Here is a 57,671-nt window from a genome sequence, read left to right on the forward strand (position 1 = left end):
TCAATAGAATGCTTTCAATAGGCATGTTAATTAAAAAAGCAATGAAAGGGCATGTTGACTTATTAGGCCCTGCGCAAGAAGTTGCAAAAGAACTTACAGGGATTCCATCTTTTGAAGTTCAAGATTTTTCAGAATTATTTTCAGAAGAAAAAAGTATAATTAAAAGTCTAAAAAAATTATTCCTAATGGTTGCTGGTGCAGCTCTTCAGAAATATGGAGAAAAAATTGAAGAGCAACAACAACTCATGTTGGCAGCTTCAGATATCCTAATTCAAATTTACTTAGCAGAATCTGCAATTCTTCGTGCTGAAAAAATGGCAAAGAAAGAAGGAGAAGACAATGTGAAAGAACAAATAGCGATGGCAAAATTAAACTTATTCCATGCTATTGATGTTATCGAAACTGCTGGAAAACATTCTATCATTTCCTTCTCTACAGGAGATGAACAACGTATGATGCTTATGGGCTTAAAGCGCTACATAAAGTATGTAAACATGCCAAACATTATAGAGCTTAGACATATCATTGCTGAAAAAGTAATTAAAGAAAATAAGTATTGTTTTTAAATATGTAAGTGAAACTTATAGAGTGACTAATTCAAATTTTGAAAACGCTTCGAATTAATTTTCGAAGCGTTTTTTTATTTCACTATCTATATAAGGTTAATCCTTAATAAGGAAATTTTATATATAATAAATTTAAGAATATGTCCTATTTAGATATCCCACAAACGTCTTAACAATACATAAACCATATAAAATCTAAAAATATGAAAGCATTTATTCTAATTGGATTAATAACCTTTGCCCCGTTTTTCAATTTGTTATGTAATGGACAAGTTGAAAAAAAACTAGAGCCAAAACTTAAAAACATATCTTGGATATCAGGAAATTGGAAAGGAAAAGCCTTTGGAGGGATAACTGAAGAAAATTGGAGCGAACCATCTGGAGGTTCCATGATGGCCACTTTTAAATTAATTAACGATGGAAAAGTCTCATTTTATGAAATTGAAATTATCAGAGAAGTTGAAAATACTTTAATACTTCAATTGAAACATTTTAATAATGACTTAAAAGGATGGGAAACCAAGGATAAAACTGTAGATTTTCCTTTAAAAGAAATAACAGCTACCAAAGCAGTTTTTGATGGCATGACTTTTGAAAAAGTAAATGATAACGAAATGAACGTTTATGTAGATATTCATCAAAAAGAGGGTTCTATAGAAACTGTAAAATTCAATTATACCAAACAGTAAATATTAACAAACTTTTATGAACCTTTTTATTTAATTTAGAGAAAATTTCAAATTGATGAAAAACTATTACATTATACTCATAGTTCTTTTAATAACACCTTTTACTTATTTAAATGCCCAAGAATTATTATCAGAAAAAACTAACTTTACAAAACAAGACACTTTAAGAGGTAGTATAACTCCAGAACGTGAATGGTGGGACTTAACATATTACCATTTAGATATAAAAGTTGACCCAGATAATAAATTCATTTCTGGAAAAAACACCATTCAATATAAAGTTTTAAAAAACGATTCTACCATGCAAATTGATTTGCAACCTCCTATGAAACTACTAAAAGCAGTGCAGAATGGTACAGAATTACAAATTAGAACTGATGGAAATACACATTTCATAACACTAAATGAAGACCAAAAAGTAGATGAAGTAAATAATTTAGAAGTATACTATGAAGGGCATCCAAAGGAAGCCGTTAGAGCCCCATGGGACGGAGGTATTTCATGGAAAAGAGACGATAACGGAAATCACTTTATAGCATCATCTTGTCAAGGTTTAGGCGCTAGTGTTTGGTGGCCATGTAAAGACCATATGTATGATGAAGTTGATAGTATGCAAATTAGTGTAAATGTACCTAGCAAATTAACGAATGTTTCCAACGGAAGACTAAGACTCGTGGAGCGTATAGGAGATACCAAAACATTCCATTGGGTAGTAAAAAACCCAATAAACAATTATGGTGTTAATATTAACATAGGCGACTATGTGAATTTTTCTGAAGTTTACGATGGTATGGCTGGGAATCTTGATATGAATTATTACGTGCTTAGAGATAATCTTGAAAAAGCAAAAGAACAATTTAAACAAGCACCAATGATGATGAAAGCTTTTGAGCATTGGTTTGGTCAGTATCCATTTTACAGAGATAGCTTTAAACTAGTTGAAGTACCTTATTTGGGAATGGAACACCAAAGCTCTGTAACTTATGGAAATGGTTATCAAAACGGCTATTTAGGAAGAGATTTATCAGGAACTGGTTGGGGATTAAAATTTGATTTTATAATTATTCATGAAGCTGGTCATGAATGGTTTGCAAATAATATTACTAATAAAGATGTTGCCGATATGTGGATTCATGAAGGGTTTACTGCGTATTCTGAAAACTTGTATTTAGATTATCATTTTGGAAAAGAAGCATCAGCTGAATACGTTATAGGAACACGAAAAAATATTCAAAACGACAGACCACTAATTGGACATTACAATGTGAACAAAGCGGGTTCTGGTGACATGTATTACAAAGGTGCCAATATGCTCCATACCTTAAGACAGCTTATTGAAGATGATGAAAAATGGCGTAAAATATTGCGTAAAATGAATGTGGAGTTCTATCACCAAACGGTTACCACAAAACAAATAGAAGATTTTCTTTCTAGAGAAACTGGTATTGATTTAACTGAATTTTTTAATCAATATCTAAGAACCATAAAAATTCCAACTTTAGAGTATTCTTTTAACAAGAAAGAATTAAAATACCGATGGACAAATATTGTTGAAGGATTTGATATGCCAGTTCAAATCAAAATTAATAATGAAGAGCGCTGGTTATTTCCTAAAGCAGAATGGAACATAATGTCACTAGATTCTAAAATCTTGACTTTTGAGGTGGATGTCGATTTTTATATTGAATCAAAGAAAATTGAACGTTGAAAGATTTCCAAGAAATCCATTTTGAAAGAAACACGGATTGGTATGATTGGTTATTACATAATCATACAAAGGAAAAAGCTGTATATCTTATTTTTTACAAATTAGAAATGAATATTCCTACCATGCGTTGGGAAGAAGCTGTTAAAGTAGCTATTTGTTTTGGTTGGATAGATTCAACAGTAAAAAGCTTAGGCAATGGAAAGAGACGACAATATTTCTGCCCTCGAAACCCAAAAAGTACCTGGAGTGCACTTAACAAAAAGTATGTTGAGGAATTAAATAAAGCAGGTTTAATTCATGAATCGGGTTTTAAAATGATTGAGCTTGCAAAAAGAACTGGAACTTGGACAGCCATGGACGATGTTGAAAATGGTATTATTCCAAAAGATTTACAAGGCGCATTTGATAGTAACCAGAGTGCATTTGAAAATTACCAAAACTTTGCCAAAGGCTATAGGAAAAGTTACCTCTCATGGTTACGTAGTGCAAAACGAGATGAAACAAGAAAAAAGCGCATCACTCAAATTATTGAATTATGCGCTAATAATATTAAAAGTAGAGATAATTGGTAAATAAAAAGAGTAAAAAAACTCTTTTTATTTCAGATTCCCGCCTATGCGGGAATGACAATTTCAACGGAAACCCAGAGGCACAGTCTCGAGGAATTCTTTTCGATTAAATTCCATTTATAAAACTGCCATAAGGGTCTTTAAATTCAATACCCTCTGTAAATCGTTGTTTACTTAACTGCTTATACTCTACTAAAGCCCAAAGCACAAACTCTTTTACAAAATAACCATCTTGTTTTGATAAATTAGGTTGATATTCTCCTAACAAATCATCTAACGGGGTAATTGCATTTAACATGCTTTTATATTCTTTATCTCTTAAGTCATCTAATAACTCGAAACCATCTTTTTGGTTGAAAAACCATGAAACAATATCGTCATAAGGACTTTCTTCGTTTTGCTTTTTTAGTTTACCAATCTTCGGAAAAAACTCTTCGAATAGGTTTTTTACTGCTTCTCCTATTAAATTATAAGCAACTACTGCAGCGCCTTCTTGCTCGCCTTCATAAACCAGTTCAACTTTTCCAGTTATAGCTGGAATAATACCAACAAAATCGGATAACCTCAGTATTGTTTGACCGTCTTCATTAATCAATGCTCGTCGTTCTGCGGTACTTAGTAAGTTTTCTAAAGCTGTAATACTTAAACGCGCACTTACTCCGCTTTTAGCATCAATAAACTCACTTTCACGGGCTTCAAAAACGATTTGTTCTAATAAATCTCTTGCTAAATCTGGTACAATTACAGAGGCTTTCTGACTTTCAACCACTTTTGCCTCTTGCTCAGTTATTTTTCTTGCTGTCTCAATATCTTCAGGATAGTGTGTTAATATTTGAGACCCAATTCTATCTTTTAAAGGTGTTACTATACTTCCTCTATTGGTATAATCTTCGGGGTTTGCTGTAAATAAAAACTGAATATCTAAGGGTAACCTCAACTTAAAACCTCTAATTTGAATATCGCCTTCCTGCAAAATATTAAACAAAGCCACTTGAATTCTTGCTTGCAAATCTGGTAATTCGTTAATTACGAATATGCAACGATTTGCTCTTGGGATCATTCCGTAATGAATCACGCGATCATCAGCATAACTTAGTTTTAAATTGGCGGCTTTAATAGGATCTACATCACCAATAATATCAGCAACAGTAACATCTGGAGTTGCTAATTTTTCAGCGAAACGTTCACTTCTGTGTAACCAAGAAATGGGTGTTTTATCTCCCTTTTCCTTAATTAATTCTGTAGCAAATCTTGAAATAGGTTGAAATGGGTCATCATTAATTTCTGAGCCTTCAACAATTGGAATGTATTCATCTAATAAATTAAGCATTAAACGTGCAAGTCTTGTTTTTGCTTGTCCGCGTAATCCTAATAAATTAATATTATGTCTTGATAAAATGGCGCGTTCTAATTCAGGAATTACAGTATTCTCATAACCATGTACACCTTCAAAAGTAGTTTCTTTATTTTTTATTTTTTGAATTAAGTTATCTCGCAATTCATCTTTAATAGATTTACTTTGATAACCTGCTTTCTTTAAATCTCCTAATGTATTTATATTTTTCACTTTCATTTTATAGCTTTTGGCTATTAGCAAACCTTCAGTAATAAGGCTAAAAGCTAACAGCTAGTTAATTATCCTCTAATTCTTTTTTTTCTGTTTGTTTCGTAATCTTCAAAAATCATTTCACCTAAACCTTTCAACCCCGTGTAAAACGCTTTTCCTTGGTTTGCATAGGTAAATTCTCGAACAAATTGCATGAGATAACTATCTTGTGCAATCATAAAAGTTGTAATTGGTATATGTAATCTTCTAGCTTGTTGTGCCATGGCATAACATTTATTTACAATGTGCTTATCTAAACCGTTACTGTTTTTATAATATTCTCCATCAGGTAAACGCAAACAACTTGGTTTTCCATCAGTAATCATAAAAATCTGTTTGTTTGTATTTCGTTTACGCCTTAGTAAATCCATGGCTAATTGTAAACCAGCAACTGTATTTGTATGATAAGGTCCAACTTTTAAATACGGTAAATCCTTAATTTCAATTTGCCATGCATCATTACCAAAGACTAAAATATCCAAGGTGTCCTTAGGGTATCGCGTTGTAATTAATTCTGCAAGCGCCATAGCCACTAGTTTCGCTGGTGTAATTCTATCTTCACCATATAATATCATACTGTGACTTATATCAATCATCAATACCGTGCTCATTTGAGATTTATGAAGTGTTTCTTCTACTACTAAATCATCTTCGGACAAGGTGAAATCTCCAATACCATGATTGATTTGGGCATTCTTTAAACTTTCTGTCATAGACACTTTATCTAGAGCATCTCCAAATTGATAGTTTTTAAAATCTCCTGTGTGTTCGTCTCCTATGCCTGGGCTTTTACTTTTATGATTACCTTGTCCACTACGTTTTATCTTTCCGAAAATTTGGTCTAAAGCTTGTTGACGTATAGCACGTTCCGTTTTTGCAGTTATGGATAAAGTACCATTTCCATCTAGGTCAATTTCTTCACGCAAATAGCCTTTTTGTTTTAAATCTTCTATAAAATCGTCAATGGTGTATTCGAGAGTAGTAAGTTTATACTCTTTATCTAATTCACGCAACCAATCAATAGCTTCGTCAAAATCTCCTGAAGTATGTGTAATTAGCTCCTTGAAAACTTCAAAAAGTGTATCAAAAGGAGATTTTAAAGGTGCTTCGTATTTTTTAAATACAAAACCTTTTCTTGATGTATTATCTTTTTTCATAGCTCTATAAAAATACTATATTTTTACAGAAAACAACAACCGCTATAATCAGATTTATCTATACTTTAACATGAATTTCATATATGGGCTATTCCATACGTTTTAAACCATTAAGGTTTTCAATTTTAACAAATTTCCCTACGGTAGATATCAAACCCTCCTTCTTAAATTGAGAGAGTACTCGAATTGCAGATTCAGTAGCCGTACCAACAATACTCGCATAATCTTCACGAGATAAAAGTACACTTAATGTTCCGTCTGAGTTTACACCAAAACTATCATGAATATAAATTAAAGTTTCAGCCAAACGTTGTTTTACTGATTTTTGAGCCATATTTACAATAATATCATCAGATTCTCTTAAATCATGCGCCATATCTTTTAAAACATCAAAAGAAAATTTTGGGTTTTTTTGCAAATCGGCAATAATTTCACTTTTTGGTATAAAGCAAACTTCCATATCATTTAAAGCTGAAGCTTGTAAATTAGAGCTTTCATCACTTATTAAAGAACGATGCCCCAATAACTGGCCTTTTACAACCATTTTTACAATTTGGTCTTTACCATTTTCACTAAGTTTTGATAGTTTGCATATTCCATCCTTAATACAATACACGCCATTTAAAGTTTCGCCTTCTTCAAAAATGACTTCACCTTTTTTAATAGTCTTAGAAGTCTTGCAAGAAGATATTCTCACTAACTCATCTTTAGTCAAAGACTTAAGTGAATTAAATTGTTTAATTATGCATTGTTCACATTTTCCCATAATGCTAAATTTGATTATACCGTAAAAATAATTAAAACATGACAAATATCATATTTAAAAAGCACTTGTTTTAAGACTTTTGTGTCAGGTATAAATGAGCAAATATTATGGGGCATAAATCATGTTTCCATTGTGGACTAGATTCTACATCTTCTGAAATTATCTATGATGATAAGTCGTTTTGTTGTAACGGTTGTAAAACTGTTTACGAGATTTTTTCTGCAAACGATTTAACGTGTTACTACGACTTACAAAACGCACCAGGCACTACACCAAAAGAAATTGAAGGCAAGTACAATTTTTTAGATAACACAAAAATTGTAGAAAATCTGCTGGAGTTTAATGATGATAAAACACAAATTGTCACGCTTTACATTCCACACATTCATTGTAGTTCTTGTATTTGGATTCTAGAGAATTTAAATAAACTTCATCCTTCTGTAAGTTCTTCTATTGTCAATTTTGGAAAAAAAACAGTTCGTATCAATTATCATATTGATAGTTTTTCTTTGAAGGAATTGGTAAGGCTTTTAAGCAGTATTGGCTATGAACCCTTTATAAGTTTAGATGATTATTCTGTAGGTAAAAAGGATGTTGATAGGTCACTTATATACAAATTAGGGGTTGCAGGTTTCGCTTTTGGAAACATAATGTTTTTATCGTTTCCAGAGTATTTCCAATTTAATGGTTATTGGATTGAAAAATATGCACCCCTTTTTAGATGGTTAATGTTTACGTTTTCGCTACCTGTTGTTTTTTATTGTAGTCAAAATTATTTTATTTCTGCTTATAAAGGTTTAAAAGCAAAACTTTTAAATATTGATGTTCCTATTGCTTTAGGTATTACCGTTTTGTTTTTAAGAAGTAGTGCCGAAATTATTTTAGATATTGGCACAGGTTTTTTTGATAGTTTATCTGGTCTGGTTTTTTTCTTATTATTGGGGAAGTTTTTTCAACAGAAAACTTATAATTTCTTGTCTTTTGAACGCGATTACAAGTCGTATTTCCCAATTGGAATTACAAAGATTTTTTTAGATAAAAAAGAGGAATCAATACAGGTTTATGATATTGAAAAAGGCGACAGACTTTTAATTAGAAATGAAGAGTTAATTCCTGTAGATTGTATTTTGATTACTGGCAATGCGCGAATTGATTATAGTTTTGTTACTGGAGAATCTGAAGCCGTTTCTAAACAATCGGGTGACAAATTATTTGCTGGTGGAAAACAGTTAAACGGTAGTATTGAGGTTGATGTTTTAAAAACTGTTGAGCAAAGTTACTTAACGCAATTATGGAGTAACGATGTATTTAATAAAAACAAGGAAGATAGTTTTACAACCTTAACCAATGCCATTAGTAAAAAATTCACAATTACCATTTTAAGTATAGCGTTTATAGCTACTGCATATTGGTTGTTTATAGACACATCAAAAGCATTGAATGTATTCACTGCCGTACTTATAATTGCTTGCCCATGCGCCATTGCTTTGGCCGCTCCTTTTACATTCGGGAACATGCTTCGCATTTTTGGAAAGCTAAAATTTTATGCCAAAAATGCTTCAGTTATTGAGCAATTAGCTGCTATTGACACCATTATTTTCGATAAAACAGGAACGATTACAGCCAATAAAGAAACATCTATTGAGTATGACGGTTCTGAGCTTTCGGGAGATGAAGAAACCTTATTAAGAAGTACCTTGCGGAATTCTAATCACCCTTTAAGTCGATCTTTATATTCGCTTCTGGAAGAGCATGATATTGTGACTTTAGAAGATTATGAAGAATATGTTGGAAAAGGTATCGAAGCTAAGCATAATGATAATTCTATAAAAATTGGCTCTGCTCCTTTTGTGGGATTTTCTTCTGAAACAGCTACTTTAAATACAGCTGTTCATGTGAGTACTAACAACAAATACAAAGGAAAATTTACATTTTATAACAAGTATAGAAAAGGACTTTCCAAATTGTTTAATAAACTAAAACCCAATTATGATTTGGTAATTCTTTCTGGAGATAATGCTGGAGAAAAAGAGAACTTAACTAAACTACTTCCTGCTGAAACGAAATTGTTTTTTAATCAGAAGCCTGAGGATAAATTGGAGTACATAAAACATCATCAAAATTCAGGCGCTAAAGTTTTAATGATTGGTGATGGTTTAAATGATGCTGGGGCTTTGGCACAAAGCAATGTTGGGATTGCTATTTCTGAGAATGTTAATGTGTTTTCGCCAGCTTGTGATGCCATTTTGGATGCTACTAAATTCAACCAATTATATAATTTTATAAAAGCCTCAAAATCAGCTATCACAATTATAAAATGGAGTTTTTTACTGTCCTTTATTTACAATAGTATTGGGCTTTATTTTGCGGTTACTGGGCAGTTATCACCTGTAGTTGCTGCAATTTTAATGCCTTTAAGTTCTATTAGCATTGTGGTATTTACAACAGTTTGCACGAATATTTTAGGGCGAAAATTGAAGTAGGAATTGAGGTGATTTTTTTGAGGGTGGATGCGTTAGGGATTGAACGGTATGTTTGAGCTCGCCGACGAAGGAGGAAGCGAGTAGTGAAAGCCCGACCCTTGTGGTAACGCCACAAAAAGAATGATTACAAATAAGAAAACATGACAAATGTCATCTTTTTAAAATAAGTATAAAAGTATTTTTGGGCTGTAACTTCAAGTAGGTATGAGTGTTATATATATTTTATTGACTATAAGCATTATAGTGGCAATTGGCTTTTTTGTAGCCTTTATTATTGCTGTGAAAAGCGGACAATTTGACGATAGTTATACACCATCGGTACGCATGTTATTTGAGGACGAATTGATTAAAGAAAAACCAAAAAAACGATACTAACCAAAGAAGAATAACAATTACAATTATGGAAATGCAACAATTTCATTACGATAATAAAATCGTTACAAAATTCATTTACGCGACAATAATTTTTGGCGTTGTAGGTATGGCGGTAGGTTTACTACTTGCTTTTATGTTTCTATTCCCTAATCTTACGGATGGAATTTCGTGGCTTAGTTTTGGGCGTTTAAGACCTTTACATACTAACGCTGTGATTTTTGCCTTTGTGGGAAATGCCATGTTTGCAGGAATTTATTATTCGTTACAACGTTTATTAAAAGCTAGAATGGCAAGCGACTTGTTAAGTAATATAAACTTTTGGGGGTGGCAACTTATTATTGTAGCTGCAGCTATTTCATTACCATTAGGGTATTCTACATCTAAGGAGTATGCCGAATTAGAATGGCCAATAGATATTGCCATTGCTTTAATTTGGGTGGTTTTTGGTGTGAACATGATTTGGACTATTCTTAAACGTAGACAACGTCACTTATATGTTGCTATTTGGTTTTACATTGCTACGTTTGTTACCGTTGCGGTACTTCATATTTTTAATAGTTTAGAGTTGCCAGTTAGTGCAATGAAAAGTTATTCTGTTTACGCTGGCGTACAAGATGCGCTTGTACAATGGTGGTACGGACACAACGCAGTAGCTTTCTTTTTAACGACTCCGTTTTTAGGATTGATGTATTACTTTGTTCCAAAAGCAGCAAACAGACCTGTGTATTCTTATAGATTATCTATTGTACATTTTTGGTCGTTAATTTTTCTATATATCTGGGCTGGACCCCATCACTTATTATACACCGCATTACCAGAATGGGCACAAAACTTAGGTGTAGCATTTTCTGTGATGTTATTAATGCCATCTTGGGGTGGTATGATAAACGGACTTTTAACCTTACGTGGTGCTTGGGATAAAGTTAGAACCGACCCTGTTTTAAAATTTATGGTAGTTGCTATTACTGGTTATGGTATGGCAACTTTTGAAGGCCCAATGCTTTCGCTTAAAAATGTAAATGCTATTGCTCACTTTACCGATTGGATTATTGCGCACGTACACGTTGGTGCATTAGCTTGGAACGGTTTTATGGCATTTGGTATTATTTATTACCTAATTCCACGATTATTTAAAACAAAATTATACTCTTTAGGTTTGGCCAATTTACACTTTTGGCTCGGTACTTTAGGTATTATTATATATGCATTACCCATGTATGTTGCTGGTTTTACACAAGCAAGTATGTGGAAACAATTTAACCCTGACGGCACTTTAGTTTACGGTAACTTTTTAGAAACCGTTACTGAAATTATGCCAATGTATTGGATGCGTGCTATTGGTGGTACTTTATACATAGTTGGTATGTTTATTCTAGTTTATAATGTGATTGCTACCGTGAAAAGCGGAAGCAAAGTACAAGATGAATTAGCTGAAGCTCCTGCTTTAGAACGTGTAACTAACAGACGTACTTCAAGCGAAGGATGGCATACATGGTTAGAAAGAAGACCAATTCAATTAACCATATTAGCAACTGTAGCTATTTTGATTGGTGGTATTATACAGATTGTACCAACCATTATGGTAAAATCTAATATTCCAACTATTGCAAGTGTACAACCTTATACACCTCTTGAATTAGAAGGTAGAGATATATACATCCGTGAGGGTTGTGTAGGTTGCCACTCCCAAATGATTCGTCCGTTTAGAAGTGAAGTTGAACGCTACGGAGAATACTCAAAAGCGGGAGAGTTTGTTTACGACCATCCATTCCTTTGGGGTAGTAAGCGTACAGGTCCAGATTTACACCGTGTTGGTGCTAAGTATTCTGACAACTGGCATTTTAACCACATGTACGATCCGCAGAGTACCTCATCTGGTTCTATTATGCCACGTTACCCTTGGTTAATTACAGGTAGTAGTAGCGAACTAGATAAATCAATGACCGAAGCAAAAATGGAAGCTATGGTAACGTTAGGAGTTCCTTATACAGAAGAAGACATAGCCAATGCACAACAAAACATGCTAGAGCAAGGTGCTCAAATTGAGCAAAACCTTTATAGCGACCCTGATTTTGCAAAAACTTATGAAGCCGACAAGAAATATGCTTCTGATAATGGCGAAGATTTTATAGAAATGAAAAACAGAGAAATTGTTGCAATGATTGCGTATTTACAACGATTAGGAACTGATATTCATGTAAAACCTGAGCAACAATAACCATCAAAATTATTTAGAATCATGCTAAAATTTGTAAAAAACCATATGGAGAGCATTACAGGAATAGAGATTTACCCGATGATTTCTCTACTTATCTTCTTTACTTTTTTTGTACTCCTATTTTGGTGGGTTATAACCGCTAAGAAAGACTATATAAAAAACGTAAGCAACTTACCATTAGACAACCAAAACGACAATATATTATGAGAAATTTAGTTCCATCCTGGATTCGTGTTCCAGTAGTATTCTTTATTATTTTTGGAGCCGTAGAATTCTTTGTAGATTCTGGAGAAAAACCTGCATTTATTGAATACCCATCAGTATTACTGTTTCTCCTTTTAGTATTACTAATACTAATTGCTATTGAAGCCATTATTGGTGCATTAGAAAACGTAATGCTTCATAAATTAGATGAAGACGCTAAAGCACGCTTTTTAGCCGAAAAAGAAAAATCATTTAAGTTTACATGGTTAAAAGAAACATACCAAAAGCTTCTAGGTTCAAAACCTATTGAAGAGGAAGGTGAAATTGTACTTGACCATAACTATGATGGGATTAAAGAGTTAGACAATAACCTACCACCATGGTGGGTATATTCATTTTACATTTCTATAGTTTTTGCTGCCGTTTATTTATTAAGATACCATGTATTTGATGGTAACAATCAAGTTGATGAATTAGAAATTGAGTTAGCTGATGCCAGAATTGCTTTAGAAGAATACAAGAAAACCGCTAAAGATTTGGTAGATTTTAATACAGTAACCTTATTAACAGATACAGGCGATTTAAGTTCTGGTAAAAACATTTTTGAAACCAATTGTGTAGCCTGTCATATGGCAGACGGTGGTGGTGGTATTGGACCAAATTTAACCGATGAACATTGGATACTTGGAGGTGGTATTAAAAATGTATTTAAAACCATTTCTGAAGGTGGACGTTCAGGAAAAGGTATGATTGCTTGGAAGGCACAGTTAAAACCATCTGAAATGGCTCAAGTAGCTAGTTATGTTTTAAGTTTTCAGGGTACAACTCCTGCAAACCCTAAAGCTGCTGAAGGCGATATTTGGGTAAATGAAGATAATACAATAACAGATAATTTAGTAACCGATTAATAGCAAATAACTAAACTATCTAATCCTGCCAGGTAAACAAACCATATTGAATCTGGCAGGATTTTAAAAAACCCAAGTCTTGGAAACTCCAAAAAACGAAACATTTAGAGATTCGATTGGTACGATTACAGAAGATGGTAAACGTGCTTGGGTATTTCCTAAAAAGCCAAGTGGAAAATTTTATGAATACAGAAAATATGTAAGTTACTTTTTATTGATTTTTTTATTGCTATCGCCTTTTATAAAAATAAACGGCAATCAGTTTTTAATGTTCAATGTATTGGAACGTCGCTTTAATATTTTTGGATTTCCGTTTTGGCCACAGGATTTTCATTTGTTTGTAATTTCTATGCTAATTGGTGTGGTTTTTATCACGCTGTTTACGGTAGTTTTTGGTCGTATTTTTTGTGGTTGGATTTGTCCGCAAACTATTTTTATGGAAATGGTTTTTCGTAGAATTGAATATTGGATTGAAGGTGATAGAAATAAACAACGAAAACTTGCTAGACAAAAATGGAATGCTGAAAAGATTAGAAAAAAAGGATTAAAACAATTCATTTTTATTATTATTTCATTCATTATTGCAAACGTATTTTTAGCTTACTTAATAGGAAGCGACAAACTGATTGAATACATTTTTGAAGGCCCATTAGAAAACATTAGTACTTTAATTTCCTTATTAATTTTTACAGGTGTTTTCTATTTTGTGTTTGCATGGTTTAGAGAACAGGTGTGCATTATTGCTTGCCCTTACGGAAGGTTACAAGGTGTGTTACTAGACACAAAATCTATTGTTGTGGCTTACGACCATAAACGTGGTGAAGCTGAAAATGGTAGAAAGAAATTTAGAAAAAATGAAGATCGCGAAGCTTTAGGTCATGGTGATTGTATTGATTGTTTACAATGTGTACACGTTTGCCCAACAGGAATTGATATTAGAAATGGCACACAACTAGAATGTGTAAACTGTACCGCTTGTATTGATGAGTGCGACCATATAATGGAAAGTATCAACTTACCAAAAGGGTTGATTCGTTATGCAAGTGAGGAGGAAATTGAAAAGAAAGCCAAGTTTAAACTTACACCTAGAATAAAAGGCTATATAGCTGTTCTTTCTATAATGATTGGGTTGTTAATTGGTATGTTGTTTTTGCGACATGATGTGGAAGCTAATGTTTTAAGGTTGCCTGGGCAATTGTACGAACATAAAGATGGTAATATTATAAGTAATGTGTTTACTTATAAATTAGTCAACAAAACTTCGGCGGATATTAATGATGTGAGTTTTAAACTGATGTCGCATAAAGGCGAATTGAAATTAGTATCAACAAGTAGTGACTTTGTAGTGCCAAGTCAAGGTATTGCCGAAGGAACTTTGTTTATCGAGATTAATAATTCGGTATTATCTGGAGATAGAAATAAAATTAAAATTGGTGTTTATAAAGGTGAAAAACTCATTGAAACGACTACGGCTAATTTTTTAGGACCGCGAAGTTATAAATAAGCTAGAAGCCCGAAGACAGAAGTTGGAAGTGACTTTGGCGGATACGTGCATTAGGGATTGAAACGGCATCCTTTTTTGAGGCACGAGAAAAAGATATAGTGGAAAGCCCGACCCGACAGGGTAATGCCAAAATAAAAAAAGACGGAAGCTCGAAGACGGGAAAAAAGAAGTTTGAGCTTGTTTCCTGCGAGGTTTTAAAAACCTTGTAGGTATAAAATTAAAATTATTATTAACTAAAAATAGATTCCTGCCTTCGCAGGAATGACAGATATGAAATTTAATTGGGGTACCGGAATTGTATTAGCGTTTATAGGCTTTATTTCGTTTATAATGTACTTTATTGTCACTATGAATGTGAATAATAAATACGATCATGATTTGGTTAGTGAGGATTATTACGCCGACGAATTGAAATACCAAAACGATATAAATAAGCTTAAAAACTCTAAAACTTTAGAGGCTAATATTAGCTACCAAAAAACAGCTGAAGGTTTGGCTATAAAATTTCCTGAAGCATTCGATTATAAAAATATTACAGGAAAATTGTTCCTATATAGACCATCTAACAAACAACTAGACTTTGAGACTGCTATCTCATTGTCTAATCATAATTTGCTCATACCTGACAAACGTTTGGTAGATGGTCGTTGGAACATTAAAATAGATTGGCAATATAAAGGAAAATCTTATTTATTTAAAGAATCAATAAATTATTAATATGCTGTTATCGGCATTCATATTAGGACTATTAGGGAGTTTTCATTGTGTTGGCATGTGCGGACCAATTGCTTTTATGCTACCTGTAGACCGAACAAATGCGGTTAAAAAAGTATCACAAATTACTGTTTATCATATAGGCAGACTTATTGCTTACAGCCTGATTGGGTTAGTGTTCGGTCTTATTGGCAAGAGCCTATTTATTTTTGGATTTCAGCAACAGCTTTCTATAATTATTGGGATTTTAATGATTTTAATAGTTGTGGTTCCTCAAAAAACATTTAATAAATACAACTTTTCAAAACCTATCTACAGGGTTATTTCTAAAGTTAAATCTGCTTTAGGTACAGCGCTTAAGAAAAAAACTATGGATACCTTTTTAACCATAGGTTTTCTAAACGGTTTCTTGCCTTGCGGCTTGGTATACATGGCTCTTTTTGCAGCTATTGCTGCTGGAACTGCTGCCAACGGAAGCCTCTATATGGCAGTGTTTGGTTTAGGCACTATTCCACTCATGACAACCGCTATTTATTTCAGTCAGTTTTTAAAAGGAAAAGCAAGACAGCGCATCCAAAAGGCAATTCCAATTTTTGTAGTTCTTATCGGAGCCTTGTTTATTCTTCGTGGTTTGGGTCTAGGTATCCCTTACCTCTCGCCTGCACCAGTTTACGATTTGGTTTCTAACGAGATAGATTGTCATTAAAATAACTTGGGGGTTACCCTCGTGCCTCAGGTCGGGCTTTACGCTACAAGTCCTCGCACCTCCTACGTCGGGCTGTGGGCTTTACGCTGCAATCCCTAACCCACACATCCGCTAAAGTCGTTTTATATATAAAAAACACTTTCCACCAAAACACACCACTAACAAAATTACTTGTTTTTCAGTTAGTTACACGTATCATAAATTTTATTTATGCATTGTATCAACATATTCAATAGTTTTTTACACATTATTAATAGTATTACTATTATTTTTGCAATTAAATAAATTAATTATGGATTCATTACTTTCAAATTTAAAAATTGCGGTTCCAAAAAAAATCTATGTAAAAGACCCAGAATCTTCCGATTTAGGAAAACGCATCATACAACACAGTATCACCTTAATTGATGAAATTGGTTTTGATAGTTTTACCTTTAAAAAACTGGGAAACATCATAGGCTCTAACGAGAGTTCTATATATCGCTACTTTGAAAGTAAACACAAACTCCTACTCTACCTATCCTCTTGGTATTGGGCTTGGATAGAATATCAATTAGTTTTTGAAACGCATAGTTTAAACCCTGAAAATAAACTTGAAAAAGCAATTGAAATTGTTACCAGAACCATTAAAGAAGATTCTAATTTTTCTCATATAAACGAAGTTGTTCTAAACAGAATTATCGTTAACGAAAACTCAAAATCTTTTTTAACTAAAGAGGTCGATCAGGAAAACAAGGAAGGCTACTTTGTTATTTACAAACGTATTGTACACCGCTTACGAGATATGATTATAGCTTTAAACCCCAATTATAAATTCTCATCAAGTCTTGCAAGCACCATTATTGAAGGTAGTTTGCACCAACATTTTTTAAAAGACCACTTTACATCAATAACCGATTGTAATGCTGGAGTAACTCCAACAAACTTTATTAAAAACCTTGTGCTTAACACTTTGAAATCTTAATTATGGAACAAAAAATAATGACGCCCTGGCAACGTTTAGTTGGTTTACTACAATTAGAAAAAAGAGATATTCTACAAATATTTTATTATGCAATTTTTGCAGGTATAGTAGCACTTTCTTTACCATTGGGGATTCAAGCTATTATCAACTTAATACAAGGTGCTCAAATTTCAACATCTTGGGTTGTATTGGTAATTATAGTAACATTAGGCGTGGCTTTTTCTGGCGCTTTGCAACTCATGCAACTAAGAATTATTGAAACCATACAACAGCGTATATTTACAAGGTCTTCTTTTGAATTGGCATATCGTTTTCCAAAAATAAAGATGTCTGAATTACGCAACTATTATCCCCCAGAATTAGCAAATCGTTTTTTTGACACCTTAACAATTCAAAAAAGTTTATCAAAAATATTAATTGATGTACCAACGGCAGTTTTGCAAATTTTATTTGCATTAATCCTACTATCGTTTTACCATCCATTCTTTATCATTTTCGGATTACTACTTTTAATATTAATCTTTATCGTTTTTAAATTCACAGCCATTAAAGGTCTTGAAACAAGTTTAAAAGAGTCTAAAAACAAATATAAAGTTGCGCATTGGATCCAAGAAATTGCACGTTCTGTAATTAGTTTCAAGCTATCAGGAAGTACCAGTTTGGGTATTAACAAAAATGATGAATTAGTAAACGATTATTTAAAGGCTAGAGAAAGTCACTTTAAAGTATTGATGCTTCAGTTTATTCAAATGATAAGTTTTAAAGTAATTGTTACCGCAAGTTTATTACTTATTGGTGGTGCTTTAGTGCTGAATCAAGAAATGAATATCGGGCAGTTTGTTGCCGCAGAAATTATCATCATTTTAGTAATTGCTTCGGTTGAAAAGCTCATTCTTGGTCTAGAATCATTTTATGATACATTAACGTCCCTAGAAAAAATAGGTCAAATAGTTGATAAAGATTTAGAAAGTCAAACTGGAGATTCTTCCCAATTCAGTAAAGGCATTCATATAGAATTAGAACAAGTGACCTATAAAGTTGACAACCGAGATAAGCATATACTAAAAAACATTTCATTAACTATTAAGCCAGAAAGCAGAATTTTGATAAAAGGAGAAAGTGGCTCTGGAAAATCTACATTATTACGATTAATTGCAGGAGTAATTCAAGCCACATCTGGTTATGTTTATGTCAACGACATGTCCATAAACAGCTTGCATTTAAACTTTTATAGATCACAACTTGGGCTATCCCTATCTGACGAAAACCCTTTTGAAGGTACTATTCGTGAGAATTTAACTTTTGGAAATCAAAACGTCCCTGATGAAAAAATTTATGAAGTACTTGATATTGTAGGTCTTAAAACCTTTTTAAAAGAACAACCTGATGGCCTAAATACTGTGCTTTATCCTGATGGTAGACAAATGTCTTACTCATTGTCTAAAAAAATTGTTTTAGCTCGCGCCATTTTAAAAGCACCTAAAATCCTTATTCTTGAAGATGCGCTGGATAGATTTAATAGAACAGAAACAAAAGCTATTGTAGATTATTTATCGCACCAAGACAGGCCATGGGCACTTATTGTAGTAAGTTTTAGTAGTGTTTGGGCAGATAAATGCACAGAAATTATCACTTTAGAAAAAGGTGAAATTAAATCTAAAAACAATTAAGTTATGCTCAATATATCTCATAACCAGTTAAATAAAAAAATAGACTTATCCACTTATAAGTCTGGAAAAAACATCATGAATGTTAAGTATTACAAATACTTTAACAGGTTTTTACTAGCTGCCGCAATTATAGGTTTTATTGTATTATTTTTACCATGGACCCAAAACATAACAGGGCAAGGTATTGTAACAACTTTAAAACCTAATCAGCGTCCTCAACACATTCAATCTCAAATCCCAGGACGTATTGAAGAATGGTATGTGCAAGAAGGTGATGAAGTCAAAAAAGGCGACACCATTTTAAGAATTTCTGAAGTAAAAAGTGATTATTTTGATGATAAATTAGTTGAAAGAACTAACGATCAGATCCAAGCAAAATCATCTTCTGTTACTGCTTATGTAGGTAAAGTTGATGCTTTAAATAGGCAGATTTCCGCATTACGAAATGAACAGAAATTGAAGATGGAGCAAACCAGAAACAAATTAATGCAATCGCGATTAAAAGTAAAAAGTGATAGTATAGATTTACAAGCTGCAAAAACAAATTCAAAAATTGCAGAAACGCAGTTTAATCGTATTCAAACATTACAAGAAGAAGGTTTAAAAGCAGTAAAAGATGTTGAGGAAAAACGCTTAAAATTACAAGAAACTCAGGCTAAACTTATTTCGCAAGAAAACAAATATTTAGTCAGTCAGAATGAAGTTATAAATGCTCAGCTAGAATTATCAAGAACTAATGCAGTTTTTGTCGATAAAATTTCAAAAGCTCAAAGTGATATGTTTACAGCACAATCTAGTAGCTATGATACACAAGCTCAAGTCTCGAAACTAGAAAATGCATCTACAAATTATAAACGACGTAGTGACTTATTATATGTTAAAGCACCACAAAGTGGGTTTATAAATAAAGTATTAACTGGTGGTATTGGCGTAACCTTTAAAGAGGGTGCAGAATTAGTAGGTATTATGCCCACAAAATATGATTTGGCTGTTGAAACTTTTGTGCGTCCAATTGATTTACCATTATTACATATTGGAGAAGAAGTGCGAGTACAATTTGATGGATGGCCAGCTATTGTATTTAGCGGATGGCCAAATGTATCTTACGGAACTTACGGTGCAAAAGTAGTTGCTATTGAGCGCTTCATTAGCGATAATGGTAAGTATAGAGTATTACTAGCACCAGATGAAACAGACCATGAATGGCCAGAAGCCATACGTGTGGGTTCTGGTGCAAAAACTATTGCCCTGCTAGAAGACGTACCAATTTGGTTTGAATTATGGCGACAAATTAACAGTTTTCCTCCTAACTATTATCAACCTGAGGGCAGTAAAACGGCCTTAAAAAAAGATAAAAAATGAGAATCATTTTAGTAAACATAGCACTATTAATTAGTGGTTTAGTTTCTGCTCAAGATTCAACCTCGGTTATTACACTTTCAGAATACTTAGGGTATGTAAAGTCTTTTCATCCTATTGTTAAGCAAGCTAATTTGGTTATTAAAGAAAGTGAAGCTAAACTCATGAAAGCTCGTGGTGCTTTTGACCCTAAATTGGAAGTTGATTATGACAGAAAAAAATTTAAAAACACAGAATATTACGACAGACTTAATGCTTCATTCAAAATACCAACTTGGTTTGGCTTAGAGATAAAAGGAAATTTTGAAGAGAATACAGGCGACTTTTTAAACCCACAAGCCATAGTTCCAGAAGATGGATTGTATAGTGTAGGCGTATCTGTTCCTGTTGCCCGAGGATTACTAACCAACAAGCGCATGGCTACCTTAAGGCAATCAAGATTATATGTAAAACAAGCCCAAGTTGACAGGCAATTACTAATCAACAATATTTTGTATGATGCCACAGTAACCTATTTTAATTGGCTTAAAACATATAATGAAAAGCGCGTTTACGAAGATTTTTTAACCAATGTTAAAGTACGTTTTAATGGTATAAAAAAGAGTTATGAAGTTGGCGACAAACCAGCCATTGATACGCTTGAAGCTAGAATAGCTTTAAATAACAGACGCTTAAATTTAGAAAAATCTAGAATCAAATTTGTAAAATCGTCATTGGAACTTTCCAATTATTTATGGTTAAATAATAACACACCCATTGAAATTCAAACTGGTGTCATTCCAGATATAAATACTTTTGATACTATCGATTTAATATTAAATACCTCCGGATTAGATATCGAAAACTTTAGTATTGAAAATCATCCAAAATTGCAATCTTTAGATTATAAATTTAAGAGCCTGGATATTGAAAAACGTTTAAAACTGAATAATTTATTACCCCAAATTGATTTGCAATACAACTTTTTATCGCAAACACCAGAAATAGCACGTTCGTTTAGCACATCGGCATATAAAAGTGGTGTAAATATTAGTTTTCCTTTGTTTTTAAGAAAAGAGCGTGGCGATTTGAAATTGGCAAAACTAAAGCTACAAGACATCAAATTTGACATTCAAAACACAAAAGTAAGTCTTAAAAATAAGATTGCTGCTATTAGCCAAGAATTGGATTCATATATTTTGCAAAACGATTATACAGATACAATAGTAAATGATTATTCAAAAATGTTATCTGCGGAAGAGCGCAAATTCTTTTTAGGCGAAAGTTCTCTATTTTTAGTAAACTCTCGAGAATCAAAACTTATAGATGCTAAATTAAAAGCTATTGATATTGAGAATAGTTTTTTTAAAACCAAAGCTAATTTGTTTAATATATTGGCTCTTTCGGAAATCCAATTAAACTAGCCATCAATATATTAGATTACTTGACATTGTAAAAAGTTTCTGCTAATTTTGTTTAACGTTGGATATAAAACTCCCTGTACTGAACTTGTTTCAGTATTAAAACAATTTCATATCCGTGAAACATTGCTAGTCATTAGAAAAAAATGAACAAAATTGAGATAAAATATAATTCTGAAACATTATCAGCAACTTTATTTGATGATAATAGCAGCGAGACTGTTTTAATTATTGCTTCAGCAACAGGTGTAAAGCAGGAGTACTACAGTGAATTCTCTAAATTCGTTGAAAACAATGGAATAACAGTTATCACATTTGACTATAATGGTATAGGTCATTCTTTAAAAAAACCCATCAAAGAGTTAAAAACTGATGCTGCAGATTGGGGCAGTAATGATTTAGAGAGTATAATACAATATGTAATAAATAACTATCCAAAATCAAAGAAGGTAATTATAGGACATAGTATTGGAGGACAACTAATTGGTCTTGCAAAATCATCTAATAAATTAGACAAAATAGTTTTAATCGCAGCACAATCAGGTTACTGGAAATACTGGAAAGGAATTGAAAGAATAAAAATGTGGTTGAATTGGTATATTCTTTTTCCATTTCTTGTTTTGACTTTTGGTTATCTTAAATCTAAGAAAATTAGTGGCATGGAAAATTTGCCAAAAAATGTAGCTAACCAATGGAAGAATTGGGGAAAGAATAGAGATTATATTTTTAGTGATAAGTCTATTAGTGAAACTTTCTATGAAACAATAGAGACAAATATAACGGCTTATAGTATAGATGATGATGACTTTGCCCCGAAAGAGGCAGTTAAATGGATGACCGAGAAATATAAGAATGCAAAAATAAAATCAGTACATTTAAATCCAATTGATTTTCAAACCAATAAAATTGGACATTTTGGAATATTTAAAGACCGCTTTAAAAATACAATTTGGACTCAAATTTTGAACGAAATAAAATAACGAACTGCCAAAAATGTATATAAAAATAGGCGAGTTAGTGCAATAATCAAAACTTTCAGTTCATATCAAATTTTTTGTTTAACTAAAAAATTAGTGCTCCGAAATCGCTTACTTTTCATATACTAAACGTTAAACGAACTCCTCCAAAAACAAAGCAACTTTCAATTAAAAAAATTAAGCCAGCTAATATGCCCACGTTAACAGTAGTAATGAAAAGCCCAAAACCTGACTTAAAAAGTGTGAGAACTTGTAACGAATCGTCTACCCCCCCCACTTTTTTGGGTAACGCACAAATAATTTAAAATTCTTATTAGTTTTTTAAATAAATTTATACCTGTGAGATGACAAATTAAATTTTAAAAGTCATAACCGGTAATGTGGAATGGTTTGCCACGTCTTCGCCAATACTGCCTTCAAAGAAATGGGCCAACCCTTTTCTACCATGTGTTGGCACAATTACCAAATCTGCACCTATTTTATTAGCACAGCTTAAAACACCTTCCTCAACGCTATAATCGGACACGTAATGCACATCTTCCATTTTATCTAAACTACGTTCGGCTTTTGTAAAAAAGTTAACCACACGTTTTTCTATTTCTAAAGAGCTCTTAAATCGTTCATTAGGTAAGTTTACATGTACTAAATACAGTTTTGCTTCTGTTTTGCTGAACATATTCATTGCTTTTAAATAGGACTCAATCGTTTCTTCTGAGAAATCGCAGGCAAAAGCAACAACATCAAAATTTACGTTTGGCATATCATTTTTTACAACTAATACAGGAATATTGGCATGACGCACCACACGCTCGGTATTTGAACCGATAAAAAATTCTGCAATACCAGTTGTGCCTTGAGAACCCATAACTATTAAATCTGCATTGTGCTTTTCGGCTACATCATTAACTTCACTAAACACCTTAAAATGTTTAATGATTGGGGTTATTTTTATATCATTTAGAAAATCTCTTTTTAAGAAATTTTTAAATTTTTGCTCTGCCAATTGAAGGAAGAATGCTGCTTTTTGATTCTGAAGTCCATCGGATGCCGTCAACATAATGTCGGACATTTCTAGCATGTGTAATGCAATTAGCTCGGCATCATATTTTTGGGCAAGTTTTGCAGCTGTTTTTAATGCATATCCTGAGTGCTCAGAAAAATCTATAGGTACAATGATTTTTTTCATGATTTCTTTTTTTTAGATTCTCAATTTCTCGAGAATGACAATTTTAAAGGTAACATCGATTTTAAAAATCGATGAATTTATTTTTATTAAACAGTCATTGAAAACAATTGCGTATCTGGCAGCTTTCTTTGCAATAACAAATCAAACGCCATACATATATTTCTAACGAATGGCTGACCCTTTTTGGTTACTTCTATTTTATTAAAATGCATTAGTAGTAACCCATCTTTTTCCATTTCTTTTAACCGAATTAAAACGTCTGGCAACTCCTCAAAATAGAGAGTATCTATGGTCCAAGAAGTTTCAAACTGACACATTAGGTTGAGTATATGCTTCCTAATTACTAAATCTTCATTATTTAAAACATGCCCTCTATAAACAGGAATAACATTATCGTTTAACAAATTATAATAACTTTCTATGTCTTTTACATTTTGAGAAAAACCATACCAACTATCGCTTATTGAAGACACTCCTAACCCAATCATAGCTTGTGTTTTTGATGCCGTATATCCCATAAAATTCCTGTGTAATTCACCATTATTCATAGATTCATAAAGCGAATCTGTTGTTAAAGCAAAATGATCCATCCCTATTTCCTTATAACCAACCTGAGCAAGTAATTGCTTTCCTAATTCATACTGGTTTCTTTTTAATGCTGCAGATGGTAAATCGGCATCATCAAAACCACGTTGCCCATTTCCTTTTATCCAAGGTACATGAGCGTAACTGTAAAATGCCAACCTATCTGGCAATAATTCTTTTGTCTTCAAAATGGTTTCTTCAACATGCTTTAATGTTTGAAATGGTAACCCGAAAATAATATCGTGCCCTATAGAAGTATATCCTATTTCTCTTGCCAATTCTGTAGCTTTCTTAACATTCTCAAAAGGCTGAATTCTATGTATTGCTTTTTGAACAGTTTCATTATAGTCTTGTACACCATAGCTTACTCGTCTAAAACCAACATCATAAAGGGCTTGTAGATGTTCGCGAGTCGTATTATTTGGATGACCTTCAAAACTAAATTCGTAATTCTCAGCTCGTGTTGCTTGCCCGAAAATTCCATTAATTAACAATTTCAAATTTTCTGGACTAAAAAAAGTAGGTGTACCGCCACCAAGATGTAACTCTTTTATAATTGGCTTTTCATCAAACAGTGCTAAATATAAGCGCCATTCTTTCAATACCGCATTTATATAGGGCGATTCTACACCATGTTGCTTGGTAATTCGTTTATTGCATCCACAGAATGTACATAGACTTTCGCAAAACGGTAAATGAATGTAAAGACTTATGCCTTCTTCCGAATTGCTTTCTTTAAAAGATTGTATTAAAGAAGATTTCCAGTTTTTTAAAGAAAATGTTTCGTTGTTCCAATACGGAACCGTTGGATAACTCGTATAACGAGGTCCTGCAATATTATATTTATTGACTAATGATCCTAACATACCTGACTATTATTATTCAAAATTATACCAATAGATTAAATTAAAATATGACATATATCATGCCCATTCTTGCAATTCATTTATTAATCCCTTAACTTTCGAATAAATAAAAACTCCTGAAAAATGAAAAAATTAAGCTTCGTATTAATAGCCCTAATCATAAGTACAACGTCTTGTAAAAAAGAAAAGAAAGAAATAAAAACCGTTGAAACTGAGGTTATCGAAACGGCAGTTGTTGCTCCTAAAAAGGTAAAAATCTCTTTAAGCGCCAAAAGCGATAGTAATGTAAGCGGTAATGTGGTTTTTAAAGACGTAGAAAACGGCGTTAGTATGACTGCTATAATGAGTGGATTAACACCAGGTCAGCACGCTATTCATATACATGCGTCTTCTGATTGTTCTTCTCCTGACGGGAAATCTGCTGGCGGTCATTGGAACCCAACAGCTCAACCACATGGTAAATGGGGTGCAGAAACTGGTTACCATAAAGGCGATATAGGTAATTTTACTGCTGATGAAAATGGCCATGGTACAATTTCTTTCACTACAGACGAATGGTGCATTGGTTGTGGCGACGAAACAAAAGACATACTTGGTAAAGGTGTTATCGTTCACGCTGGTACTGATGACTTAACATCGCAGCCTTCTGGAGCTGCTGGAGCTCGTGTAAGCTGTGCTGGTATTATTCAGTAATATAATCTTATTTTTATGGTTTTTCTTTTTATCTATTGCTAGAACACGAAAGTGTTTGCTTGAAATGTGGTTTGAAATATAGAATTTCACAATTCTAAAATACAAGAATTTTCTTTCGTTTTTTTAATATATTTGTAATACAAAAATCTATCTTTTTACTTATATGAAGAAAAAACTATTACTGCTGATAACAACCTTAATAACTATTAATTCTTATTCTCAAATTACTTTTGAAAAAGGATATTTCATATATGACTCTGGTTTGAAGGTTGAATGTTTAATTAAAAATATTGATTGGTCAAACAATCCTTCTGAATTTGAATACAAACTATCTGAAGATTCAGACCAAAAAAAAGTTACAATTAAAACCATTAAAGAGTTTGGCATTTATAATGCTTCACGATATCAAAAAAGTAAAGTAAAAATTGATAGATCTAGTGAAAAAATAGGCGATTTAACCTATAACAGAAAACCAATACTAAAAGAAGAAGTTCTTTTTTTAAAAGTATTAATTGAAGGTAAAGCCAATTTGTACGCTTATAAAGACGGCAATTTAAATCGTTTTTTTTACAATATTGAAGCTTCTAATATTGAACAATTAATTTTCAAAAAATACAAAAACAACGAAAACGACATAAAGAAAAACTCTAGGTATAAACAACAACTATGGACTGATTTGCAATGTACTAATCTTAAAATGAGTGATATTGAAAGTTTAAAATATAAACAAAATAGTTTAATTGATTTTTTTTCTAAATATAATGAATGCGAAAACGCTACTTTTAAAAGCTATGAAAAAAACAAAGAAAAAGATTTATTTAATTTAACTCTAAGACCGCGTTTAAATAGTTCCTCTTTAAGCATCACTAAAAACTAGTAGTTTTGGTTTTCCAAGTAATAGTTCTGTATTTACAGACTTTGAAAATCAGTCGAGCTTTGGATTTGGGATTGAAGCAGAATATATTTTACCAATTAATAAAAACAAATGGGCTGTAGCAATTGAAACAACTTATCAAAATTTTAATGCTGAAACAACAACAATTAATGAGAATTTTCTAGGAGGGAAAACAATAACAATATCGAAAATAGAATACAGCTCTATAGAAGTTCCAGTAAGCTTAAGGCATTATTTTTTTCTCAATAACAATTCAAAAATTTTCGCAAATGCTTCTTATGTTATAGATTTTACTTCCAATTCATTTATAGAAACTAGACGAGCTAATGATGCAATTATAAACAATTTAGAAATTATTAGTGATTTCAATTTAGCAATTGGTTTGGGCTACAAACATTATGACAAATACAGCATTGAAATAAGATACCAAACAGATAGAGCTCTTTTAGTAGATTACCTTTTTTATAGTTCTAAATATAAGTCTCTCTCTTTAATATTTGGATATTCCCTATTTTAAATTAGAAAATCATGAAGTATTCTTAAATGAATATTTTAGTTTAATAAATAATATTCCACATTATTATATTGCGAATTATTTAGGAATAACACTACAGCTTTGATATATTTAATTTTGATGAATCAAAAACAAAATTTTTAGAACCCGATTTAGTTACGTTTTATTAAATATTAGTGATTTATACTATAACGCACTAATAATATCATACTTAGTGATAATTTGGTAATTACCATCTTCTAGCTTTACCATTACCGCATTATTTTCTTTATTAAATAATTTGGATATGGCTTCAATTGGTGTGTTTTTATCAACTATTGGGAATGGTTTATGCATCACCTCTTTAATTGGTAAATCTGAAATATCCTTGTTTTCGATATACTTTCTTAATAAATCTGCTTCGTCAATGGCACCAACAAACCCTGTAGAATCTTCAACTGGTATTTGAGATATTTTATGCGCTTTCATGCGCTCGATAGCATGAGACACTAATTCTTCAGTTTTTACTGTAACTAATGTTTTTTCTGAATGGCTTGCCACAAGATCTGCAGCTGAAGTAACCTCATCTTCTATAAACCCACGTTCTCGCATCCACTCATCATTAAACATTTTACCTACATAACGACTGCCGTGGTCATGAAAAAGTACAACAACAACATCATCTTTAGTAAAATGTTCTTTAAGTTGAAGAATGCCTTTTATAGCTGCCCCTGCAGAATTACCTAGAAACATACCTTCTTCTTTGGCTAATTTTTGAGTATAAATTGCTGCATCTTTATCGGTTACTTTTGTGAAGCCATCAATAATGCTGAAATCGACATTTTTTGGAAGAATATCTTCGCCTATACCTTCGGTTATGTATGGATAAATTTCGTTTTCATCAAACTCACCAGTTTCATGGTATTTTTTAAATACAGAACCATACGTATCAATACCCCATATTTTAACGTTTGGGTTTTGTTCTTTTAAATATTTACCAACACCTGAAATGGTGCCACCTGTGCCGACACCTACCACGAAATGTGTTATTTTACCATCCGTTTGTTTCCAAATTTCTGGGCCTGTACTTTCGTAATGCGCCAAGGCATTACTTGGATTGTCATACTGGTTTACATACCATGAATTAGGAGTTTCTTCGGCAAGTCTTTTGGATGTTGAGTAATATGATTTTGGGTCTTCTGGCTCTACATTTGTTGGGCAAACAATTACTTTGCTGCCTACTGCACGCAGGATATCCATTTTTTCTTTGCTTTGCTTATCGCTAATTACACAAATCATTTTATAGCCTTTTACTATGGCTGCTAAGGCTAATCCCATTCCTGTATTTCCTGAGGTGCCTTCTATTATAGTTCCGCCTAGCTTTAAACTTCCATTGGCTTCTGCATCTTCTATCATTTTAACAGCCATTCTATCTTTTGTGGAGTTTCCTGGGTTGAAGGTTTCGTATTTTGATAACACTAAACAAGGTAAATTTTTTGTTAGTTTATTAAGTTTTACCAAAGGTGTATTACCAATGGTTTCTAGTATGTTTTTTGCGTAATCCATAGTATATCTGTATGTAACCAAAAATACTAAAAAGCTAGTTGGTATATGTTAAAAGTTAGTTATTATATGCGTTAGGGATTACAGTGAAAAGCCCACAGTAAGTTACGAACGAGGACTTGTAACGGAAAGCCAGACCCTTGTGGTAACGCCCAAAAAATAAATTAATCGAACCTAATGGCTTTTACTGGTGATATTTTTGTTATGATGTACGATGGTACTAATAGCATGAGTAAACACAAGATTAACGTACCAATATTTAAGGCTAAAATATACCCAAAACTGATGTAAACTGGTGCTTCGGTTACATAATACACACTTGGATCTAGTGGAAATAGCTTGAAGTACTTTTGGGCAAATAACAGACCTAAACCTGAAATATTACCCCATAATAAACCTAGTAGTATAAGATATGATGCGTTGTATAAAAAGAGTTTACGGATGCTCCAATTGCTACTTCCTAGGGTTTTTAAAACGCCTATCATTCTGGTGCGCTCTAGTATTAAAACAAGTAAGGCGGTTATCATGTTAATGCCTGCTACGAGTATCATGATGCCAATAATTCCGTAAATATTTTTATCGAAAATTTTAATCCATTCGAATATGGAATAATATCGGTTTGTGATGGTTTGAGAATCTAATAAAGAGGAAATATTTTGATGTATTTCTACTCCCTTTTCATCAAGTTCATCATAATCATTAATGAAAACCTCAAAGTTGCCCACTTGGTCTTTTTTCCATCTATTGATACGTTGTAAGTGACGAATATCACCAATAAGATATTGCTTATCTAATTCTTGAAACCCTGAATTATAAACTCCAACAACGTTATACGTGATGATATTAGGTAGTTTTTCTGGGTCGTCTTTAGGAAATACCATTTGAAAATTATCGCCTATATTAAAGTTTAACCGATTTGCTAGGTATTTAGAAATCAAAACATCTTCATTTCGTTTTTGCGAATAATCTGGTAGCTTGCCTTCAACAAGAAATTCTTTAAAATATTTCCAGTTATAATCTGCGCCTACGCCTTTTAAATAAATGCCTTCAAAATCGCTTTCGGTTCGGATAACCCCAAATTTTGAAGCGACACCTTGTACATGTTTTACACCTTCAACTGTTTTAAATTCTGGATAGAAATCTTGACTTTTAGAAATGGGAAATACACTTTCTTGCGAGTTGTTACTATCATAATTTGTTATGGTAACATGCCCATTAAACGCCACTACTTTATCGCGGATTTTTTGTTGTAAACCAATACCTGTAGCTATGGCAATCATCATTACCACAATTCCAATAGCAATTGCAGCGATACCAATTTTTATTATTGGTGCCGATATACTACTTTTATACGCTTTACTACCAATAATGCGTTTAGCTATAAAAAACTCGTAATTCAAAGTATACTATGCCGTTTAATGTTTTCAAAAATACAGTTTTATTATTTGTTTTAGTCATGATTTCTTGTGGAAGTAAAGGGAAGTCTGAAGCTAGAAGTGCGAAGCTTGAAGCAGAAGATGTTTTGAAACAAGGTGTGATTGATAGTTCCTTGATTGTTGGCGCTAATAGAACTAAAATGTATTTGCCTTTATTAAAAGGAAAACGGGTTGGTATAGTCACTAATCAAACATCAGTGATTTTTAAACTGAAGACGGATAGTAAAAACTTCACACACTTAGTGGATTCTTTAATTGCTTTGAATGTTGATATAAAAAAAGTTTTTTCTCCCGAACATGGGTTTCGTGGAAAAGCTGATGCAGGTGAACTAGTTAAAGATGGTATTGATACAAAAACTAATTTACCAATATTTTCTCTTCATGGGAGCAGCAAAAAACCATCAAAAGAACAGCTAGAAGGTTTGGATATTATAATTTTTGATATTCAAGATGTAGGTGTTCGATTTTACACTTACATTTCTACATTACATTATATTATGGAAGCTTGTGCTGAACAAGATATACCAGTTTTAATACTAGACAGACCAAATCCTAACGGGCATTATGTTGATGGCCCTACTTTAAAGATTGAAAATAAGAGTTTTTTAGGAATGCACCCTATACCTCTGGTGCATGGCATGACTATTGGTGAATATGCACACATGATTAATGGGGAAAAATGGTTAAACAATGCTCTAACATGTGAAATAACTATTATCCCTATTAAAAATTACACCCATAAAACACCTTATAGTTTGGCAATTAGACCTTCACCTAACTTACCAAACGATCAATCCATAAAATTATACCCTAGTCTTGGACTTTTTGAAGGCACCAATATAAATGCTGGTCGTGGAACAGAATTTCAATTTCAAAGATATGGTGCACCATTTTTAAATAAAGATGCTTATAAATTCAACTACACACCTGTGGCAAATTTTGGAGCCAAACATCCTAAACATAAAAATAACATTTGCTATGGTAAAGACTTAAAAGATGAAGTTATAAATGGTGTTATGACACTTAAATGGGTCATTGATGCCTATCAAAACGCAACAGATAAATCATTATTTTTTAATACTAAAAACTTCACAACTCATGCCGGAACAGATAAGTTACAGCAACAAATTGAAGTCGGTTTATCTGAAACTGATATTAAAACTACTTGGGAAAATGATTTAAAAAAGTTTAAAAAAACAAGAAAAAAATATTTACTATATCCGTGAAACATATCTTAGCATCATTAATTATATTTTTAACTTCTGTTGGTTTTAATTTTAGCTCGGATATAACATCTACCGATTATAAAATTAAAACGGTTAAGAAAAAAGCCAAAAAGTTTTTACGACAACAAAAGATTCCTGGAATGTCTATTTCCATATCGCAAAATGGTGAACTAATTTTCTCAGAAGGGTTTGGTTATTCTAATAGAAAGCCCAGAACAAAAGTAAATCCAAGCAAAACACTTTTTAGAATTGCTAGTATATCAAAATCTATTACCGCTTTAACACTAGCAAAATTAATCGATAATAAAATTATTAATTTAGGTGAAAGTATTTATAATTACCTTCCAGATTACCCAAAAAACAATTATGATTTTACTGTTAAAGAATTGGGCGGACACCTAGCTGGAATAAGGCATTACAAAGGCAACGAGTTTACCTTAAACAAAAAAATATCAATCTCTGAAGGTATAGACTTATTCAAAAACGACTCGTTATTATTTGAGCCATCAACACAATTCTCATATAATACTTTTGGATATGTTCTTTTGAGTGAAATTATGCAAAAAGCTTCTAAAACAGAATTTAACTCTTTGGTTAAAAATTCTATTTTTAAACCTTTAGAAATGACTCATACTTTTTTAGATGATTCTGAATTAGACTCTCCAAACAAGACTATGTTTTACAAAAACAAACGCACACTTTCAACACCTGTTGCCAATGAATATAAAGTGGCCGGTGGTGGTTTCTTATCAACTTCTGAAGATTTAATAAAGTTTGGAGAAGAAATTATCTCGCCAAAAATAGTCTCGAAAAAAGCTTTGTCAGAAATGATAACTTCTCAGAAGTTAAAATCGGGAAAAATAACAGGTTACGGTATTGGTTTTTCTGTAGAATGCACAAAAAACAATACACACAAATATTATCATACTGGTGGCGGTGTTGGTGCTTCTACTATTCTTCTAATTTATCCTAAAGAATCTATTGTTATTTCTGTTTTAACAAATCGCTCTGGTGTTAATATGGAGGTATTTGGGAATATACTCGAATCCATTTTTATTAATTAAAAGAGTTCGCTTATAACTTTGTTAAAGAAAAACTAACCTAATTATTCAGCTAAAAGTTTACTTTTACAATCTATTATTACAATTGAATTATGAACCCATCATCATCAGGTTGGATAAAAAAGTTACTTAAAGAGACAGAAAACAATAATCTCTTTTTAAAACATGATGAAGACATCTTTTATGATAATCTAAGGTCTTGTGGGTTTGTGTATGGTAGTAATCTGGATGTAGTAAATCAAGTTATACTAAAAAAGGACTTAACCGAAGAAGAGCTATGTAAAACCAATTTATGTTTAGCACTATTTTACACTCATACAAATTCTAAATGTAAAATTCCTTTCATTGAAAGCGTAATTAGTTTTTATGAAAACATAGATTCTAGTAAAACTTCTTTTCTTCAAGATTTATTAGGAGGAAAAAAATCTGATGAGCAATTAGAAAAGATTATACATAAGCGTATTCAAATAGATGCCAATGTACTTACCAAAAACTTTAATTACTTTATTATTAATGCCCTTTTATTTGTAGATATTTTAGCTTACAAAGCCTTTATTGAAAATATAAACATTTCTACTATTGATTATTTAAAAAATATTGAGGCTTCCATTACTTCAATTTCTCTGGATGTTTTAAACTCTAAAGAAACTAAAAACCAATATGACGAGAGTTTAATTAAGTTATTTGAATCTTCATTAAGATATCAAGAAAACTCTCATGTAAACTACAAAAAGGCTATTGCAAATGTCACTACCGAATTAGAGAAATATTACATACTTGATATCGCTTGCATGGCAACATGGAGCGACCAAATGATTGATATTGAAGAACAACATTTTATAGAAAAACTAGGTAGAGATTTAAACTTAAGCACCTCTAAAACCAACCTATCTATTAAAACAGTTAACAAGTTTTATACCGTTAATAAAAATAACATTGCGCTATTAAGCACAAAAAATGTAGTACAAAGCTTTTATAACAATTCTAGTAAAATGGTTAATAAATTAATTACTAGAAATAGTAAGCGTTTGTATCAAGAATTGAAAGACAGTAAAGAACTTATGGTTTTACTTACTCAATCTACCTTTAGAGACTTGAATAAAAACGAACAAAAAAAAGTACAAGAACAACTACTTGATATTTTTAAATCCATACCAAGCCTTGCAATATTTTTACTGCCAGGTGGCGCTTTATTATTACCATTAGTAGTAAAATTTATTCCAAAAATACTACCCTCTGCATTTGATGAAAATAGGATTGAAGAGTAAAAATTATAATTTCTGTTTTTTTTCTATTAGATTTACAAATACACAAAATAAAACAACCACATGGCATCATACTCTATTCAGGAGATTAATAACTTATTAAAAGGAAAATTAATAGGTAATACAACAAACATTATTGAAGGCCCAGAACAACTTCAAAACGCTAAAAAAAATCACATCACATTTATTGGAAGTAGTAAATACTTGAAATATTGGGGTGATTCTAAAGCTTCTGCTGTTTTAGTAAACGACAATTTAACTATAGAACCTGGAGACAATCGTGCTGTTATTAAGGTGAAAAATGCTGATTTGGCTATGGCTAAAGTATTAGAATTATTTAATCCGCCAGTGCCAGAATTTGAAACCGATATTCATCCAACTGCAGTAATTCATGAAACCGCTAAAATTGGAAATGGCTGTAAAATTGGTGCCAATTGTTATGTTGGAAAAGATGTTGTTTTAGGGAGTGGCGTAATTCTTTATCCAAATGTATGTGTCTTTGATGAAACCACTATAGGCGATAATACCATGGCGTGGTCTGGAACCGTAATTAGAGAACGTTGTATTATTGGTAGCCATTGCATTTTTCATACTAATGTAAGTATTGGTGCAGATGGTTTTGGATATAGACCGAGTGATGATGGTAAAGGTTTAACTAAAATACCACAGATTGGAAATGTTATTATTGGACATTATGTTGAAATAGGCTCAAATTCTTGTGTGGATCGTGCTAAGTTTAGTAGTACCATAGTTGGTGATGGCTGTAAAATTGACAACCTCGTGCAAATAGCACATAATAGTGTTATGGGACGTTCGTGTATTATGGCAGGACATAGTGGGCTTGCAGGCTCTGTAACTTTAGGTGATGGTGTTATTATTGGTGGAAGTGCCTCAATTAAAGATCATACTACTATAGAATCTGGTGCAACTGTTGGTGCTGGTTCTGGGGTTATGAATAATGTAAAAGCTGGTGAAACAGTTTTAGGGTATCCTGCACAAGATGCCAAAGCGATGCTGAAGCAATGGGTGGCGATGCGTAGATTAGTTAAGAAATAAAAAACTTAATTTTGTTTAAAGGTTATCAGTTTTTAATCTCTATAATTGTTTTCTTTAATCTGTTTATTAATTCATAAATTTCATTTTCATTATAAGCTGCAAAACCAATTCTTATACAATTATGGCTTGATTTAGCCCTATCATAACGTTGCCAATTCCCAATTTCTAATTTATACTTTTTAGCAACTTCAGCAATAGTAAACCAAGAATACTCTGGATGTAACTTTACCCAAACTGCCATACCACCAATAGGAATTTCAAATTGGAAAAAATCACCTATTTCATCTTTTAAAAGCTTACAAAACAAGTAACGTCTTTGTTTGTAAATTTTCATCACTTTACGAATATGCCTATCTAGATCCCCAGATTTTATAAAATCTGCAAATGTTAATTCTAATAATGCATCGCCCTGTCTATCTATAAAACCTCTCAATTTAGCTGCTTCATCTACAAACGCTTTTGAAGCAATTAAATAACCAATTCTATAAACTGGAGCAACAGTTTTACAAACCGAACCTATATAAATAACATGTCCATTAGTATCGTGGCTTGCTAATGGTAAAATTGGAGCATGATTATAATTAAAATCATAATCGTAATCATCTTCAATAATTGCAAAACCATATTGCTTTGAAAGATTTAAAAGATGAATTCTTCTTTTTGCAGAAAGCGTTACTGTTGTTGGATGGTGGTGGTGAGTCGTTACATAAACCGCTTTAATTTGTTGTTTCTTACATAACTTTTCAATTTCATCAGTTACTATTCCGTTTTCATCTACCAAAACTGTTTCAAGTTTTGCTTGTTGATATAAAAAAGTACAATCTGCAGACTCATAATTAGTATTTCCAACTACAATAATATCGTCTTTTTTAAGTAATAATTGCGATGATAACCAAATTCCCATTTGACTACCGCGAGTAAGCAGCACATTGTCTTTATTAATATTTAACCCTCTTGTTGTATTTAAATAGCTTACTAAAACTTCACGTAAAGTATCATTCCCGTAAACAGAGCCATAAGACAAATGTTTGAACACAGATTTTTTTGCAGAAATTCTTCTGTATGTTCTAGCAATTTCATCTATTGGTGTTAATCTGCCATCCGAAATTCCATCATTTAAATACATAAAATCTTCATCTCTCTTAACAGGCTTTTCGGGTAAATCGCTGTTTTTATAAAAAGAAAAACCACTATTTTTTTTCAAATTAACATCACCAAAATCACTTAACTTATGTTGTTTTAATACAGGTAAATTACTTAATACAAAAGTTCCCTTTTTAGGAATACTTTCTACCCAACCTTGCAACAAAAGCTCATCATAGCAAGCAACAATAGTTTTTCTATGAACATTTAACTGTTCTGCTAGAGTTCTACTACCAGGAAGTTTTGTATTAGCACCTAAAGTTTGGTTTTTAATCAATTGAATAATTTGATTTGACAATTGTAAATACAATGCTTGATTACTTTTTCTATCAAATTGAATACTGGTTTTATACGGAAACATCTGGACTATTAATTATATTTATTCTGGACGATTATAAGAGTCCATAAAACTAGTAATTTTGAAATAGTCAAACAAACAGATATATAAATAAATAAGTTGAAAATGATTGAAATACGAAGAGCCATATCATCTGATGCTATTCATATTGCCCTACTAGGAAGGGTAACCTACACAGAATCTCATGGAGATTATATAGAAAACAAAAACGATTTACTTGAATTTTACAATGAACATTATGCAGTTTCTAGGATTAAAGAAGAATTAAATGATGATGACATTCTATATTGGATTGTTTTTTCTAATGAATTACCAGTTGGTTTTGCTAAACTAGCATTAAACATAAAACACCCTACAAAACCAGAAATTAATTCTTGTAAACTACAAAGACTATACGTTTTAAACGATTTTATTGGGCTAAAAATAGGTTCTCAATTACAAGAAATTATACTGCAAAAAGCGATTGATTTAAAATTTAAAAAGATATGGCTGACTGCATATTATAAAAACAAAAAAGGAATTAATTTTTATAAAAAATACGGCTTCAAAAAAATTGGAAATATTGATTTTTTTGTTGGAAATAGTAATTATCCAAATTTAATTTTCGGTAAAGATTTATAAGCATGAAAACATACGAAAAAACAAAATTGAACCGAGTAAAACGTGGACAAAAAAGGGCTACTTATGATGTTGAAAAAATAAATACCATTTTAGATAGCGGTTTTATTGGCTATGTAAGTTATGTATATAAAAATAGAGCCATTACTTTACCCATGGCTTACGGAAGAAAAGACAATAAAATTTATTTGCACGGATCTCAAGCCAACAGAATGTTATTAGCCTTATTGGAAGCTAAAGAAATGAGTATGACTGTTATGCACTTAGACGCCTTAGTTTTAGCGCGTTCTGGACTGCACCATTCTGTTAACTATCGTTCTGTTACTTTATTTGGTTCAGTTAAAAAGATTGAAGCTCCTAAAGAGAAAGATAAAGCGCTTTTTTACTTTATGGAACACATGATGAAAGGGCGTTGGGATGGCATTAGACCCATGCACAAAAAAGAATTAGATAGAACACTAGTTGTGGAAATGACTATTAATACCGCTTCTGCTAAAATAAGAGATGTTGGTGTTGGTGATGAACCTGAGGATTACGATTTAAATGTTTGGGCTGGCTTAGTCCCTTTAAAGCTGGTTGCCGAATACCCAATTGCAGATGAAGGTATACCAACTAAAATGGACATCCCTAATCATGTTTTAGAGTATTATGAGCAAAACAAGGGGTAAATAAACTAGCCTACTCTAACCACCCCTTAAAATCCTTAACACGTTCTCGGGCTACGATAACCTCTTGCTCGTTATAAGAATGGAGTTTTATTTGTAAACGTGAGTTGGTATAGCTTACCATATCTTTAATGGCATTTATATTTACAAAAAACTTACGGTTAATACGAAAAAAGGTTTGAGGTTCTAGCTCATCTTCAAGATGTTCTAGCGTGGTATCTAACAGGTAGTTTCTGCCTTCTGTAGTATGTAGATAGGTGCCTTTATTTTCACTATAAAAACATTCAATCTCATCTATGTTTATAAGTTTTAGGTGCTGCCCTACTTTTACTGAAAAGCGCTTTTTGTATTCTCTATCAATTGGGTTTACTAGTAGTTTTTTAATATCATTAAAATCTAAGGTTACAGCTTGTTTTTGAGGTGCTCGTTCTTGGTATTTTTTTACTGCGCTTTCTAAATCGTCTTCGTCAATAGGTTTTAGCAAATAATCGATACTGTTTAGTTTGAAAGCTTTAAGTGCATATTCATCATAGGCTGTGGTGAATATTATAGCTGATTTTATTTCTATAGCTTCAAAGATTTCAAAAGATAAACCATCGCTTAATTGGATGTCTAAGAATATTAAATCTGGATGCGTGTTATTTTGAAACCAATTAATAGATTCTTCTACGGAATGTAGCATAACATCTGTTGATAAATCTAGTTTTTGCAGCATACGTTGTAGCCGTCTTGCAGATGGTTTTTCGTCTTCTATAATTATGATATTCATTGATTGGTTTGTTTTTGATGGTTAACTTTTTGTTGGCGGATGGTGCGTTAGGGATTGAAGTGGATAGCCCACAGGTTTGCCAATTTTTATTGGCGGACCGAGGACTTGTAACGAAAAGCCCGACCCTTGTGGTAACGCCCAACTTATTTTATTTCCATTGTTTTTTATCTTTATCCATGTATTGTTTAATCTTTTTTTCTTCCCATGATTTGCTAAAAACAAGGTTTCTACCAAAAACTACTAGTGCATGAAAGCCTAAGCCCATAGCCCAGAAAAGGGGTGTTGAAAAGGTTCCGAAATGTAACAGTTTACCGCCGTTAGAAACAATGATAAAAACTATAAAAACATTAACGACTACATACCATAATGCATGCCAATAAAAGCCTTTAATTTCTTTTACACGTTTTTTTGCACGTATATAAGCTTGCTCCTTTTGATGATTTTTATTTTGGTATGGTACTAATTTAGAATCTTCCATAATCTTAATTTTTTAATTCCATTTGTTTTCGTCTTTACGCATTAATTCTTCAATTTTGCGTTCTTCCCAATTACGTCCCAAGGTGCCTTTGTGAACAAAAACTACAAATGCATGAATGGTTACTCCTATACCCCAACCTAAAATTGGGAACCAAAACCATTTATAATCCCAATAGGTTTTATAATTGATAAAAATCATGAACGGTGAAAATAAACAGTAAGCAAAGAGGTGCTGATAAAACGCTTTTATATCTTCGATATGCTTACGGGCTCTTATCTCTTTTTTATTAGTTTCTGTATCTTGCATTTGTTCCATTTTATTTAATTTTTTAATCCCAATTTTTATCTTCGTTACGCATAAATTCTTCCATTTTGCGTTTTTCCCATTTTCTTCCAAATGCACCATCGTTTACAAAAACCTTAAAAGCTTGAATAGCTAAACCAATACCCCAACCAAACATTGGGAACCAAAACCATTGGAAATTCCATGAAGTTCTGTAATTGATAAATATTAACAATGGAATAACTAAGCAATACGATATAACACTGTAATAAAACCCTTTAAGTTCGTCTACATGGTTTAATGCGCGCATGTAACTGTCATCTAATTGTGATGTTGATTGTTCTGTTCTCATGACTGATATTTTTTTAGTAAGCATAGGTATTGCTACTGCAAAACGATTTGCTTCTTTGTGTATATTTACTTTTTTGTTGGTTAATAAATCGTAGCGTTGTTTGATGTTACTTAAACCTACACCACTACTCTTTTTGACTATTTGTTTGGGTTGTAAATTATTTTCAACTACCAAATCTCCTTGGTCTTCATAAATTCTAATATGCAAAGGTTTACTTGATGTTACCATATTATGCTTTACCGCATTTTCTAATAACAATTGTAATGATAATGGCACCACTTTACTTTCTGGGTTTGATGCAGTTTCGGGCATGGTAAAAACAATACTATCTTCAAAACGCATTTTAAGTAAAGACATATAGGTTTTAGCAAACTGCAACTCCTCATCTACCGTTACTAATTCTTTATTTTTTTGCTCTAAAACATAGCGATATACTTTTGATAATGATGTTGTAAACTTTTGTGCATTATCTGGATTCTCTTCAATTAAACTGGTTAACACATTTAAACTATTGAATAGAAAATGTGGATCTAGCTGGTTTTTTAAAGCATCAAACTTAGCACTTGCTGTACCTGCAATTACTTTTTGTTCTTTTATTCTATTTTGCTGATACTTATTATAAAAATAGATAACATGAAAAATGATAACAATGGTTAGCGTTATCCATAAACCAAATTGATAACTTTTAAACGTTTCTCTAGATAAAAAATCATTAAACGAAACCCCTCCATATACCATATAGGTTGAAACTCTGAGTATAAACAGACCAATTAAGGTTATAATTGTTGCCCCTAGAATACCAATTACGATACGCTTAATGTTATCATTCTTTTTCCAGTTGCGGCGTTCCATGTAATCAAAAAAATACATATTGGAATAGCCTAACACAAAAGAATACAGTTGATAAAATCCAAAATCGATTAAAAACTCATTAGTTGTTTCAAAATCAAATCCGCCAGATAACAGGTTGCCAATTACAAAAATGACACATCCTATAATGAAAGTGGTAATGATATTTTTAGTCGATTTCGTCATAATTATTTATCTAGTATTTTTTACTTACCACAAGACTCTAATAGCATTTTTGCTCGGTCTGCGCCCCAATTTGGGTAAAATGGTGTTTCTGGTTTAAAGTTAGCAAAAAGTTCTGTGGCACGTTCTAAATCTTTACAAAATGGTGTAACATCTTGTCCAAAATATTTAGCCCCTCCAATATCCCACTCTGCCTTGCAGTATACTACTCTTGGGTTTTCTGGAGCTAGCATATTTGCTTTCGTGTAAAGCTCTATTACTTTTCCTGATAAGGTCATACCATACGTAGCGCCATCATAAGCCACCCAAGCAGTATGCAATAAAGCTTGTAGAACTAATATCTCAGGGTTTTCTTTTGAGATGGCTGTGGCATCATTTATTAAATCTTGTGCTTTTTTTAGTTTTGCAGTAAGCTTCTCTTCATCCCGTTCTCCAAAACTGTAAATGATATTGATTTGAGCTGCATAATAGGGCGGTAACCAATTATCTGTTTCTGCTTTTGCTATACGCTCAAATAAATTTGCTGCTTCTATGGGTTTATTTTCTTCCCAAAGACCAAAGGCTTTTTGCATCCCTTTTTCATAATTAGTTTGTGCATTTATAAACCCAGAAACTAAAAGTGTTGCGATAATAATTATTTTTTTCATAATGGTTGTTTTTTAATGATGAGACAAATATCCAACAGAAGTCCATGTTTTTAAAAACCAACTTACCGAACTGTTATTTTTTGTAGCTGAAATGTTAAATCTTTATAATTTGACTATCAAATTACCTATTTTCCTTTGCTTAAAATTTTAAATTATGAAAAGAATAATCACATTTTTTATTAGCTATAATTGTCTCATGGAGTTATGCTCAGACTGAAAAAATATCGATGATTGACTATGTGCAGGTTTTAAATAATAACAAAGCCGAAGTGCTATTTTATTATCAAAACAATTGAGAGCAATTACGTATTAAAGCTATTGAAATAGGATATATATAGATAGTTATCAATTACTAGAAACGTAACCAACAGCAGAAATGCCATATAGATTTATATTGATTACTACATACAAAAGTAAATTACAACACCATGCTAGTGAAGCTAATTTTAATATGTTAATTGAGGCTAGTGATGGTTTAAAACTAATGAATGAAAAGAAACCAAATGATTTTAGAAAAGCGATATTTCACAATGATAAGGTGAAACATTTAAATTAAAAGGCAGTCGGAATATATTTTCAAACTGCCTTTTTTACATTGACATAAAACCCTTTACTAATCTTAACCTTCTTGAAACTTGAAAAATATAGGTACAGCATAAGATACTTTTACAGGTTTACCTCGCTGTTTTCCGGGTTTCATTTTTGGTAATTTATTTATAATACGCTCTGCTTCTTTTTGTAGAATAGCATCGGGCCCTCTAGAGCGAACACCTGTAATATTTCCGGTTTTATCAATTACAAAAATTACTGAAACACGTCCTTGAATTCCTAATTCTAAAGCGGTTTCTGGATACCTAAAATTATTAGCCACGTGCTTTTGTATTTTATTTTGAAAACACTCTTTTGTTGCTTGTTTAGATAAGTTTTCACAACCTGGGAATACTGGTACATCTTCAATTATGGAGAAAGCTACTTGCACATCTTCATCTATTTCCTCGACTTGAATATCACTTACATCTACAATACGCTCCTCGATTGCATCATCTTGACCTATTTCTGTGCTTTCAATTACGGTTTCTTCAATTTCCTCAACATCTTCTACAATTTGAATAGTTTCTTGAACTACAGCTGGCGGCGGTGGTGGTGGCGGTGTATTAGCATTCAGAATAGGAATTTCTTCCTCAAATTCACTTTGCATTTCAACAAAATCTAGAACTAAATCGTCTTTTTCATAAGTTCTATACTCTAAAGCTTGCCAAGATAAAAACAACATTAAATTTAACCCTATAGCAAAATAAATACTGCTATTTCTACCTATTTCTACGTTTGGATTTTTTTTAGCTTTCATGACACTTCGTTTTAACTGATGAGATTATCATCACATAAACTCATCATAATTTCACTACTTTAAAGTTATGATTTACAAAGGCTAACAACTATGACTTTTGTCATATCTAGAAATTCAAGATTTTGATGTTTTTTAGTTTTTTGAAGTTTGTTTTCTTTATTTAGTTTTGAATAACATTGCTTTTGACTTTATCAGAAAAAAAATACAACTTCGTTTACCCTCAGATATAAATCATTAAAACGACGCATATCCATAAAAACATTAGCAACAATATGAAAAAATCGATAGTGACACTTATTATTGTCTTTGGTCTAAATTCTATTGTAGCTCAAATCAAAGAAAATATCCACGAATTGAACTCAATGGAAAATCTTTTAACCGAAGATGTTAAAAATATTTTAGAAACAAACTTGACTGACAAAAAGGTTGCCTTTTTAGGAGAAGCTGAACATCATATAGCATCCGATTTTAAAGCCAAAACAGAATTTGTTAAATATCTGGTTTTAAAACATGGTTATAAAGACATTGCTTTTGAAAGCGATTTTTTCGGTTTATATTTTGACCATAACAAAAGAAATATCTTTGGAATGTGATCTAACTCCTATAAATGTCTAGATTTATTCAGTTTTTAGAAAAAAACAATGTTACTCTTTGGGGTTTTGATAATCAATATGAAGGGACTTATTCTTATTACAATCTTTCAAAAAGCATAAAAAACTTTTTAGAAGAAAATAAAATAGATTTCGATAATAAATTTATTGAGTTTATTGACGTTGTAAGACGTAAGAAGTTTAAGGCTAGAAATCATCTAACAGAAAAGGATATTAATTATTTGATAAGTACGTTAGATAAATTGCTTAACGATAAAACAGTTGAATCAAACCCAATTTGGAAACAAATTATAGAAAGCTTTAAACTTGCTTCTAAAAATTTAATTGTTTTCTTGTTATGAGCCTCTACTGTTTTATAGACATATGAAGGAGCAAAGTTTTGGTTCTCCTTAGTTGATTTGAATATTAAAAGTGATTTCTTAATTTTTTATCGTTCACTATAAAGCAACTTTAATTGCTGGATTTCTTTCTCTGGAACACTTGAGATCTGGAGTTTATCTATGTTACGAATACTATAAAATGCAATATCCTTAGCATCGGTCTTGTCACTCTTTCCTCTTGAGATACCTTTGGACCTCTTAATCTCTACTGCGGGTACAATCCAATAATCATAATCGTTCTCATAACAAAAACAGCTTAAAGGAAACGTGTAAACACCTGTATTCTTAAAACAAAATAGGGTCTGTTAAAATCAATGCCTTGTTTTTTTAGAAGGTTAAACATGCGTTTTAATCCTTTGGTGGTATTGGTAACCACAAAGTGTGTGTTTAAGGCGGTACCCCTCTTGTCTATCAAAACAACATCTAGTTTTAATTTTGAGATGTCAATACCAATATGAAATAAATAATTTTTCATAATTTTAGGCTTAAGTAAATAAAATGTTAAAACTCTTTAGAACCTTTATCATATCTACTATTCTATTTGAAGCTATAAATTTATATTGAATACAAACTAAAGGTTAGGGATTGTAGCGGCATCCTTTTTTGAAAAAAACAGATATACCTTTACTTTAGAAATGAAATTTAACAGATAGCCACGTCGCCCGCTCCTCGCTATGACGTAAAAAAAAATATAGCGAAACATTTATGTTCATGAATTCAAAAATTTAAAATAGAAATGCATAAATAAAAGCCCGACCCTTTTCGGGTAACGCCCAAAAAATATTAATAAATAGAAACAAAATTTTAAGACCCAAAAAAAGTCATATTCTATACCATAGATATTTTAGGAGCCGCTGTATTCGCAATACTTTTTAAAAGTAAAATCAATTATTTAAAAACCTCACTGTTTTTATTCGATACTATCGGTATTGGGCTCTAAACACTAGTTGGTATAGAGAAAGGACTAAATGCAGAATTGCATCCTGTAATTTGCATCACCTTAGGAACAATTACTGCATCCTTTGGAGGTGTTATTAGGGGTATTTCATGTAATGAAATCCCTGTTATTTTCAGAAAATAAATTTATGCTATAGCTTGCATTTAAGGTGGTGTTACCTATTTTGTTTTGCGAGAATTTCCAATACAATACAACTATGTGTTTATAATTACAGGAATAGTAGTTATTGTAACGAGGTTATTAGCAGTAAAGTTTAAAATTGCGCTACCAACAACTTATTCAGGAAAAGAGGAGTAATGTTCAGCAATTTTATGACGTCAACACCTTTGCGTCTTATCTCCTTTACTCGACAAAAAAAGTATTCAGTCGCAGTACTCAGTTAAAAGATGTATCCAGCTTTATGTCTTCTTGTCTTAGCGAGACACCCGTCTCCTGTCATTTTCTTAATCAATAATCTCCACATTACGGATAAAAATATTCTTATCTGGCCAATCACCATCATCAGTTTCAACGGCAGCAATTTTATCAATAACACTCATTCCCCGAGTTACATGACCAAAAATGGTGTAGTCACCATCCAAAAAGTGAGCGCCACCTTTTTGGCAAACAATAAAAAACTCAAAAGGAGATGCTAATTTATGTGGGTTTCTAATTTCGCTACTAGGCATAGAAATAACACCACGGTCATGTTTGTAGCCGCGTTTAGTGTCTGGAGGTAATAAGTATTTACCAATGTATGAGCGCTTTCTAGCTGTTTTTACATCATCACTATTTCCTGCTTGAACCATAAAATTATCAATAACTCTATAGAATTGGGTGTCATTAAAATAACCTTGTTTAGTTAACCAGATAAAGTTAGAACGATGAAACTTGGTTTCATTATAAAGTAAAATATCAATGGTGCCAAGATCAGTAGTTATTCGTACTTTATTTTCCTTATGGTGTTTGTCGTACTCCAAGAAAAACTCCATGGCGCTTTTAGAATTTAACTTAGGGAACTCACGCTCTGGTTCTTGACTAGTAACTTTTTCAATGTCTTTTTTAGCGGGTGTTTCAACTTCTGTTTTAGGTGTGTTTTTCTTTTTAGTTTGTTTATCTTCACAATTCAGAAGTAAAAGAAAAAAACAGAAAAACAATACGGTTCGCATAGACTATGAAGTTTGAAAAATTTTTAAAATCCGTTTCAAAAATAAAAAATATCCAGTTACCAGCCGAAGCTTCTCAATTTAAAATGGTGCCACCGTTTCGTCAAGAGTTATTAAAAAAGCAAGAAAAAGCCATTAGAAAAGCAAAACAGGCTGGGGTTTTGGCGTTGTTTTATCCAGATAAAGATTATCAAACCAAGTTTGTTCTGATACTTAGAAATACTTATAAAGGTGTACACTCTGCACAAGTGGCTTTTCCAGGAGGGAAGCTAGAAGACCAAGATGCATCAATACAAGATACGGCGTTAAGAGAAACTTTTGAAGAGATAGGAGTGCCAATTGATACCGTGCAAATTGTTAAAAAAATATCTCAAGTTTACATTCCACCAAGCAATTTTTATGTGCAACCTTTTATTGGAATTACAGAAAAATCGCCTAAATTTAAAAAACAAGATGATGAAGTTGAAGCCATTATTGAAGTAGATTTAGAACAATTTTTGGACAACCAATCATTAATTACCAGAAAAGTAAAAACATCATATAGTATTGAAGTTGAGGTGCCTGCATTCAAATTGAATGATTATGTGGTTTGGGGCGCAACTGCAATGATGTTAAGTGAAATTAAAGACTTGTTAAAACAACTTTTGTAGTCTATTACTTTTGTTACATTTGCATTCTTAGTTTAACTAAAATTGACGTGTGATTTATGGGATTGTTTAAAAAAAATCCATTTGGACATATATTATTTGTAAAAAAATGGCTTATCAGAATCTTTGGAGCTCTTACACATAGACGCTTTAGAGGTTTTAACGAGTTGCAAATAGAAGGTTCTGAAATCATCAAAGACTTACCAGATACCAATGTGCTTTTCATATCTAATCATCAAACGTATTTTGCCGATGTGGTATCTATGTTTCATGTATTTAATGCTAGTTTAAGTGGTCGTACAGATTCAATAAAAAACATAGGTTACCTATGGAGGCCTAAGTTAAATATTTATTATGTAGCTGCTAAAGAAACTATGAAAGCCGGTTTATTGCCTAAAATTTTAGCTTACATGGGTTCAATTAGTATAGAGCGCACATGGAGATCTGAAGGAAAAGATGTAAACAGACAGGTTAAAATGAGTGATATTTCTAGTATAGGTACGGCCTTAAATGATGGTTGGGTTATTACCTTTCCTCAAGGTACAACAACACCTTTTAAGCCTATAAGAAAAGGGACGGCACACATTATTAAACGTTATAAGCCTGTAGTTGTGCCAATTGTAATTGATGGATTTAGACGCTCTTTTGATAAAAAAGGATTGCGTATTAAGAAGAAAAATATTCTTCAATCTATGGAAATAAAAGCACCTTTAGAAATTGATTACGAGAATGAATCTACGGAAGATATTGTGAAAAGAATTGAGTATGCCATCGAGCAACACCCATCGTTTTTAAAGGTGATTTCCAAAGCAGAATTAAAAGCGCAAGAAGATCTTAATACGAAGCGAAAGTGGTAGTGTAATTATTTTTAGAAAATGCACTTTTTGGTTGATTATTAAAAGTCTTTTACTTAATAACCAAATCTGTGCTTTACCTTTATTGACTTGTTCTTCTTTATACAATCTTATTCAGAGTTTATTTAATCGATTTTTTTGAATTCAATAAACTAGAATAAGTATTTTGCCATTCATAAAAACTAATTTAAAAAAACATTAATAAATTTAATTCTTTATGGTTAATGATTTAATAATAAACTTTACCCCAACAGGTATGATTCCTACTAAGGATATGACGCCTCATGTTCCAGTTAGTGTTTCAGAAATTGTGGAAGATGTACATGCTGCTAACGAGATTGGTATAACTATGGTGCATTTGCATGCAAGAGATGCAATAACAGGGGTGCCTACTTATGAAAAGGAGGTGTATGCAGAAATTATAGGAGGGATAAGAAAATATGCCCCTGAACTTGTTATTTGTGTCTCATTAAGCGGAAGAGATTATGGGGAGCTAGAAAAACGTAGTGATCCTTTATTATTAGAAGGTGATTTAAAACCAGATATGGGAAGTTTAACTTTAAGCTCCTTAAATTTTAATAAAACGGCTAGTATTAATGCTCCTGAAATGGTAGTTAATCTTGCTAGGATGATGAAAGAACGAGGTATTGTTCCTGAACTTGAAGCTTTTGATATTGGTATGATTAATTATGCGAAATATTTAGAACGAAAAAAATTACTTGAAGCACCATACTATTACAATCTTTTGTTTGGTAATATAGCTTGTTCTCAGGCTAATCTTTTACATTCTGGGGTTATGATTAATGATCTTCCTGAGTATTCTCATTGGAGTCTAGCAGGTATCGGAAATGAACAATTAAAAATGAATTCGCTAGCCATAGCTGTAGGTGGAGGTGTGCGTGTGGGAATTGAAGATAATATTTGGTATGACACTGCTAGAACAAAATTAGCTACGAATTCGGATTTACTAAAACGAGTTCATTTAATAGCCAATGCAAATGAAAGAAAGGTAATGTCGCCTAAGGATTTTAGAGTAAAAATGAATTTGCAAGCAGGAAATGGTTTGTATGGCAGAGCCGTTTAGTTAACTAAGATTATAAAGTTTAATATGAAAAATAATAAGAGTTTGAATGTTTTAGGATGTGTACCTATGACACTTAATACATTGCTAGAATTGGCTGAGGAGTCTCAATCTTTTTTTTCTTTTAATATTTTAAAAAATATACCTGTTGAAATTAACGAATTGTTTGCACCTAATAAGAATTGGAATATTACCAATTTAAATGCGTATGAACTGAGTTTGCAGTTTAAAAAGAAAGACGAGTTCGCTTTTTCTGTTGTAGGTGTAAATTCAAAAGAAAGTGTTTTTAATTGGTTTAAAGCAAAATCTGAAATCACTAAAGGTCAGTTTATAAATTTAATACATCCTACATCTTATGTGTCCCCTTCTGTGATTTTAAGTAATGGTATACAATTAGAAAGTTTAAGTACTATAGCGGCGCGCTCGTCTATAGGGTTTGGTGTAAATATTAAAAGAAACTGTAGTTTAGGACATCATTGTGAGATTGGTGATTATGTGACAATAAACCCTGGAGTTACGTTAAGTAGTTTTGTTAAAGTAGGGGTAAATACCATGATTGGTTCTGGTGTTTCTGTGAAGAACGATATTTCTATTGGAAAAAACTGCATCATTGGTGTCGGGAGTGTTGTTGTGAAAAACATACCAGATAATTCTGTGGCTTATGGTAATCCTTGTGTTGTTAAAGCAAATAATGTTTAAGTTGGTTAATAACTCATAATAACTCCCTTTCTGCAAACGCTTCAAAATTTCTATTTTGCATATCTATTCAAGAAGGAAAAATGAAAGTCTGTATTGCCGAAAAACCAAGTGTTGCCCGAGAGATTGCTGCTGTATTAGGAGCAAGTGCAAAGCGTGATGGCTATTTTGAAGGTAACGGTTATGCAGTAACTTACACCTTTGGACATTTATGCACTTTAAAAGAACCTGTTGATTATAAACCGTATTGGAAAAGTTGGGATTTAAATAACTTACCAATGCTTCCCGAAAAGTTTGAAGTAAAAGTGTCTTCAAATTCAGGTATTAAAAAGCAATTCAACATTGTAAAGAGTTTATTTGATAAAGCTGATTTGGTAATAAACTGCGGGGATGCCGGTCAAGAAGGAGAGCTTATCCAGCGTTGGGTAATGAGCGAAGCCAAATATAAAGGTGAGGTAAAACGTCTATGGATTTCATCTTTAACAACTGAGGCTATTAAAGAAGGCTTTCTTAATTTAAAATCTTCAAAAGATTATGACAACCTTTATTATGCTGGTTTTTCCAGATCTATTGGTGATTGGTTGTTAGGTATAAATGCAACCAGATTGTATACTGTAAAGCACGGTGGTTACAAACAGGTTTTATCGGTTGGTCGTGTGCAAACGCCTACTTTAGCAATGGTTGTTAATCGATTTAAAGAAATAGAAAATTTTAAGCCGCAACCATATTGGGAGCTGCAAACACTTTACCGAGAAACGCTATTTAGTTATGAAGACGGGCGCTTTCTAAAAAAAGAAGATGGAGAAACTTTAGCTAATAAAGTTAAAGAAAGTGATTTTGAAATTGAATCGATAACCAAAAAGAAAGGTAAAGAATATGCGCCAAAACTTTTTGATTTAACAGGATTGCAAGTGTATTGTAATACCAAGTTTGGGTTTTCGGCAGATGAAACCTTAAAAATAGTTCAAGCGCTATATGAACGTAAAGTGGTAACATACCCAAGAGTTGATACCACATTTTTACCTAATGATGTACATCCTAAAGTATCTGGAATTCTTCAAAAGCTAACCAATTATTTAAAATTAACGCAACCACTTTTAGGTAAAAAAATAAAAAAATCTACTAGAGTTTTTAACGATAAAAAAGTAACAGACCACCATGCAATTATTCCAACGGGCATGCAAACCAATTTGCAGTACAACCAGCAACAGGTTTATGATATAATAGTAAAACGATTTATTGCTGTGTTTTATGACGATTGTATAGTTTCTAACACTACGGTTTTAGGACATGCAGCAAAGGTGGTTTTTAAAACCACAGGAAAAGAAATTTTAGATAAAGGCTGGCGTGTTGTTTTTGAAAATCCAAACACTAAAGAAAAAGAATCTGGTATTTTGCCAACATTTCAAAAAGGCGAAAAAGGCCCGCATGAACCTTCATTTTTAGAAAAAGAAACAAAACCACCAAATCAGTTTACAGAAGCTTCGTTGTTGCGTGCTATGGAAACTGCAGGAAAGCAAGTTGACGATGAAGAGTTACGGGATTTGATGAAGGAGAATGGTATTGGAAGGCCATCAACACGTGCTAATATTATTGAAACGCTTTTTAGAAGGAAATACATTAAACGAAATAAGAAGCAGGTTTTACCAACGGTAACTGGAATTCAGTTGATTGATACGATTCAAAACGATTTATTAAAATCGGCAGAATTAACAGGTTCTTGGGAAAAGCAGTTGAAAGATATTGAGAAAGGTGAATATACCGCTGGAGCGTTTATAAAAAACATGAAACGCATGGTAGATGCTTTGGTTTATGAGGTTAGAAGTGAAAAGCGCGCCAATATTTCGCATGCTGCTACAGTAAAAAAGCGTACTGTAAAGGGAGAGGCTAAAAAGGGAGCAGGTATAACTGCTGAAAAATGCCCAAAGTGTAAGCAAGGGCAAATTATAAAAGGAAAATCGGCTTATGGCTGTAGTGGGTATAAAACGGGTTGCCATTTTGTAATGCCGTTTAAATATGGAGAAAAAAAGATTTCGGAAAAACAGTTTATAAGACTGCTTCAAAAAGGGTCTACTGTTAATTTAAAAGGCTTTAAAACCAATTCTGGAACGGTTGAAGGTTTGTTGCGTTTTGATGAAAGTTTTAAGCTGAAACTAGAACCTAAACAAGCTAAGACAAAAGAAAAACCAAAATCAAACGAATTAACGTGTCCTAAATGCAAAAAGGGGACCGTAATAAAAGGGAAAACCGCTTATGGGTGTAGTACTTACAAATCGGGTTGTGATTTTAAAGTAACGTTTGATGCCGTTAGAGAAAAAATAAATGGGCAAACACCAACTAGAGAGCTTGTGCATAATATCTTGAATGGAAGCATCTAAAACAAACCATAAGCATTTTATAATTTTTAAACCTTATGGGTATTTGAGTCAGTTTTCAAGTAACGACTCCAAGCAACAATCGAAAAAGTTTCTGGGTAGTTTATACGATTTCCCTGAAGGCATAATGGCTATTGGTAGATTAGATGAAGCTTCAGAAGGTTTGTTATTACTTACTACAAATGGTAAAATGAGTGCTCGTATAAACAGCCAAAAAGTTAAAAAAGAGTATTACGCACAAGTGGATGGTCTTGTTTCTGATGAGGCTATTGAACAATTAAAAACAGGTGTTGAGATTACTGTTGAAGGTGCTGTTTTCAAAACGAAACCTTGCACGGTATTTAAGCTGGATGCTATTCCAGATTTACCTAAGCGTGCTAAAAAGATTAGAGACGATAGGCATGGGCCAACAAGTTGGTTGTCTATAACTTTAAAAGAAGGTAAGTTTAGGCAGGTTAGAAAAATGACTTCAGCAGTTGGGTTTCCAACGTTGCGTTTGGTTCGTGTTAGAGTAGGAGGTATTTCTGTAAATACTATGCAGGCTGGTGATGTTGTTGAGGTTGATGTGTTTGAGGTTTCTAGGAGCAACTAAGTGTTTTAAGCTAATTTCTCTACTAACTTTGTTAGAAAAAAATGTTAATTTTGTTTAGCATACCTCTTCAAAAATAACCCAAATTTAAGTTTAAAACTCTAAGTTAGAAAATAAACCCGCGTTAGGAATTGAAGTGTATAGCCCACAGCCTGACGAAGGAGGTGCGAGGACTTGTAACAGAAAGCCCTCCCGATAGCTATCGGGATTGTGGTAACGCCCAAATAATAAATTAGACTTCTAGTTTTTCTAGTTCTTTATAATTTCTGTTTAAGCGCTTTAGTAAAAAGCCATAAATAAGCTTGTAAAATAGCCAAATAATAAGCATAAATGCTCCAATTATTAAGATGGATACTATGGTGAAGATAGCTAGTTGTTTGTCTGTGAATTTTGAAATGTTTTCTAGATTAGGGTCGTGATTTATGGAGTAAACCAAGGCTAGAGCAGAGGATATGAATATCATGACTAGGTTATAGATAACGTAGTATCTGATTATTTTTCGGGTGTTTATAATGCTTTTCATTAGTTTTTTAGCATTATCGGTTACAGAAACTGTTTTATAAGATTTGTAGAGGAGGTATATAAAAAGTAGTATTATAGCATAACTAAAAATAGTTAATGCGGTAACCATTTGCTCGCTTAAAATAAAGTTTAAGCGCTCTTTGTATTGTGGGGATGTTACATAGGGAATGGTGTTGATTAAAATCCAGAATACAAGTTCTGCGATACTAATGTAAAAAAGCGTCTTAACTATGGAAGACGATTTTTTATGCAGCATGGGGTAGATATCTTTTATGGATAACTTTTTTTCGTCTGGTTGCTTGTTCCAGTCTTTTTTTAATAGATCTAATTCATCCATAACGTTACGGATTTAAAATGGTTCTGAGTTTGTTTTTTATCCTGTTCATTTTCACGCGGGCATTTACTTCACTTATCCCCAATGTTTCACTAATTTCTCTATAATCTTTGTCTTCTAAATACAAAAATACTAGAGCTTTTTCAATATCATTTAATTGATGTACAGCTTTGTAGAGTACTTTTAATTGTTGCTCTTCGGTATCATCATAATCTTCTGCTTTTATTTTAAACTGTACATTTTCAAAATCTTGAGTTTTTATGCTGCGTTTTGATTTTCTGTAAAGTGTAATTGCAGTATTTAAACCAACACGATACATCCAAGTACTGAACTTTGCATCGCCTCTAAATTTGGGATATGCTTTCCAGAGTTGAATGGTTATTTCTTGAAATAAATCGTTATGCGCATCATAATTATTAGTGTACAAACGGCAAACTTTGTGCACAATATTTTGGTGCTTTTCTAGCAATTCAACAAAACTATGTTCTAGTTCTCTATTCAATGGTTTGGTTTAGTTACTATGTAAGTAGCTTAATGTTTTAAAACGTTACATGCCAGTGAAAATAAAATTGGAAACCCTTGGTTTTCATTTTATTTAATATGTGATATTTTTTAATGAATTTTAGTTTTGGTATTTGATATTTTGTTTAAAAACAAGAAACTAATACATTCTTAAACTTTTTGTTTATATAATCTTTATTTTAAACTGAATTTCAATTAGTTGAATATGTATTATAGATAAAAACTATAATGCTTTTTTAGTTAGTAATTAGCGTTTCATTACCTTGCTGTATAGCTAATATATAAAAAAAATAAACTAGTGTTATAAGGGTTGATTTTTTTAAATTAATATTTGTGTTTTTGCGTGTTTATATTATAAATATATGTTTTTTTTAAATTTAAAAATTGATTTTCGTTACTGATTTTGAAATCTATTTTGCGATTTTTTTTCTCAATATTTCAATTCATCCTGCAAATTTTACAGTTCGGTAATTAAGAGTTTTTGTAACTGCTTTTGTGTTGCATTTTTGCCTCATCAAAATGCGCTAAATAAATAACACTTTATGCTGAAATAAATTCAGCACAAGAAAAACGAACAGTAAAAATTAATCCATCATGAAAAAATTAACCATCATTTTAATCACTTTTTTGAGCTTTCAAATTTCTGCTCAAGATATAATAAGCGGAAAAATTATTAATACAAAAAATGAACCAATTGCGGGCGCCAATATTTATTTGGAAGGCACTTATGATGGAAGTACATCTATGGAAGATGGAAGCTTCTCTTTTAAAACTTCAGAAACTGGAACACAAACTTTAGTGGCTTCTTTTTTGTCTTATGAAACCTATTTGATGATTGGCGATATTTCTTTTATGAAAGATGTTACTATAAAACTTAAAGAAGATGTAAATACCTTAGATGCTGTGGTATTATCGGCAGGAACGTTTTCGGCAGGCGATAATAGTAAAGTAAATGTTTTAAAACCATTGGATGTAGTAACCACTGCAAGTGCATTGGGTGATTTTGTTGGTGCTTTGCAAACCTTACCAGGAACAACAACCGTTGCTGAAGATGGCAGATTATTTGTGCGTGGTGGTGATGCCAATGAAACCCAGATTTTTATTGATGGTATTCGTGTATTTACACCATATTCACCAACAACCAATAATGCACCAACTCGAGGAAGGTATTCGCCATTTTTATTTGATGGTATTACATTTTCTACAGGTGGATATTCAGCAGAGTATGGTCAAGCCTTATCAAGTGTTTTACTTTTAAATACTATTGATGAACCTGATCAAGAAAAAACAGATATTGGTATTATGAGCCTTGGAGCAACTCTTGGCAATACACAAAAATGGGATAAAAGTTCATTGAGTGTTAATGCCTCTTACATAAACTTAGCGCCATATAACGCTATATTTAAAAACAGAAACGATTGGATTAAACCTTTTGAAACTGCATCAGGAGAAACAGTTTACAGAAAGAAAACCAATTCGGGCTTATTTAAACTTTACGGTGCTTTTGATGCTACTAATTTTGAGCTTACTCAAGAAGATATCAACAGACCAGAAGGCGCATATTTTAAATTAAACAACAATAACTTTTATTTAAACGGATCGTATCAAGGCGTTTTAAACGATACTTGGTCGCTTTTTGGTGGTGTAAGTTATACCAAAGCTAAAAACGACTTTACCTTTATAGAAAGTGATATTAATGACACTGAAAACTCGCTACACGCTAAACTGAAGTTTAAAAACAGAGTCAGTAACCGATTTAAACTTTATTTTGGAGCAGAGTATTTTGCAACCGATTTTGAAGAAACCTATGAAGATAAAACCATCGATAAGCTAAATTACGGTTATAATAACAATATTATGGCTGCTTATGCTGAAGCCGATATCTTTATGTCTAAAAAACTAGCATTTAAAACAGGGCTTCGCGGAGAATACTCAGAGCTGTTCAAAGATTTCACCTTAGCTCCAAGAGTATCATTAGCCTACAAAACTACTAATAAAAGTCAGGTATCTTTGGCCTATGGTAATTTTTATCAAAACCCATCAAGTAATATACTAAAGTTTAATCAAGATTTAAAAGCCGAAAACACATCGCATTACATTTTTAACTACCAATACAATGCCGATAGAAAAATCTTTAGAGCTGAAGCTTATTATAAAACCTATGATAATTTAGTTAAATACGATACCGAATTCACAAACTTTAACACAAATTACAACAGCAATGGAAACGGTTTTGCACGCGGCATAGACTTATTTTGGAGAGATAGTAAAACCATCAAAAATTTCGATTATTGGTTAAGTTATTCATTTTTGGATACTAAGCGTGATTATAAAAACTACATAACTTTGGCTCAGCCTAATTTTGCAAATACACATAACTTATCTGTAGTTGGAAAATACTGGATTGATAAATGGCGTAGTCAAGTAGGGATGAGTTATTCTTATGCTTCGGGGCGACCATACACAAACCCTAACCAACTAGGTTTTTTAAATAAAAAAACCAAAGCTTTTAATAGTTTGAGCTTAAATTGGGCGTATTTAATAAGTCCTCAAAAAATATTATACGCATCTGTTAATAATGTGTTAGGCTTTAAAAATATAAATGGCTACCAATATGCAAATACACCAAATGCAAATGGTAATTTTAATAGAAGAGCTTTGAAGCCTGCTACAGATCAGTTCTTTTTTGTTGGATTATTTTGGACCATCAGTGAAGATAAGAAGAGTAATCAGTTAAATAACCTTTAGGGCGTTACCCAAAAAAGGGTCGGGCTATCCGTTATATCTTTTTAAAACGTCATAGCGAGAACGATAAGACCTAGCTATCTACTTAATACAACTTCTATCAATTTTTTACATGTCAATTTTAAAAAGGATGCCACTACTATCCCTTACGCGAACAGTAACTTTAATTAATATTTTTTTAACAGATTGTTATTAAAAATTCTTTCTAAACAGATCTCGATAAAAAATCGGGATAAGTAATTCACTCACTTTTTCTAAAAAGAAAAAAAGTGATTCTCTGCTTACATACTCTGTGTATAAAAATTATAATCTTTTAATACAACATCAATAAACTCCATATCTGTACTATGCTTAACGGTTTTTATGCCAACAACTTCAATTATTTTTTGTCGCAGTTTAATTAAAGTTTGATAGTCTTTTGTTTGTCTTGCGGCTGAAAATGTTTCTTTGATAATTCTGGCATCGTTATCAGATAGCTTAATAACATTTGGATATGTTGGCTTATAATTTTCTTGTAGATTTTCCAAGATAGTATGACTAATATTTACATGGTTTTTGAGGCCTATAACTGCAGTTCCCGCTGCCATATCACCAAGTCGCTGTGTTTTTTTATTAAAAAGCATTACAAAAAAACCAAGACCAAAAATGTAAACATCTACAATTCTGAAAAACCAGCGCACCACATAATCAGAAAACGAGGCTTGATAACCATCAATTTTCACTACTCTAATATTTAAAACTCGCTTACCAATGGTTTGACCTTGCAAAACAGATTCCAAAACCAAAGTATAAAACATAACAGGAAAACTAAGCACGGTGTTTATGGCTATTTGCGACCACTGATCCATATTATCAAACGCACCGAAGGTCCAATTTAAAACCAAGATATACCCAATCTTTATAGCCATATCAATAAAAAAGGCTAATAAACGTTCCCCTCCTCCTGCGGCATTGAAGGAAATTTTTACATTTTGGGTCGTGTTAATTTGTAACTCTGACATTTATTATTTTAATTTATCAAATATAAGAACTCATTTAATCTTTTTGGATTTAAGCGAAAATCAATCATTTTTGCAACCAGTTGAAGGCTTTTTAGAGTTGCATAGCATCATTACAGAACGAAAAAAGACAAGAAATGGATGCAAAAGGATTATTTTTTAGCAAATTTAAAAGGTTTAAACGAGTTCTATGAGGGAAGTTGCATTTATCAAGCAAAATAAAGAAAAATGGTTGAGTTTTGAAAAAGCAATCGTTAATAATGATTTTGATAATCCTGATGAACTAGCTTCTCAATACATTCATGTTATAAACGATTTAGCTTATGCGCAAACCTACTACCCTAAAAGTAAGGTAATTGCATATTTAAATCAGTTATCTGCAAACGCTTACCAAAAGATTTACAAAACTAAGAGTACAGATACCAATAGAATTATTTCGTTTTGGAAAACAGAAGTCCCTTTAATTTGTTATCAATATCGAAAATTTATTTACATAGCGTTTATTATTTTTTCGGGGTTTACTTTTATTGGTGCTATTTCTGCTGCTAATGATGGTGAATTTGTACGCTCAGTTTTAGGAGATGATTATGTAAATATGTCTCTTGAAAATATTGAAGCTGGTGATCCGGTAGCTGTTTACAAAAGTGGTAGTAA

General features: G+C 32.2%; 55 protein-coding genes and 2 pseudogenes (2 of these 57 running past the window's edge). 37 read left to right on the forward strand and 20 right to left on the reverse strand.

The features are described from left to right. From Q0870_RS03460 to Q0870_RS03475, 4 genes are all read left to right on the forward strand, one after another. Positions 1 to 566, forward strand: partial view of an acyl-CoA dehydrogenase family protein gene (locus Q0870_RS03460; RefSeq protein ID WP_298551110.1) — the 3' portion only. It extends 1,237 nt beyond the left edge of the window; 566 of the gene's 1,803 nt are visible here — the last part of the coding sequence; its start codon lies off the left edge, out of view; its stop codon occupies positions 564 to 566. 203 nt (positions 567 to 769) lie between these two features. Then, positions 770 to 1,255, forward strand: a complete 486-nt coding sequence (locus Q0870_RS03465) for a DUF6265 family protein (protein WP_298551112.1) — start codon at positions 770 to 772, stop codon at positions 1,253 to 1,255. A gap of 55 nt (positions 1,256 to 1,310) precedes the next feature. Continuing rightward, positions 1,311 to 2,963 (forward strand): M1 family metallopeptidase, encoded by a 1,653-nt coding sequence (locus tag Q0870_RS03470; RefSeq protein ID WP_298551115.1) that lies wholly within the window; start codon positions 1,311 to 1,313, stop codon positions 2,961 to 2,963. Further along, on the forward strand, positions 2,960 to 3,535 hold the full coding sequence (locus tag Q0870_RS03475; protein ID WP_298551117.1) for a YdeI/OmpD-associated family protein: 576 nt from the start codon (positions 2,960 to 2,962) through the stop codon (positions 3,533 to 3,535). The genes Q0870_RS03470 and Q0870_RS03475 overlap by 4 nt, the downstream gene beginning before the upstream one ends. Before the next feature lie 103 nt (positions 3,536 to 3,638). Here the strand turns inward: Q0870_RS03475 and Q0870_RS03480 are convergent, their stop codons facing one another. The 3 genes from Q0870_RS03480 to Q0870_RS03490 all read right to left on the reverse strand — a co-directional run bounded on the left by Q0870_RS03480 (position 3,639) and on the right by Q0870_RS03490 (position 7,061). Continuing rightward, on the reverse strand, positions 3,639 to 5,105 hold the full coding sequence (locus tag Q0870_RS03480) for a magnesium chelatase (protein ID WP_298551119.1): 1,467 nt from the start codon (positions 5,103 to 5,105) through the stop codon (positions 3,639 to 3,641). A gap of 62 nt (positions 5,106 to 5,167) precedes the next feature. Continuing rightward, the gene (locus tag Q0870_RS03485) at positions 5,168 to 6,295 is read right to left on the reverse strand and encodes a VWA domain-containing protein (protein WP_298551121.1); all 1,128 of its coding nucleotides are present in this window, start codon (positions 6,293 to 6,295) and stop codon (positions 5,168 to 5,170) included. Positions 6,296 to 6,383: 88 nt separating this feature from the next. Further along, on the reverse strand, positions 6,384 to 7,061 hold the full coding sequence (locus tag Q0870_RS03490; RefSeq protein ID WP_298551123.1) for a Crp/Fnr family transcriptional regulator: 678 nt from the start codon (positions 7,059 to 7,061) through the stop codon (positions 6,384 to 6,386). Between the two features lie 107 nt (positions 7,062 to 7,168). Between Q0870_RS03490 and Q0870_RS03495 the strand changes: the two genes are divergently transcribed. The 13 genes from Q0870_RS03495 (at position 7,169) to Q0870_RS03555 (ending at position 22,546) form a co-directional block, all read left to right on the forward strand. After that, positions 7,169 to 9,544, forward strand: a complete 2,376-nt coding sequence (locus Q0870_RS03495) for a heavy metal translocating P-type ATPase metal-binding domain-containing protein (RefSeq protein WP_298551125.1) — start codon at positions 7,169 to 7,171, stop codon at positions 9,542 to 9,544. A gap of 204 nt (positions 9,545 to 9,748) precedes the next feature. Next, positions 9,749 to 9,919 carry a cbb3-type cytochrome oxidase assembly protein CcoS gene (ccoS, locus tag Q0870_RS03500; protein WP_298551127.1) on the forward strand — a complete coding sequence of 57 codons (171 nt, stop codon included), beginning with the start codon at positions 9,749 to 9,751 and terminating at the stop codon, positions 9,917 to 9,919. 25 nt (positions 9,920 to 9,944) lie between these two features. Next, entirely contained in the window at positions 9,945 to 12,137 is a 2,193-nt protein-coding gene (ccoN, locus tag Q0870_RS03505; protein ID WP_298551129.1) for a cytochrome-c oxidase, cbb3-type subunit I, read from the forward strand. A gap of 21 nt (positions 12,138 to 12,158) precedes the next feature. Next, positions 12,159 to 12,344, forward strand: coding sequence for a CcoQ/FixQ family Cbb3-type cytochrome c oxidase assembly chaperone (locus Q0870_RS03510; protein ID WP_298551131.1), 186 nt, complete (start codon positions 12,159 to 12,161; stop codon positions 12,342 to 12,344). Continuing rightward, complete coding sequence (locus Q0870_RS03515) at positions 12,341 to 13,249, forward strand: cbb3-type cytochrome c oxidase N-terminal domain-containing protein (protein ID WP_298551133.1); 909 nt, start codon at positions 12,341 to 12,343, stop codon at positions 13,247 to 13,249. Before Q0870_RS03510 ends, Q0870_RS03515 begins: the two co-directional genes overlap by 4 nt. 79 nt (positions 13,250 to 13,328) lie before the next feature. After that, complete coding sequence (gene ccoG / locus Q0870_RS03520; RefSeq protein ID WP_298551135.1) at positions 13,329 to 14,753, forward strand: cytochrome c oxidase accessory protein CcoG; 1,425 nt, start codon at positions 13,329 to 13,331, stop codon at positions 14,751 to 14,753. 270 nt (positions 14,754 to 15,023) lie between these two features. After that, complete coding sequence (locus tag Q0870_RS03525) at positions 15,024 to 15,470, forward strand: FixH family protein (RefSeq protein WP_298551138.1); 447 nt, start codon at positions 15,024 to 15,026, stop codon at positions 15,468 to 15,470. 1 nt (position 15,471) lies between these two features. Continuing rightward, positions 15,472 to 16,173: a sulfite exporter TauE/SafE family protein gene (locus Q0870_RS03530; protein ID WP_298551140.1), complete on the forward strand. Its 702-nt coding sequence runs from the start codon at positions 15,472 to 15,474 to the stop codon at positions 16,171 to 16,173. A gap of 292 nt (positions 16,174 to 16,465) precedes the next feature. Beyond that, on the forward strand, positions 16,466 to 17,137 hold the full coding sequence (locus Q0870_RS03535) for a TetR/AcrR family transcriptional regulator (RefSeq protein WP_298551142.1): 672 nt from the start codon (positions 16,466 to 16,468) through the stop codon (positions 17,135 to 17,137). Between the two features lie 2 nt (positions 17,138 to 17,139). Then, positions 17,140 to 18,807, forward strand: coding sequence for an ATP-binding cassette domain-containing protein (locus tag Q0870_RS03540; protein WP_298551144.1), 1,668 nt, complete (start codon positions 17,140 to 17,142; stop codon positions 18,805 to 18,807). A 3-nt stretch (positions 18,808 to 18,810) separates the two neighbouring features. After that, entirely contained in the window at positions 18,811 to 20,169 is a 1,359-nt protein-coding gene (locus Q0870_RS03545) for a biotin/lipoyl-binding protein (protein ID WP_298551145.1), read from the forward strand. After that, positions 20,166 to 21,569: a TolC family protein gene (locus Q0870_RS03550; RefSeq protein WP_298551146.1), complete on the forward strand. Its 1,404-nt coding sequence runs from the start codon at positions 20,166 to 20,168 to the stop codon at positions 21,567 to 21,569. The genes Q0870_RS03545 and Q0870_RS03550 overlap by 4 nt, the downstream gene beginning before the upstream one ends. A gap of 143 nt (positions 21,570 to 21,712) precedes the next feature. Beyond that, complete coding sequence (locus Q0870_RS03555; RefSeq protein WP_298551148.1) at positions 21,713 to 22,546, forward strand: alpha/beta fold hydrolase; 834 nt, start codon at positions 21,713 to 21,715, stop codon at positions 22,544 to 22,546. A gap of 349 nt (positions 22,547 to 22,895) precedes the next feature. Here the strand turns inward: Q0870_RS03555 and Q0870_RS03560 are convergent, their stop codons facing one another. Together Q0870_RS03560 and hemN are read right to left on the reverse strand one after the other, a co-directional pair. Then, the gene (locus Q0870_RS03560; RefSeq protein ID WP_298551150.1) at positions 22,896 to 23,729 is read right to left on the reverse strand and encodes a universal stress protein; all 834 of its coding nucleotides are present in this window, start codon (positions 23,727 to 23,729) and stop codon (positions 22,896 to 22,898) included. Positions 23,730 to 23,815: 86 nt separating this feature from the next. Continuing rightward, a complete protein-coding gene (gene hemN / locus Q0870_RS03565; protein WP_298551152.1) occupies positions 23,816 to 25,180 on the reverse strand; it encodes an oxygen-independent coproporphyrinogen III oxidase in 1,365 nt (454 codons plus the stop codon). A gap of 123 nt (positions 25,181 to 25,303) precedes the next feature. On the opposite strand from hemN, the gene Q0870_RS03570 reads away from it, so the two are divergent. Both Q0870_RS03570 and Q0870_RS03575 read left to right on the forward strand, forming a co-directional pair. Next, positions 25,304 to 25,873: a superoxide dismutase family protein gene (locus Q0870_RS03570; protein WP_298551154.1), complete on the forward strand. Its 570-nt coding sequence runs from the start codon at positions 25,304 to 25,306 to the stop codon at positions 25,871 to 25,873. Positions 25,874 to 26,036: 163 nt separating this feature from the next. After that, the gene (locus Q0870_RS03575; protein WP_298551157.1) at positions 26,037 to 26,750 is read left to right on the forward strand and encodes a hypothetical protein; all 714 of its coding nucleotides are present in this window, start codon (positions 26,037 to 26,039) and stop codon (positions 26,748 to 26,750) included. A 718-nt stretch (positions 26,751 to 27,468) separates the two neighbouring features. Here Q0870_RS03575 and Q0870_RS03580 read toward each other — a convergent pair. Further along, entirely contained in the window at positions 27,469 to 28,827 is a 1,359-nt protein-coding gene (locus Q0870_RS03580) for a pyridoxal-phosphate dependent enzyme (protein ID WP_298551159.1), read from the reverse strand. Positions 28,828 to 28,988: 161 nt separating this feature from the next. Beyond that, positions 28,989 to 30,224, reverse strand: a complete 1,236-nt coding sequence (locus Q0870_RS03585) for an FtsX-like permease family protein (protein ID WP_298551161.1) — start codon at positions 30,222 to 30,224, stop codon at positions 28,989 to 28,991. An 8-nt stretch (positions 30,225 to 30,232) separates the two neighbouring features. Here Q0870_RS03585 and Q0870_RS03590 point away from each other — a divergent pair, with 8 nt between their 5' ends. From Q0870_RS03590 to lpxD, 4 genes are all read left to right on the forward strand, one after another. After that, positions 30,233 to 31,486 carry a DUF1343 domain-containing protein gene (locus Q0870_RS03590; RefSeq protein ID WP_298551163.1) on the forward strand — a complete coding sequence of 418 codons (1,254 nt, stop codon included), beginning with the start codon at positions 30,233 to 30,235 and terminating at the stop codon, positions 31,484 to 31,486. Further along, on the forward strand, positions 31,483 to 32,550 hold the full coding sequence (locus tag Q0870_RS03595; protein WP_298551165.1) for a serine hydrolase domain-containing protein: 1,068 nt from the start codon (positions 31,483 to 31,485) through the stop codon (positions 32,548 to 32,550). Before Q0870_RS03590 ends, Q0870_RS03595 begins: the two co-directional genes overlap by 4 nt. An 89-nt stretch (positions 32,551 to 32,639) precedes the next feature. Beyond that, positions 32,640 to 33,815, forward strand: a complete 1,176-nt coding sequence (locus tag Q0870_RS03600) for an LETM1-related biofilm-associated protein (protein ID WP_298551167.1) — start codon at positions 32,640 to 32,642, stop codon at positions 33,813 to 33,815. A 60-nt stretch (positions 33,816 to 33,875) separates the two neighbouring features. Further along, positions 33,876 to 34,868, forward strand: a complete 993-nt coding sequence (gene lpxD / locus Q0870_RS03605; protein WP_298551170.1) for a UDP-3-O-(3-hydroxymyristoyl)glucosamine N-acyltransferase — start codon at positions 33,876 to 33,878, stop codon at positions 34,866 to 34,868. Between the two features lie 25 nt (positions 34,869 to 34,893). Here the strand turns inward: lpxD and Q0870_RS03610 are convergent, their stop codons facing one another. After that, positions 34,894 to 36,372, reverse strand: a complete 1,479-nt coding sequence (locus tag Q0870_RS03610) for a PLP-dependent aminotransferase family protein (RefSeq protein WP_298551172.1) — start codon at positions 36,370 to 36,372, stop codon at positions 34,894 to 34,896. 102 nt (positions 36,373 to 36,474) lie between these two features. On the opposite strand from Q0870_RS03610, the gene Q0870_RS03615 reads away from it, so the two are divergent. Then, on the forward strand, positions 36,475 to 36,990 hold the full coding sequence (locus tag Q0870_RS03615; protein WP_298338491.1) for a GNAT family N-acetyltransferase: 516 nt from the start codon (positions 36,475 to 36,477) through the stop codon (positions 36,988 to 36,990). Between the two features lie 2 nt (positions 36,991 to 36,992). Further along, on the forward strand, positions 36,993 to 37,655 hold the full coding sequence (locus tag Q0870_RS03620; RefSeq protein WP_298551174.1) for a pyridoxamine 5'-phosphate oxidase family protein: 663 nt from the start codon (positions 36,993 to 36,995) through the stop codon (positions 37,653 to 37,655). Between the two features lie 10 nt (positions 37,656 to 37,665). On the opposite strand, the gene Q0870_RS03625 is transcribed toward Q0870_RS03620, so the two are convergent. From Q0870_RS03625 to Q0870_RS03645, 5 genes are all read right to left on the reverse strand, one after another. After that, positions 37,666 to 38,421, reverse strand: coding sequence for a LytTR family DNA-binding domain-containing protein (locus Q0870_RS03625; protein ID WP_298551176.1), 756 nt, complete (start codon positions 38,419 to 38,421; stop codon positions 37,666 to 37,668). 148 nt (positions 38,422 to 38,569) lie between these two features. Next, positions 38,570 to 38,899, reverse strand: coding sequence for a 2TM domain-containing protein (locus tag Q0870_RS03630; RefSeq protein ID WP_298551178.1), 330 nt, complete (start codon positions 38,897 to 38,899; stop codon positions 38,570 to 38,572). A 12-nt stretch (positions 38,900 to 38,911) separates the two neighbouring features. Then, positions 38,912 to 39,214, reverse strand: a complete 303-nt coding sequence (locus tag Q0870_RS03635; RefSeq protein WP_298551180.1) for a 2TM domain-containing protein — start codon at positions 39,212 to 39,214, stop codon at positions 38,912 to 38,914. A gap of 13 nt (positions 39,215 to 39,227) precedes the next feature. Next, positions 39,228 to 40,568: a histidine kinase gene (locus Q0870_RS03640; protein WP_298551182.1), complete on the reverse strand. Its 1,341-nt coding sequence runs from the start codon at positions 40,566 to 40,568 to the stop codon at positions 39,228 to 39,230. A 20-nt stretch (positions 40,569 to 40,588) separates the two neighbouring features. After that, positions 40,589 to 41,212, reverse strand: a complete 624-nt coding sequence (locus tag Q0870_RS03645) for a hypothetical protein (RefSeq protein ID WP_298551184.1) — start codon at positions 41,210 to 41,212, stop codon at positions 40,589 to 40,591. 376 nt (positions 41,213 to 41,588) lie between these two features. On the opposite strand from Q0870_RS03645, the gene Q0870_RS03650 reads away from it, so the two are divergent. Beyond that, complete coding sequence (locus Q0870_RS03650; protein ID WP_298551185.1) at positions 41,589 to 41,768, forward strand: hypothetical protein; 180 nt, start codon at positions 41,589 to 41,591, stop codon at positions 41,766 to 41,768. Positions 41,769 to 41,831: 63 nt separating this feature from the next. Here Q0870_RS03650 and Q0870_RS03655 read toward each other — a convergent pair whose 3' ends face one another. Beyond that, entirely contained in the window at positions 41,832 to 42,560 is a 729-nt protein-coding gene (locus Q0870_RS03655; protein ID WP_298551187.1) for an energy transducer TonB, read from the reverse strand. Positions 42,561 to 42,832: 272 nt separating this feature from the next. Here Q0870_RS03655 and Q0870_RS03660 point away from each other — a divergent pair, with 272 nt between their 5' ends. Further along, complete coding sequence (locus tag Q0870_RS03660; protein ID WP_298551190.1) at positions 42,833 to 43,153, forward strand: hypothetical protein; 321 nt, start codon at positions 42,833 to 42,835, stop codon at positions 43,151 to 43,153. 14 nt (positions 43,154 to 43,167) lie between these two features. Then, complete coding sequence (locus tag Q0870_RS03665; protein WP_298551192.1) at positions 43,168 to 43,512, forward strand: hypothetical protein; 345 nt, start codon at positions 43,168 to 43,170, stop codon at positions 43,510 to 43,512. An 86-nt stretch (positions 43,513 to 43,598) separates the two neighbouring features. Here Q0870_RS03665 and Q0870_RS15405 read toward each other — a convergent pair. Then, a pseudogene (locus tag Q0870_RS15405) lies at positions 43,599 to 43,790 on the reverse strand (IS110 family transposase); the annotation flags it as partial. A gap of 17 nt (positions 43,791 to 43,807) precedes the next feature. Beyond that, positions 43,808 to 44,026 (reverse strand): hypothetical protein, encoded by a 219-nt coding sequence (locus Q0870_RS03670; RefSeq protein ID WP_298551193.1) that lies wholly within the window; start codon positions 44,024 to 44,026, stop codon positions 43,808 to 43,810. A gap of 366 nt (positions 44,027 to 44,392) precedes the next feature. Between Q0870_RS03670 and Q0870_RS03675 the strand changes: the two are divergent. Beyond that, positions 44,393 to 44,806: pseudogene (locus Q0870_RS03675) on the forward strand (TRIC cation channel family protein); the annotation flags it as partial. A gap of 146 nt (positions 44,807 to 44,952) precedes the next feature. Here Q0870_RS03675 and Q0870_RS03680 read toward each other — a convergent pair. Then, the gene (locus tag Q0870_RS03680; RefSeq protein ID WP_298551195.1) at positions 44,953 to 45,657 is read right to left on the reverse strand and encodes a peptidylprolyl isomerase; all 705 of its coding nucleotides are present in this window, start codon (positions 45,655 to 45,657) and stop codon (positions 44,953 to 44,955) included. A gap of 5 nt (positions 45,658 to 45,662) precedes the next feature. On the opposite strand from Q0870_RS03680, the gene Q0870_RS03685 reads away from it, so the two are divergent. From Q0870_RS03685 to Q0870_RS03710, 6 genes are all read left to right on the forward strand, one after another. Next, positions 45,663 to 46,304, forward strand: a complete 642-nt coding sequence (locus tag Q0870_RS03685; RefSeq protein ID WP_298551197.1) for a CoA pyrophosphatase — start codon at positions 45,663 to 45,665, stop codon at positions 46,302 to 46,304. Between the two features lie 56 nt (positions 46,305 to 46,360). Continuing rightward, positions 46,361 to 47,158 carry a lysophospholipid acyltransferase family protein gene (locus tag Q0870_RS03690; RefSeq protein ID WP_298551199.1) on the forward strand — a complete coding sequence of 266 codons (798 nt, stop codon included), beginning with the start codon at positions 46,361 to 46,363 and terminating at the stop codon, positions 47,156 to 47,158. 214 nt (positions 47,159 to 47,372) lie between these two features. After that, positions 47,373 to 48,239, forward strand: coding sequence for a 3-keto-5-aminohexanoate cleavage protein (locus Q0870_RS03695; protein WP_298551202.1), 867 nt, complete (start codon positions 47,373 to 47,375; stop codon positions 48,237 to 48,239). Positions 48,240 to 48,263: 24 nt separating this feature from the next. Continuing rightward, positions 48,264 to 48,935, forward strand: a complete 672-nt coding sequence (locus Q0870_RS03700; RefSeq protein WP_298551203.1) for an acetyltransferase — start codon at positions 48,264 to 48,266, stop codon at positions 48,933 to 48,935. An 80-nt stretch (positions 48,936 to 49,015) separates the two neighbouring features. Beyond that, positions 49,016 to 51,310: a type IA DNA topoisomerase gene (locus tag Q0870_RS03705; RefSeq protein WP_298551205.1), complete on the forward strand. Its 2,295-nt coding sequence runs from the start codon at positions 49,016 to 49,018 to the stop codon at positions 51,308 to 51,310. Beyond that, positions 51,297 to 51,899, forward strand: a complete 603-nt coding sequence (locus tag Q0870_RS03710; protein ID WP_298551207.1) for a pseudouridine synthase — start codon at positions 51,297 to 51,299, stop codon at positions 51,897 to 51,899. The genes Q0870_RS03705 and Q0870_RS03710 overlap by 14 nt, the downstream gene beginning before the upstream one ends. A gap of 229 nt (positions 51,900 to 52,128) precedes the next feature. On the opposite strand, the gene Q0870_RS03715 is transcribed toward Q0870_RS03710, so the two are convergent. Continuing rightward, a complete protein-coding gene (locus Q0870_RS03715; RefSeq protein ID WP_298551209.1) occupies positions 52,129 to 52,755 on the reverse strand; it encodes a hypothetical protein in 627 nt (208 codons plus the stop codon). A 4-nt stretch (positions 52,756 to 52,759) separates the two neighbouring features. Beyond that, positions 52,760 to 53,254: a sigma-70 family RNA polymerase sigma factor gene (locus tag Q0870_RS03720; RefSeq protein WP_298551211.1), complete on the reverse strand. Its 495-nt coding sequence runs from the start codon at positions 53,252 to 53,254 to the stop codon at positions 52,760 to 52,762. 614 nt (positions 53,255 to 53,868) lie between these two features. Between Q0870_RS03720 and Q0870_RS03725 the strand changes: the two genes are divergently transcribed. Next, positions 53,869 to 56,022, forward strand: coding sequence for a TonB-dependent receptor (locus Q0870_RS03725; RefSeq protein ID WP_298551213.1), 2,154 nt, complete (start codon positions 53,869 to 53,871; stop codon positions 56,020 to 56,022). 278 nt (positions 56,023 to 56,300) lie between these two features. Here the strand turns inward: Q0870_RS03725 and Q0870_RS03730 are convergent, their stop codons facing one another. Then, positions 56,301 to 57,020 carry an RDD family protein gene (locus Q0870_RS03730; RefSeq protein ID WP_298551215.1) on the reverse strand — a complete coding sequence of 240 codons (720 nt, stop codon included), beginning with the start codon at positions 57,018 to 57,020 and terminating at the stop codon, positions 56,301 to 56,303. Positions 57,021 to 57,207: 187 nt separating this feature from the next. Here Q0870_RS03730 and Q0870_RS03735 point away from each other — a divergent pair, with 187 nt between their 5' ends. After that, on the forward strand, positions 57,208 to 57,671 hold the beginning of the coding sequence (locus tag Q0870_RS03735) for a stage II sporulation protein M (protein WP_298551217.1). Its footprint extends 526 nt past the window's final position; the window shows 464 of its 990 coding nt (coding positions 1-464); it begins with the start codon at positions 57,208 to 57,210; its stop codon lies beyond the right edge, outside the window.

This window comes from uncultured Algibacter sp. (assembly GCF_947487575.1).
Taxonomy (GTDB): Bacteria; Bacteroidota; Bacteroidia; order Flavobacteriales; family Flavobacteriaceae; genus Algibacter_B.

What these genes read in the sequence shown, in the direction of transcription:
- Q0870_RS03470 (WP_298551115.1), top strand. Translation starts at nt 1,311, where the DNA reads ATGAAAAACTATTACATTATACTCATAGTTCTTTTAATAACACCTTTT.
- Q0870_RS03635 (WP_298551180.1), bottom strand. Translation starts at nt 39,214, where the DNA reads ATGGAACAAATGCAAGATACAGAAACTAATAAAAAAGAGATAAGAGCC.
- Q0870_RS03535 (WP_298551142.1), top strand. Translation starts at nt 16,466, where the DNA reads ATGGATTCATTACTTTCAAATTTAAAAATTGCGGTTCCAAAAAAAATC.
- Q0870_RS03560 (WP_298551150.1), bottom strand. Translation starts at nt 23,729, where the DNA reads ATGAAAAAAATCATTGTACCTATAGATTTTTCTGAGCACTCAGGATAT.
- Q0870_RS03670 (WP_298551193.1), bottom strand. Translation starts at nt 44,026, where the DNA reads ATGAAAAATTATTTATTTCATATTGGTATTGACATCTCAAAATTAAAA.
- Q0870_RS03545 (WP_298551145.1), top strand. Translation starts at nt 18,811, where the DNA reads ATGCTCAATATATCTCATAACCAGTTAAATAAAAAAATAGACTTATCC.
- Q0870_RS03495 (WP_298551125.1), top strand. Translation starts at nt 7,169, where the DNA reads ATGGGGCATAAATCATGTTTCCATTGTGGACTAGATTCTACATCTTCT.
- Q0870_RS03630 (WP_298551178.1), bottom strand. Translation starts at nt 38,899, where the DNA reads ATGGAAGATTCTAAATTAGTACCATACCAAAATAAAAATCATCAAAAG.
- Q0870_RS03525 (WP_298551138.1), top strand. Translation starts at nt 15,024, where the DNA reads ATGAAATTTAATTGGGGTACCGGAATTGTATTAGCGTTTATAGGCTTT.
- Q0870_RS03685 (WP_298551197.1), top strand. Translation starts at nt 45,663, where the DNA reads ATGAAGTTTGAAAAATTTTTAAAATCCGTTTCAAAAATAAAAAATATC.
- Q0870_RS03700 (WP_298551203.1), top strand. Translation starts at nt 48,264, where the DNA reads ATGAAAAATAATAAGAGTTTGAATGTTTTAGGATGTGTACCTATGACA.
- Q0870_RS03665 (WP_298551192.1), top strand. Translation starts at nt 43,168, where the DNA reads ATGTCTAGATTTATTCAGTTTTTAGAAAAAAACAATGTTACTCTTTGG.
- Q0870_RS03465 (WP_298551112.1), top strand. Translation starts at nt 770, where the DNA reads ATGAAAGCATTTATTCTAATTGGATTAATAACCTTTGCCCCGTTTTTC.
- Q0870_RS03645 (WP_298551184.1), bottom strand. Translation starts at nt 41,212, where the DNA reads ATGAAAAAAATAATTATTATCGCAACACTTTTAGTTTCTGGGTTTATA.
- Q0870_RS03715 (WP_298551209.1), bottom strand. Translation starts at nt 52,755, where the DNA reads ATGGATGAATTAGATCTATTAAAAAAAGACTGGAACAAGCAACCAGAC.
- Q0870_RS03625 (WP_298551176.1), bottom strand. Translation starts at nt 38,421, where the DNA reads ATGAATATCATAATTATAGAAGACGAAAAACCATCTGCAAGACGGCTA.
- Q0870_RS03705 (WP_298551205.1), top strand. Translation starts at nt 49,016, where the DNA reads ATGAAAGTCTGTATTGCCGAAAAACCAAGTGTTGCCCGAGAGATTGCT.
- Q0870_RS03480 (WP_298551119.1), bottom strand. Translation starts at nt 5,105, where the DNA reads ATGAAAGTGAAAAATATAAATACATTAGGAGATTTAAAGAAAGCAGGT.
- Q0870_RS03590 (WP_298551163.1), top strand. Translation starts at nt 30,233, where the DNA reads ATGCCGTTTAATGTTTTCAAAAATACAGTTTTATTATTTGTTTTAGTC.
- Q0870_RS03490 (WP_298551123.1), bottom strand. Translation starts at nt 7,061, where the DNA reads ATGGGAAAATGTGAACAATGCATAATTAAACAATTTAATTCACTTAAG.
- Q0870_RS03600 (WP_298551167.1), top strand. Translation starts at nt 32,640, where the DNA reads ATGAACCCATCATCATCAGGTTGGATAAAAAAGTTACTTAAAGAGACA.
- Q0870_RS03540 (WP_298551144.1), top strand. Translation starts at nt 17,140, where the DNA reads ATGGAACAAAAAATAATGACGCCCTGGCAACGTTTAGTTGGTTTACTA.
- Q0870_RS03485 (WP_298551121.1), bottom strand. Translation starts at nt 6,295, where the DNA reads ATGAAAAAAGATAATACATCAAGAAAAGGTTTTGTATTTAAAAAATAC.
- Q0870_RS03570 (WP_298551154.1), top strand. Translation starts at nt 25,304, where the DNA reads ATGAAAAAATTAAGCTTCGTATTAATAGCCCTAATCATAAGTACAACG.
- Q0870_RS03725 (WP_298551213.1), top strand. Translation starts at nt 53,869, where the DNA reads ATGAAAAAATTAACCATCATTTTAATCACTTTTTTGAGCTTTCAAATT.
- Q0870_RS03515 (WP_298551133.1), top strand. Translation starts at nt 12,341, where the DNA reads ATGAGAAATTTAGTTCCATCCTGGATTCGTGTTCCAGTAGTATTCTTT.
- Q0870_RS03650 (WP_298551185.1), top strand. Translation starts at nt 41,589, where the DNA reads ATGCCATATAGATTTATATTGATTACTACATACAAAAGTAAATTACAA.
- Q0870_RS03510 (WP_298551131.1), top strand. Translation starts at nt 12,159, where the DNA reads ATGCTAAAATTTGTAAAAAACCATATGGAGAGCATTACAGGAATAGAG.
- Q0870_RS03655 (WP_298551187.1), bottom strand. Translation starts at nt 42,560, where the DNA reads ATGAAAGCTAAAAAAAATCCAAACGTAGAAATAGGTAGAAATAGCAGT.
- ccoN (WP_298551129.1), top strand. Translation starts at nt 9,945, where the DNA reads ATGGAAATGCAACAATTTCATTACGATAATAAAATCGTTACAAAATTC.
- Q0870_RS03530 (WP_298551140.1), top strand. Translation starts at nt 15,472, where the DNA reads ATGCTGTTATCGGCATTCATATTAGGACTATTAGGGAGTTTTCATTGT.
- Q0870_RS03580 (WP_298551159.1), bottom strand. Translation starts at nt 28,827, where the DNA reads ATGGATTACGCAAAAAACATACTAGAAACCATTGGTAATACACCTTTG.
- Q0870_RS03610 (WP_298551172.1), bottom strand. Translation starts at nt 36,372, where the DNA reads ATGTTTCCGTATAAAACCAGTATTCAATTTGATAGAAAAAGTAATCAA.
- Q0870_RS03695 (WP_298551202.1), top strand. Translation starts at nt 47,373, where the DNA reads ATGGTTAATGATTTAATAATAAACTTTACCCCAACAGGTATGATTCCT.
- Q0870_RS03690 (WP_298551199.1), top strand. Translation starts at nt 46,361, where the DNA reads ATGGGATTGTTTAAAAAAAATCCATTTGGACATATATTATTTGTAAAA.
- Q0870_RS03615 (WP_298338491.1), top strand. Translation starts at nt 36,475, where the DNA reads ATGATTGAAATACGAAGAGCCATATCATCTGATGCTATTCATATTGCC.
- Q0870_RS03660 (WP_298551190.1), top strand. Translation starts at nt 42,833, where the DNA reads ATGAAAAAATCGATAGTGACACTTATTATTGTCTTTGGTCTAAATTCT.
- lpxD (WP_298551170.1), top strand. Translation starts at nt 33,876, where the DNA reads ATGGCATCATACTCTATTCAGGAGATTAATAACTTATTAAAAGGAAAA.
- Q0870_RS03555 (WP_298551148.1), top strand. Translation starts at nt 21,713, where the DNA reads ATGAACAAAATTGAGATAAAATATAATTCTGAAACATTATCAGCAACT.
- Q0870_RS03620 (WP_298551174.1), top strand. Translation starts at nt 36,993, where the DNA reads ATGAAAACATACGAAAAAACAAAATTGAACCGAGTAAAACGTGGACAA.
- hemN (WP_298551152.1), bottom strand. Translation starts at nt 25,180, where the DNA reads ATGTTAGGATCATTAGTCAATAAATATAATATTGCAGGACCTCGTTAT.
- Q0870_RS03575 (WP_298551157.1), top strand. Translation starts at nt 26,037, where the DNA reads ATGAAGAAAAAACTATTACTGCTGATAACAACCTTAATAACTATTAAT.
- Q0870_RS03680 (WP_298551195.1), bottom strand. Translation starts at nt 45,657, where the DNA reads ATGCGAACCGTATTGTTTTTCTGTTTTTTTCTTTTACTTCTGAATTGT.
- ccoS (WP_298551127.1), top strand. Translation starts at nt 9,749, where the DNA reads ATGAGTGTTATATATATTTTATTGACTATAAGCATTATAGTGGCAATT.
- Q0870_RS03710 (WP_298551207.1), top strand. Translation starts at nt 51,297, where the DNA reads ATGGAAGCATCTAAAACAAACCATAAGCATTTTATAATTTTTAAACCT.
- Q0870_RS03730 (WP_298551215.1), bottom strand. Translation starts at nt 57,020, where the DNA reads ATGTCAGAGTTACAAATTAACACGACCCAAAATGTAAAAATTTCCTTC.
- Q0870_RS03640 (WP_298551182.1), bottom strand. Translation starts at nt 40,568, where the DNA reads ATGACGAAATCGACTAAAAATATCATTACCACTTTCATTATAGGATGT.
- Q0870_RS03550 (WP_298551146.1), top strand. Translation starts at nt 20,166, where the DNA reads ATGAGAATCATTTTAGTAAACATAGCACTATTAATTAGTGGTTTAGTT.